The 56410-nt window shown below is 63.1% G+C and carries 52 protein-coding genes and 1 tRNA gene (2 of these 53 only partly in view); 26 read left to right on the plus strand and 27 right to left on the minus strand.

The annotated features are described in order from the left end of the window. On the plus strand, nt 1-191 hold the 3' portion of the coding sequence (locus L8V00_RS08440; RefSeq protein WP_049050535.1) for a hypothetical protein. The gene continues 70 nt to the left of window position 1, outside the view; 191 of the gene's 261 nt are visible here — the last part of the coding sequence; the start codon falls outside the window, past its left edge; the stop codon is at nt 189-191. 15 nt (nt 192-206) lie between these two features. Then, the gene (locus tag L8V00_RS08445; RefSeq protein WP_239316780.1) at nt 207-2126 is read left to right on the plus strand and encodes an alpha/beta-hydrolase family protein; all 1920 of its coding nucleotides are present in this window, start codon (nt 207-209) and stop codon (nt 2124-2126) included. Between the two features lie 8 nt (nt 2127-2134). Here L8V00_RS08445 and L8V00_RS08450 read toward each other — a convergent pair whose 3' ends face one another. Next, entirely contained in the window at nt 2135-2818 is a 684-nt protein-coding gene (locus L8V00_RS08450) for a TetR/AcrR family transcriptional regulator (RefSeq protein WP_237746232.1), read from the minus strand. A gap of 245 nt (nt 2819-3063) precedes the next feature. Between L8V00_RS08450 and L8V00_RS08455 the strand changes: the two genes are divergently transcribed. Further along, nucleotides 3064-4455, plus strand: coding sequence for an ATP-binding protein (locus tag L8V00_RS08455; protein ID WP_269944744.1), 1392 nt, complete (start codon nt 3064-3066; stop codon nt 4453-4455). A 101-nt stretch (nt 4456-4556) separates the two neighbouring features. Here L8V00_RS08455 and L8V00_RS08460 read toward each other — a convergent pair whose 3' ends face one another. Both L8V00_RS08460 and L8V00_RS08465 read right to left on the minus strand, forming a co-directional pair. Continuing rightward, nucleotides 4557-6152: an anthranilate synthase component I family protein gene (locus tag L8V00_RS08460; RefSeq protein WP_269944745.1), complete on the minus strand. Its 1596-nt coding sequence runs from the start codon at nt 6150-6152 to the stop codon at nt 4557-4559. Between the two features lie 40 nt (nt 6153-6192). After that, nucleotides 6193-7722: a hypothetical protein gene (locus L8V00_RS08465; RefSeq protein WP_269944746.1), complete on the minus strand. Its 1530-nt coding sequence runs from the start codon at nt 7720-7722 to the stop codon at nt 6193-6195. A gap of 156 nt (nt 7723-7878) precedes the next feature. On the opposite strand from L8V00_RS08465, the gene L8V00_RS08470 reads away from it, so the two are divergent. Both L8V00_RS08470 and L8V00_RS08475 read left to right on the plus strand, forming a co-directional pair. After that, nucleotides 7879-8403, plus strand: coding sequence for a peptidylprolyl isomerase (locus L8V00_RS08470; protein ID WP_269944747.1), 525 nt, complete (start codon nt 7879-7881; stop codon nt 8401-8403). A 7-nt stretch (nt 8404-8410) separates the two neighbouring features. Next, nucleotides 8411-9136 (plus strand): rhomboid family intramembrane serine protease, encoded by a 726-nt coding sequence (locus tag L8V00_RS08475; protein ID WP_269944748.1) that lies wholly within the window; start codon nt 8411-8413, stop codon nt 9134-9136. A gap of 40 nt (nt 9137-9176) precedes the next feature. On the opposite strand, the gene crgA is transcribed toward L8V00_RS08475, so the two are convergent. Next, a complete protein-coding gene (gene crgA / locus L8V00_RS08480; protein ID WP_005292638.1) occupies nt 9177-9449 on the minus strand; it encodes a cell division protein CrgA in 273 nt (90 codons plus the stop codon). Between the two features lie 139 nt (nt 9450-9588). Between crgA and L8V00_RS08485 the strand changes: the two genes are divergently transcribed. Further along, nucleotides 9589-10317 carry an anthranilate synthase component II gene (locus tag L8V00_RS08485; RefSeq protein ID WP_049050672.1) on the plus strand — a complete coding sequence of 243 codons (729 nt, stop codon included), beginning with the start codon at nt 9589-9591 and terminating at the stop codon, nt 10315-10317. 71 nt (nt 10318-10388) lie between these two features. On the opposite strand, the gene pknB is transcribed toward L8V00_RS08485, so the two are convergent. From pknB to L8V00_RS08520, 7 genes are all read right to left on the minus strand, one after another. Then, nucleotides 10389-12590 carry a Stk1 family PASTA domain-containing Ser/Thr kinase gene (gene pknB, locus L8V00_RS08490; RefSeq protein ID WP_269944749.1) on the minus strand — a complete coding sequence of 734 codons (2202 nt, stop codon included), beginning with the start codon at nt 12588-12590 and terminating at the stop codon, nt 10389-10391. Between the two features lie 141 nt (nt 12591-12731). After that, nucleotides 12732-14393, minus strand: coding sequence for a serine/threonine-protein kinase (locus L8V00_RS08495; RefSeq protein ID WP_269944750.1), 1662 nt, complete (start codon nt 14391-14393; stop codon nt 12732-12734). A gap of 3 nt (nt 14394-14396) precedes the next feature. Continuing rightward, a complete protein-coding gene (locus L8V00_RS08500; RefSeq protein WP_035003338.1) occupies nt 14397-15845 on the minus strand; it encodes a peptidoglycan D,D-transpeptidase FtsI family protein in 1449 nt (482 codons plus the stop codon). Beyond that, a complete protein-coding gene (locus L8V00_RS08505; RefSeq protein ID WP_035003340.1) occupies nt 15842-17149 on the minus strand; it encodes an FtsW/RodA/SpoVE family cell cycle protein in 1308 nt (435 codons plus the stop codon). Before L8V00_RS08505 ends, L8V00_RS08500 begins: the two co-directional genes overlap by 4 nt. A 3-nt stretch (nt 17150-17152) precedes the next feature. After that, entirely contained in the window at nt 17153-18745 is a 1593-nt protein-coding gene (locus L8V00_RS08510; RefSeq protein ID WP_049050668.1) for a protein phosphatase 2C domain-containing protein, read from the minus strand. Continuing rightward, on the minus strand, nt 18742-19239 hold the full coding sequence (locus L8V00_RS08515; protein WP_034986315.1) for an FHA domain-containing protein FhaB/FipA: 498 nt from the start codon (nt 19237-19239) through the stop codon (nt 18742-18744). Before L8V00_RS08515 ends, L8V00_RS08510 begins: the two co-directional genes overlap by 4 nt. Before the next feature lie 165 nt (nt 19240-19404). Continuing rightward, a complete protein-coding gene (locus tag L8V00_RS08520) occupies nt 19405-20682 on the minus strand; it encodes a DUF3662 and FHA domain-containing protein (RefSeq protein ID WP_035003344.1) in 1278 nt (425 codons plus the stop codon). 357 nt (nt 20683-21039) lie between these two features. On the opposite strand from L8V00_RS08520, the gene L8V00_RS08525 reads away from it, so the two are divergent. Then, nucleotides 21040-21122 (plus strand) — tRNA-Leu (locus L8V00_RS08525). A gap of 102 nt (nt 21123-21224) precedes the next feature. On the opposite strand, the gene L8V00_RS08530 is transcribed toward L8V00_RS08525, so the two are convergent. Both L8V00_RS08530 and L8V00_RS08535 read right to left on the minus strand, forming a co-directional pair. Beyond that, nucleotides 21225-21827: a DJ-1/PfpI family protein gene (locus L8V00_RS08530; protein WP_035003346.1), complete on the minus strand. Its 603-nt coding sequence runs from the start codon at nt 21825-21827 to the stop codon at nt 21225-21227. After that, nucleotides 21820-22584 carry an NAD(P)/FAD-dependent oxidoreductase gene (locus L8V00_RS08535; protein WP_269944751.1) on the minus strand — a complete coding sequence of 255 codons (765 nt, stop codon included), beginning with the start codon at nt 22582-22584 and terminating at the stop codon, nt 21820-21822. Before L8V00_RS08535 ends, L8V00_RS08530 begins: the two co-directional genes overlap by 8 nt. An 84-nt stretch (nt 22585-22668) precedes the next feature. On the opposite strand from L8V00_RS08535, the gene L8V00_RS08540 reads away from it, so the two are divergent. Both L8V00_RS08540 and L8V00_RS08545 read left to right on the plus strand, forming a co-directional pair. After that, entirely contained in the window at nt 22669-23172 is a 504-nt protein-coding gene (locus L8V00_RS08540) for an FBP domain-containing protein (RefSeq protein ID WP_035003350.1), read from the plus strand. A gap of 103 nt (nt 23173-23275) precedes the next feature. Continuing rightward, on the plus strand, nt 23276-23857 hold the full coding sequence (locus L8V00_RS08545; protein ID WP_034986287.1) for a hypothetical protein: 582 nt from the start codon (nt 23276-23278) through the stop codon (nt 23855-23857). Nucleotides 23858-23910: 53 nt separating this feature from the next. Here the strand turns inward: L8V00_RS08545 and L8V00_RS08550 are convergent, their stop codons facing one another. Both L8V00_RS08550 and L8V00_RS08555 read right to left on the minus strand, forming a co-directional pair. After that, the gene (locus tag L8V00_RS08550; protein ID WP_269944752.1) at nt 23911-24345 is read right to left on the minus strand and encodes a TA system VapC family ribonuclease toxin; all 435 of its coding nucleotides are present in this window, start codon (nt 24343-24345) and stop codon (nt 23911-23913) included. Further along, nucleotides 24332-24571 (minus strand): hypothetical protein, encoded by a 240-nt coding sequence (locus L8V00_RS08555; RefSeq protein WP_034986314.1) that lies wholly within the window; start codon nt 24569-24571, stop codon nt 24332-24334. Before L8V00_RS08555 ends, L8V00_RS08550 begins: the two co-directional genes overlap by 14 nt. A 398-nt stretch (nt 24572-24969) precedes the next feature. On the opposite strand from L8V00_RS08555, the gene L8V00_RS08560 reads away from it, so the two are divergent. Further along, the gene (locus L8V00_RS08560; RefSeq protein ID WP_255721359.1) at nt 24970-25281 is read left to right on the plus strand and encodes a transglycosylase family protein; all 312 of its coding nucleotides are present in this window, start codon (nt 24970-24972) and stop codon (nt 25279-25281) included. Between the two features lies 1 nt (nt 25282). On the opposite strand, the gene L8V00_RS08565 is transcribed toward L8V00_RS08560, so the two are convergent. After that, nucleotides 25283-26050, minus strand: a complete 768-nt coding sequence (locus tag L8V00_RS08565; RefSeq protein WP_034986284.1) for a PaaI family thioesterase — start codon at nt 26048-26050, stop codon at nt 25283-25285. A 159-nt stretch (nt 26051-26209) separates the two neighbouring features. On the opposite strand from L8V00_RS08565, the gene L8V00_RS08570 reads away from it, so the two are divergent. Further along, nucleotides 26210-27010: an HNH endonuclease family protein gene (locus L8V00_RS08570; RefSeq protein WP_049050663.1), complete on the plus strand. Its 801-nt coding sequence runs from the start codon at nt 26210-26212 to the stop codon at nt 27008-27010. Nucleotides 27011-27017: 7 nt separating this feature from the next. Here L8V00_RS08570 and L8V00_RS08575 read toward each other — a convergent pair whose 3' ends face one another. Next, entirely contained in the window at nt 27018-27659 is a 642-nt protein-coding gene (locus L8V00_RS08575; protein ID WP_049050662.1) for a DNA-3-methyladenine glycosylase, read from the minus strand. 169 nt (nt 27660-27828) lie between these two features. Between L8V00_RS08575 and L8V00_RS08580 the strand changes: the two genes are divergently transcribed. Together L8V00_RS08580 and L8V00_RS08585 are read left to right on the plus strand one after the other, a co-directional pair. Continuing rightward, complete coding sequence (locus L8V00_RS08580; RefSeq protein WP_269944753.1) at nt 27829-28992, plus strand: cystathionine gamma-synthase; 1164 nt, start codon at nt 27829-27831, stop codon at nt 28990-28992. A gap of 12 nt (nt 28993-29004) precedes the next feature. Continuing rightward, on the plus strand, nt 29005-29421 hold the full coding sequence (locus L8V00_RS08585; RefSeq protein WP_049050660.1) for a hypothetical protein: 417 nt from the start codon (nt 29005-29007) through the stop codon (nt 29419-29421). A 31-nt stretch (nt 29422-29452) separates the two neighbouring features. On the opposite strand, the gene L8V00_RS08590 is transcribed toward L8V00_RS08585, so the two are convergent. Both L8V00_RS08590 and L8V00_RS08595 read right to left on the minus strand, forming a co-directional pair. Continuing rightward, nucleotides 29453-30493, minus strand: a complete 1041-nt coding sequence (locus tag L8V00_RS08590; RefSeq protein WP_269944754.1) for a hypothetical protein — start codon at nt 30491-30493, stop codon at nt 29453-29455. A 207-nt stretch (nt 30494-30700) separates the two neighbouring features. Continuing rightward, nucleotides 30701-31792 (minus strand): hypothetical protein, encoded by a 1092-nt coding sequence (locus L8V00_RS08595; RefSeq protein WP_269944755.1) that lies wholly within the window; start codon nt 31790-31792, stop codon nt 30701-30703. A 145-nt stretch (nt 31793-31937) separates the two neighbouring features. Here L8V00_RS08595 and L8V00_RS08600 point away from each other — a divergent pair, with 145 nt between their 5' ends. Then, nucleotides 31938-32729 carry an SDR family oxidoreductase gene (locus L8V00_RS08600; RefSeq protein ID WP_269944756.1) on the plus strand — a complete coding sequence of 264 codons (792 nt, stop codon included), beginning with the start codon at nt 31938-31940 and terminating at the stop codon, nt 32727-32729. A 62-nt stretch (nt 32730-32791) separates the two neighbouring features. Here the strand turns inward: L8V00_RS08600 and L8V00_RS08605 are convergent, their stop codons facing one another. After that, the gene (locus L8V00_RS08605) at nt 32792-33109 is read right to left on the minus strand and encodes a YbjQ family protein (protein WP_239387987.1); all 318 of its coding nucleotides are present in this window, start codon (nt 33107-33109) and stop codon (nt 32792-32794) included. A gap of 139 nt (nt 33110-33248) precedes the next feature. Between L8V00_RS08605 and L8V00_RS08610 the strand changes: the two genes are divergently transcribed. Continuing rightward, on the plus strand, nt 33249-34067 hold the full coding sequence (locus L8V00_RS08610) for an NAD-dependent deacylase (protein WP_269944757.1): 819 nt from the start codon (nt 33249-33251) through the stop codon (nt 34065-34067). 33 nt (nt 34068-34100) lie between these two features. Here L8V00_RS08610 and L8V00_RS08615 read toward each other — a convergent pair whose 3' ends face one another. Then, entirely contained in the window at nt 34101-36464 is a 2364-nt protein-coding gene (locus L8V00_RS08615; protein WP_269944758.1) for an acyltransferase family protein, read from the minus strand. Nucleotides 36465-36562: 98 nt separating this feature from the next. Then, complete coding sequence (locus tag L8V00_RS08620) at nt 36563-37120, minus strand: gamma carbonic anhydrase family protein (protein ID WP_269944759.1); 558 nt, start codon at nt 37118-37120, stop codon at nt 36563-36565. Between the two features lie 89 nt (nt 37121-37209). Here L8V00_RS08620 and L8V00_RS08625 point away from each other — a divergent pair, with 89 nt between their 5' ends. Further along, the gene (locus L8V00_RS08625; RefSeq protein WP_035003379.1) at nt 37210-37767 is read left to right on the plus strand and encodes a flavodoxin family protein; all 558 of its coding nucleotides are present in this window, start codon (nt 37210-37212) and stop codon (nt 37765-37767) included. A 22-nt stretch (nt 37768-37789) separates the two neighbouring features. Here L8V00_RS08625 and L8V00_RS08630 read toward each other — a convergent pair whose 3' ends face one another. Next, complete coding sequence (locus tag L8V00_RS08630) at nt 37790-38143, minus strand: hypothetical protein (RefSeq protein ID WP_035003382.1); 354 nt, start codon at nt 38141-38143, stop codon at nt 37790-37792. Nucleotides 38144-38263: 120 nt separating this feature from the next. Between L8V00_RS08630 and L8V00_RS08635 the strand changes: the two genes are divergently transcribed. Together L8V00_RS08635 and L8V00_RS08640 are read left to right on the plus strand one after the other, a co-directional pair. Beyond that, the gene (locus L8V00_RS08635; RefSeq protein WP_049050650.1) at nt 38264-39235 is read left to right on the plus strand and encodes an NAD(P)H-dependent flavin oxidoreductase; all 972 of its coding nucleotides are present in this window, start codon (nt 38264-38266) and stop codon (nt 39233-39235) included. Between the two features lie 12 nt (nt 39236-39247). Next, entirely contained in the window at nt 39248-39631 is a 384-nt protein-coding gene (locus L8V00_RS08640) for a DUF488 domain-containing protein (protein ID WP_070488508.1), read from the plus strand. Nucleotides 39632-39656: 25 nt separating this feature from the next. Here L8V00_RS08640 and L8V00_RS08645 read toward each other — a convergent pair whose 3' ends face one another. Beyond that, entirely contained in the window at nt 39657-40727 is a 1071-nt protein-coding gene (locus tag L8V00_RS08645; protein WP_269944760.1) for a CE1 family esterase, read from the minus strand. A gap of 123 nt (nt 40728-40850) precedes the next feature. Between L8V00_RS08645 and L8V00_RS08650 the strand changes: the two genes are divergently transcribed. Continuing rightward, entirely contained in the window at nt 40851-41168 is a 318-nt protein-coding gene (locus tag L8V00_RS08650; RefSeq protein ID WP_080971974.1) for a GlsB/YeaQ/YmgE family stress response membrane protein, read from the plus strand. A gap of 43 nt (nt 41169-41211) precedes the next feature. On the opposite strand, the gene L8V00_RS08655 is transcribed toward L8V00_RS08650, so the two are convergent. Continuing rightward, nucleotides 41212-41517, minus strand: a complete 306-nt coding sequence (locus L8V00_RS08655; protein WP_049050648.1) for a hypothetical protein — start codon at nt 41515-41517, stop codon at nt 41212-41214. Nucleotides 41518-41979: 462 nt separating this feature from the next. Between L8V00_RS08655 and L8V00_RS08660 the strand changes: the two genes are divergently transcribed. After that, on the plus strand, nt 41980-42642 hold the full coding sequence (locus tag L8V00_RS08660; protein ID WP_049050647.1) for a DNA-3-methyladenine glycosylase I: 663 nt from the start codon (nt 41980-41982) through the stop codon (nt 42640-42642). Here L8V00_RS08660 and L8V00_RS08665 read toward each other — a convergent pair. Continuing rightward, complete coding sequence (locus tag L8V00_RS08665; protein ID WP_269944761.1) at nt 42639-44972, minus strand: NADPH-dependent 2,4-dienoyl-CoA reductase; 2334 nt, start codon at nt 44970-44972, stop codon at nt 42639-42641. The genes L8V00_RS08660 and L8V00_RS08665 overlap by 4 nt on opposite strands. A 353-nt stretch (nt 44973-45325) precedes the next feature. Here L8V00_RS08665 and gltB point away from each other — a divergent pair, with 353 nt between their 5' ends. The 5 genes from gltB to L8V00_RS08690 all read left to right on the plus strand — a co-directional run bounded on the left by gltB (nt 45326) and on the right by L8V00_RS08690 (nt 53520). Continuing rightward, nucleotides 45326-49933: a glutamate synthase large subunit gene (gltB, locus tag L8V00_RS08670; RefSeq protein WP_269944762.1), complete on the plus strand. Its 4608-nt coding sequence runs from the start codon at nt 45326-45328 to the stop codon at nt 49931-49933. After that, nucleotides 49934-51472, plus strand: coding sequence for a glutamate synthase subunit beta (locus L8V00_RS08675; protein ID WP_269944763.1), 1539 nt, complete (start codon nt 49934-49936; stop codon nt 51470-51472). Next, nucleotides 51469-52164, plus strand: coding sequence for a LysE family translocator (locus L8V00_RS08680; protein WP_269944764.1), 696 nt, complete (start codon nt 51469-51471; stop codon nt 52162-52164). Before L8V00_RS08675 ends, L8V00_RS08680 begins: the two co-directional genes overlap by 4 nt. Nucleotides 52165-52184: 20 nt before the next feature. Next, nucleotides 52185-52577 (plus strand): RNA-binding S4 domain-containing protein, encoded by a 393-nt coding sequence (locus L8V00_RS08685; RefSeq protein WP_269944765.1) that lies wholly within the window; start codon nt 52185-52187, stop codon nt 52575-52577. Between the two features lie 109 nt (nt 52578-52686). Continuing rightward, on the plus strand, nt 52687-53520 hold the full coding sequence (locus L8V00_RS08690; protein WP_269944766.1) for a VOC family protein: 834 nt from the start codon (nt 52687-52689) through the stop codon (nt 53518-53520). 22 nt (nt 53521-53542) lie between these two features. On the opposite strand, the gene L8V00_RS08695 is transcribed toward L8V00_RS08690, so the two are convergent. Beyond that, nucleotides 53543-55660 carry a M13 family metallopeptidase gene (locus L8V00_RS08695; RefSeq protein ID WP_269944767.1) on the minus strand — a complete coding sequence of 706 codons (2118 nt, stop codon included), beginning with the start codon at nt 55658-55660 and terminating at the stop codon, nt 53543-53545. Nucleotides 55661-55721: 61 nt separating this feature from the next. On the opposite strand from L8V00_RS08695, the gene L8V00_RS08700 reads away from it, so the two are divergent. Then, nucleotides 55722-56410, plus strand: the 5' portion of a protein-coding gene (locus L8V00_RS08700) for a hypothetical protein (RefSeq protein ID WP_269944768.1). Its footprint extends 220 nt past the window's final position; 689 of the gene's 909 nt are visible here — the first part of the coding sequence; its start codon is at nt 55722-55724; the stop codon falls past the right edge of the window.

Raw genomic sequence — 56410 nt, forward strand, 5'->3', positions numbered from 1 at the left:
CGGAGGGTAAGGCGTACATGCTGGTGGAGCGTGGCGAGGAAGTCCGCGTCGGCGACCCGTTGGAGTTCTACAACGACCGCGACAGCGCCCGCGAGGCCGTGATGGCCCGTCTCAACGAGAAAGCCCGCACCCTGCGGGACTACGAAGAGTACTACGTCACGCACACCACCCTGCGTGGAGCCCAGCACTAGAACCGACCACCATCCATGCGTAATCTGCGGCGAAGAATCCTCCCGGGCCTAAAACGGCGGGCGAAGTGGGCCTCCCTCACCACGCTGTCCTACTCCTTCCGCGCTGCCGCCGGCGCGATTGACCTCTACGCCAACCTCTTCCCAGGCGTGCGCCTGAACAGGCGCTATGCCCTGGATCCCCGCCGCGGATTCGCCATCATCGGCGCGGAAATCGGCATGTGGAATGCCCTCTCGCCCTCCCTGCTGCCGCACCCCTGGTGGGCCGTGGCCGGTAACGCCTCCACGTCCCAGACGGTCGGGCACTTCAACGGCACCATCATCGCCAGCGCAGTGCTGCCCGCCTTCCGCGCGGCCGGCCTGGACCTGCGGGAACTCGTGAACAAGCCCGGCTACCGCGAGGCCTACCGCGCCATGCACGCCGCCGTCACCCTGGCCACCGCCGTCGCCGCCTACCGCTTCTACAAGCGCCAGGGCGAATCCGCCGCGCTGGTGAACAGCCAGCGCCTCGGCGCCCCCTCCGCCTTCGTTGGAGTGGCCGTCAGCACCCTCGGCTACGGCGCATTTCTCCTGCTCGGCGAGCTACTACAGTCCAGCTTCGACCTCACCCGGCATTCGCTGCGCCGGTTCGTCCCCGCCCCCGTTGCTGTGCCTGTGGCCGCTGGAGCGGTGGGCGTCATCGCCTACCTCATCTCCGACAAGATCCTGCTACGGCAGTTCCTCGAGAAGTTCAACGAGAAGGCCGAGCTCGTCAACCGCCGCGTGTACTGGGGCTACCAGCAACCCTGGGAGCCCGAGCGTTCCGGTTCGGTGTGGTCGCATGAAAGGTGGATCTCCCTGGGCGCCCAAGGCCGTGTGCTGGTCGGCGGTGGGCCTAGGGCGCGCGACATCACGGAGGTCACGGGCCTGACCGACGTGCACGAGCCGATCCGCATCTACGGCGGCCTGGCCCCCGGGCGCACGCTGGAAAGCATCGTTGAACTGGTGAAACGGGAGCTGCTGCGAACGGGCGCCCTGCACCGCTCGGCCATCGTCATCCATACCTCGACGGGCACGGGCTGGGTGCCGGATTGGCAGCTGGATACTGTCGAATTCCTTACGGGCGGCAACTGCGTGAACGTGGCGATGCAGTACTCCTACGTGCAGTCGCCCGTCGCCTATGTGCTTGACCGCGATACCCCGGTGCGTGCTGCCAAGTTACTTATTGACGCCGTGTTTGAGCTGCTAGACGGCATGCCCAATGCGCCAAAGGTGTTTGTGACCGGCGAATCCCTGGGGGCGTATGGCACGGCAGCGGCCTTCGATGGGCTGGAGGACATGCTGGCGAAGGTGGACGGGGCGGTGCTGTCCGGCGCGCCACGCTTCACCAAGATGATCCGCGACATGACCACCTACCGCAGCGAAGGCTCGCCAGAGCGCCTACCGCTGTACGACCAAGGCCGGCACGTGCGCTTCATCAGCCACGCCGACCACTTGGACCGTGACTGGCGCGGCCAAGAGTACGGCCAGCCATGGCAGCACCCGCGGATGGCCGTGGTGCAGCACGCCTCCGATGCGATCGTGTGGTGGGATACTGATCTGTTCTGGAAGGAACCAGACTGGCTGCGCGAACCCGGCGCCCGGGGCGTGCCCGCACCGGCCACCCAGCACAACGATGTAGTGCATAAACTCCGCTGGATTCCGTTTACCACCGGCTGGCAGGTGGCCATGGACATGCTGACCTCCAAGCAGACCCCCGCAGGCCACGGCCATAACTACCGCGGAATCATGGTCCCCACCTGGGAGCGGATCCTAGGCCCCGACCTGGTGCGCGCGCCCCTGAATCCGGAGCTGCAGCAGCGCATTACGGATTGGATCACGGAGCATTCGCGGGACACGCGCCGGGAGGAAGACCGCTTCCTCGACCGCTTCGGCTTCGGCGTGGCACGGGAGGACTAGCGCAGCGCCTACTGCGGTGGCGTCAGGTATTCGTCGATCGGCCGTGCGATGGCCTGCAGGGCGCGCTCCTCGCTAACCCCCAGCATGCGCAGCAGATCCAGCGCCAGGTCGTCCCCGGCGGTCCTGCTGTTCAACGTCGGATCCTCGTGCAGGCGCTGCCCGAGCATCGCGTTGGCGCCGAAGATAATCGCCGCTGCCGTTTCGGTGCTGGCCACGTGGAAGGAACCGTCGTTCACACCCGCGCTGATCCGTTCGCGCAGCTTGCGCACCAGCTCGTTGGGCATGGTGTAGAAGTCCGGGGAGCGGCGCACAATCGACTTCGAGAGCGTCGGCACCAGGCGATGCGCATACGCCAGGATGCGGATGTTCGTCGCCGCCGCGTCGATCGAGTCCAGATCCTGGTCCGCCGCCAGGTCAAAAATGCTGGCCAGGTTGTCTACCGCGTACTCGGCGACCGCGTCGAAGAACTGCGTGCGGTCTTTAAAGAAGTTGTAGAAGCTGCCGTTCGAGACTCCCGCCTTTTGGGTGATCGCCAGGATGGAAAGATCCGTCTGCTCCTCGGCGATCAGCTCGATGCCGGCCCGTAGCAGCGCCTGCTTGGTCCGTTCGCGGCGCGTGTCGGCCTGCTCGCTGCGGTTGAAGATGGCCTGCATCCACGCGGCGGTATCGATGTGTTGCTCGCCTGTTCGCACGCGCGGATTCACTCCTCTTTCTTCTCTTGGTGACGCCCACCGTTCCAACCACGCCCGCCCCAGCATCGCTGTTATTGCGGGTATGCATAGCTTTCTTTCAGGCTAACCTATCGGCTTCCAAGGTTGCGAAAGGAGCTACTTGAAAGCTACTCGAAACGTACTCGAAACCTACTAGAAACAAGTTTCGAGCCTCTGACCTGCGATAAACAACGTACTCGAAAATGTTTCGAGTAGAATGTTAGATTGTGAGTGTGCAGCGAAATTTCCACGAGGAGCCGAACCAGCTTCTGCAGTTCCCCGAAGACCAGTGGTTCGAGCGCAAATCTTTCCGCATTAAGCCGAAGGACTTGGCTAAGACAATTGTCGGCGTGGCCAATTCTGAGGGCGGCGTAATTGCGGTTGGCATTTCGGACCGGCAATTCGAAGGAAAGCCGACCGCTACCCAAGACAATGCTCTGCGGCAGACGTCGTTGGATCACACGGATCCGACGGTTCGCGTCCAGATCGAGTTGTGCGACGTGGATGATCGTACGCAGGTGTATCTTTTCCACGTCTTGCCCAGTGAGCGGGTCCATTACCTGAAGTCAGGGGACTGCTTCTTGCGAGTGGGTGATGAAACGAAGCACTTGAGGGCTGATGACATTCTGGAGCTTCGTTACACCAAGGGTGAGCAGCAATACGATGCCACGGTTCCCGCGAACGCTACCCCGAACGACCTCAACATGGATCTGGTTGAGACTTATGCCGAGACCATTGGTTCTTCGAGTGCCGAAGATGCTCTGAAGGCGCGCAACCTGATTGACCGGGAAGGCAGGCCACGTGCTGCTGCGATATTGCTTTTCGGGCACAATCCTCAAGAGTTCTTCCCGAACGCACACATCCGGGTTTTACGTTTTGGCGAGGACGAGCGATTGCCTGGCCAGATGCAGCAGTTGATGGATGACCAGCGTTTTGATGGTCCGATACCGCAACAGATTCAAGCAGCTCAGGAAGCAATTAGCGGAATGCTGCCAAATACTCGACGGCTCACCGGCGCGGGTCTTTTCGAGGATGAGAACCTTATCCCTCACGACGTTTGGCTTGAGGGGTTGGTCAACGCGGTGGTGCATCGCTCGTACAGCATGGTCGGGGATCACATTCGTTTCGAAATTTTCCCGAGCCGGATTGAGGTCTCTAGCCCGGGGCGCTTCCCCGGCCTTGTAGATCCGACTAAACCGGAGTCCATTGCCCGCTTTGCGCGCAACCCTCTGATTGCGCGAGTAACCGCTGAGCTCCGCATTGGCCAGGAACTGGGTGAGGGAATCCGACGTATGTTTGCAAGTATGCGGCGGGTTGGGTTTGCTGATCCGGTATATACGCAAACTAGTGGCAGCGTAGTTCTTACATTGAACGCAACACAGCGTTTAGACGCCCAAGTGCTGGGTGGTCTCCCTCGTCATTCCGAGGATGTGCTTGCTGCTCTAGAAATGAGTGGTCGGCCAATGTCCACGGGTGATGTTGCCGAGGCGCTGGGCTTGTCGGCCCCGCCAGTGCGCCGTGCATTGCAGGCCATGCGTGATGCTGGGCTGGTTCATTGGCGTGGAAATGGACCGCGCGATCCGCGTGCTGTGTGGTCTGTAAAGGGGCCGCTTAGGTAGCTAGGAAAGCTACTCGAAAGGTACTCGAAACCTACTAGAAACAAGTTTCGAGCCTCTGACCTGCGATAAACAACGTACTCGAAAATGTTTCGAGTAGAATGTTAGGCGATTTGGCCCCCGAGTGTATCGAGTAGCGCCGCCGCTTTTACTAGCGTTTCCTGGTACTCCGCCAGTGGATCCGAGTCCGCGACGATCGCGCCGCCGACCCCGAAAGAACACTCCGCGCCATCGTCGACGAGCGTGCGGATCGTGATGTTCAGCTCTGTGGCGGAATTGGGGGAGATCCAGCCGATCGCCCCGGAATAGAACCCGCGCGGATGCGGCTCCAGCTCCTCGATAATCTCCATCGTCCGGATTTTCGGCGCGCCTGTCATGGAGCCACCGGGGTAACTGGCCGCAATCGCGTCGACGGCGCCGAGCCCCGGACGGAGCTGGCCGGTAATGGTGCTGACCAGCTGATGGACGTGCGAGAAACTCTCCACCGAAAAAATTTTCGGCACCTCCACACTGCCCGGCACGCACACTCTGCCGAGGTCGTTGCGCAGCAGGTCAACGATCATCAGGTTCTCCGCCCGGTCCTTGGGGTTGCTCATTAATTCCTGACGCCCCCTCGCATCCGCCGCTTCGTCCTCCCCACGGGGGCGGGTGCCCTTGATCGGCTTGGCGGAGACCTCTCCCTCCGGCGAGACCTTGAGGAACCTCTCGGGGGAGGCGCTGAGGATATGCAGTGGTGCCTGACCAGGGCGGTCGAAACGCAGGAATGCGCCATAGGGAACCGGGCTGACTTCGCGGAGCCGCAGGTAGGCCAGTAATTCCGGTGACTGCTCCTGAGGCGAGTTCGCGCCGGGCTGCTCGCTGGATTGCAGTGCTGGATGCTCGCCAGGTTGCTGAGTGGGCCGCAGTCCGACCAGCTCCCGCAGTGCGGGCCCACGGGCCGTATTCGTCAGGCAGACCTCGTAGCTATCGCCCGCGGCAATGTAATCCAGGCAGCGCTGGATGCTCGCCAGGTACTGCTGCTTCGGTTGGTCGAAGTGGAAGGTCGCCGCGCGCTCGGCGGGCACCGTGTCACGGGGCGGTGCACCGCCCGGAATGCTGCTCGGAAAGGTTTCCGGAATGGCTTCCAGTCCCGCACCGCTTGTCTCGGAGACCTCGCCAGCGATCCGTCGCACCTCGGCGACGGTGGTGTCCAGCCATTCCAGCTGTTCATCGTGGGTGCTCCCGGCATCCCCGGCATCTTTGGCACTCGGCAGCATTGCCATTGCATAGGCCACCGCGTGTGCGTGGTCGATCACGACCGCCCGGTCGGCGAACAGCAATGCCGCATCCGGATGGTCTTCCCGGGAGCGGGCAATGTCCTCCACTCCGTATCCCAATGCGCCCACCCAGCCGAGGGTGAAGTCGCACGGCCAGTCTCGCGGAATCTCAACCGACTCGTCGAAAGTGCTTCTGAGCTGCGCGAAGAACGTATTCGAGCTTTCCACCTGCGGCATCCACGTTCGGGCTAGGGGACCCGCGCTATTTGCCAGCACACTGAGGGCGCCGCCGTTGCCGGAGGAATCCAGCCAGGCGGCGGTGGGGGCGTCATTAAATAAAGACAAAAAGACCCGCGGCGCGACACTTCCGGTGATGTCCCGAGCGTCTGCCTGCGGCAGCGGGATGGTGCGGAATGTGAGGCGGCGCGGGGTCATGTACGCCATTATCGCGCGCCGGATTTAGCGCGCGATGTGGGGGTGCGGGTTACAGGCGGTGCTTGCCGCCCTCGTCCGGATCCTCGCCCGGGCCATCGGCCAGCGGGAAGTCGGCCTCGGCGGCGTCGGTCGCATCCGTGGCATCGGCAGCGCCCTGGTCGCTACCAGCCTGCGGAGCAGCCGGAGCACCCGGAACAGCTACGCCCGGTGCGGGAGCGCCCGGTGCACCCGGGGCAGGTGCGGACGGTGCGGCGGGGGCAGCCGGAGCCTGCTTCTCCTCGGTCTTGGCCTCTTCGGCCTTCTCGCCGGCCTTAGCCTCCTTAGCCTCGTCGACCTTGGCCTCGGCGGTCTCCTTCACCTCGGTGGCCTTCGCCTCAGCCTTGTCAGCGGTCTCGGCGGCCTTCGCCTTGGCCTTCTCGGCAGCGCCGGTGGCCTTGTCCGCGAAGTCCTGCACCTTCGGGGAGTTCTTCGGAGCGTTCTCGCCACCACGCAGGAACTTAAACGTAGCAGCGCCCGCGGCAACCAGGATGGCCAGCAGCAGGAACTTGCCGAACAGGCCGCCCTTCTGCTTCTTCTCCTGCTTCTTCAGGCCCTTCTTCTCGGCCTTCGCCAGCGCCTTGCTCTGCGCCTTGTTGGTGGCGCGGGCTACCTTCTTGTCCAGCTTCGCGGCGCGCTTGCGGGCATCCTTCTGTGCGCCCTTGGTCTGCTTCTGCGCACGCTTGGCTGCCTTCTTCTTGGTGGCCTCCAGCTTCTTGGCCAGCTGCTTGCGGTTCTTCTCCGCGCTCTTCGCCAGGTCGCCGCCACGGGACTCCGCCTCTTCGTACAGCTTGCTGGTCGCAGCCTGGCCGCGTTCCTGCAGCTCGTGAGCATTTTCCTTCAGCGCAGCGGTAAGCTGAGCGATCTTCTGCTCACGCTTCTTGGCCTTCTTGCCGGCCTTCTTCTGGGCCTTCTCCTGCGCCTCGTCGAAACGGTTGCGCAGCTTCTGCGTGCGCTTGTCGATCTTCTTGCGCAGCTTCTCGGCATCCGCGCCGAGCTTCTCGGTCAGTTCATCGGTGTTCAATTCTTCGCCCTTCTTCTTTAGTGACGCCACCATCCCAGCAGCCTCGCCCTCAACCTTCTTGGTCTTCTTGGCTGCCTTGGCCTGTGCCTTCGCGGCCTTCTTCTTTGCGGCCTCGGCCTTCTTTTCGGCCTTCGCACGAGCCCTGTCCGCCTTGTCGGCGGCCTTGTCAGCAGTGTCGGCAGTGTTCTGGGAACCGGTGGAGCTCATGTCCGCAACATCCGCAGCAGTGAGCTCGTCGGAGTGGTGCGCCTGGTGGTGCTTGCGGGCAGCCGCAGCCGCACGGGCCTGCTCGAGGGCAGACGCAGCACCCTCTTCCTTCAGCATGAGCTCCGCGACGGCCTTCACGTGAGCGGGAGAACCAGCGATGATGCCCTCTCGTTCGCCCTCCGAGGCCAGGTTGTCACGCAGCTGCTGCAGCGCGTCGAACTCCTGGCGGCGCTTAAACTCCTTGCGGTTATTCAACATGGTGCGACCCTGCTTGGCGCCGCGCAGCGCCAGCTTCAACGTGGTGGGGTTCATCGTGCGAGATGCTCCTTGGAGATCTATTTGGGTATTTCAATATGTGTTCGTGCTAACACCCATCCTAAAGAAAAATCCCCACCGGGATGGCCAATACCGCTTTTGAGTCACCAAGGCGCCGGAAGCCGTCTCAGCTTTTTAGTACAATGGATCACCGTGACTAACAAGACTGCAACCGCAATTCTGCACACCAACCAAGGCGACATCGCCATCGATCTGTTCGGCAACCACGCGCCGGAGACCGTAGCCAACTTCGTTGGCCTGGCGCAGGGCACCAAGGACTACTCCCAGCCCAACGCCTCCGGCACCAACGAAGGCCCGTTCTACGACGGTGCGATCTTCCACCGCATCATCGATGGCTTCATGATCCAGGGCGGCGACCCGACCGGCACCGGTCGCGGCGGCCCGGGCTACCAGTTCGGCGACGAGTTCCACCCGGAGCTGCAGTTCGACCGCCCGTTCCTGCTGGCCATGGCCAACGCTGGCCCCGGCACCAACGGCTCCCAGTTCTTCATCACGGTGACGGCCACCCCGCACCTGAACAACCGCCACACCATCTTCGGTGAGGTCACCGACAAGGAGTCCCAGAAGGTCGTCGCAAAGATCTCCCGCGTCGCAACCGACCGCATGGACCGCCCGAACGACGACGTCGTCATCGAGTCTGTCGAGATCCAGGAGTAAAAACTCCTTGCCGTGGCTGGACACGCAAGCCCGCCGGAATAGCCGGCGGTATTCCGTCACCAACGTATTCATCGCAGCCTGCTGCCTTGTCTACGTGGTGACGGTTTTTCAATCCGGCAGCATCGCCAGCCCCCTCGATGGCCGATCCATGTTCGGCCTCAGCTCGAGCAACCTGGGGCGGGAGATGCTCTTCAACGCCGCCAACGTCACCCTATTCGGTGAATGGTGGCGCATCCTCACCGCCGCATTCGTTCATTTGGACCCCGCCCACCTGGGCTTCAACATGCTGCTGATCTTCCTGATCGGCCGCGATGTAGAACGCTTTTACGGGCCGGTAGTTATGCTCAGCCTCATCGTTGCCAGCGCCGCTGGCGGTGCGCTGGCATGCATGTACTTCCAGCCCAACGTCCCCGTCGGCGGTGCCTCCACTGTCGGCTACGGGCTGTTCGCCATGCTCATTTCCCTGTCGCGGATACGGCAGCGCGACCTCCGCGGGCCCATCATCCTCCTGCTGGTGAACCTCGGGTACTCCCTCATGTACTCCAACGTTTCGCTATGGGGACACATCGGTGGGCTCGCCGGAGGCGCCGTCATAGCACTCATCACCAGCACCGTTGGGGAGGGCGGCAACGGGGGCGTGGGGGCGTCAATAAGAAAAAAGACCGTCGCAGCACTAGCCGCGACGGCAATCTTGGCCTTCACCATATGGACCGGCCTGGGGTGGCACTACTAGGGGCGCCCAACTAGGGCAGTGCCGGGAAGTAACTTGGGTGCTACTTCCAACCCATGGTCATCAGCAGACCCACGATCAGCAGGGCGAAGCCGATCAGGTAGTTCCATGCGTTCAGGTCGCGCATGAACGGGATCTCCGGGCCGGCAATGTAGTTAACAACCAGCCAGGCCAGGCCCAGAAGCATCAGCGCGAGCATCAGCACGATGTACCAACGCGGAGTACCGCTGGAATTCAGCTTCACGGGTGTGCGACGATCCGCGGAAGAGGAGCTGGAGTAGTTCTCCTCAGCGGAATTAACCTTGGACTTTGGCATTGTTCAAAACCTCGAAGCAATTGACTGCGGAGCGGACGGCCTACGAGGTACCGAGCGCCCATGGGCAAAATACGTACTAGACGATAGTAGCAGTACACCGCGGCAAAACCATGCACACTGCCACGCTAGACTCTTTGCTATGCGCATTCTCGTGATCGATAACTACGACAGCTTCGTCTACAACCTCGTGCAATACATCGGGCAGCTGGGCTTCAGCGGGGACGACTGTGTGGTGCTGCGCAATGACGCCCCCGAGCTCACCGGTGCTGGCAACCCTGAGGGGGCCGAGACGGATGCGCTGGCGGACATGCTGCAGGGCTTCGACGCGATCCTGCTATCCCCCGGACCTGGCGAGCCGAGCGCGGCAGGCCGCATGCTGGATGTGCTGAAAATCGCTGTTGAACAGCAGATTCCGCTATTCGGGGTGTGCCTGGGGCACCAGGCGATCGGCATGCACTTCGGCGCGGAGGTCGTGCGGGCAGACGAGCTTTTCCACGGCAAGACCTCACCCGTGGCCCATGACGGCACCGGCGTGCTGACCGGAGTGCCGAGCCCGTTCCGCGTGACGCGCTACCACTCGCTCACCGTTGATCCAGGCACCGTTCCGGAGGAGCTAAAGGTCACGGCGACCTCCGATTCCGGCATGATTATGGCGATGCGCCACCAGACGCTGCCGATCCACTCCGTGCAGTTCCACCCCGAGTCTGTGATGACGCAGTACGGCCACCTGATGCTGGCGAACTGGCTGAACGAAGCCGGGCAGCTGAGTGGCAAGGGCGAGGTAGTGCCCGCCGAGCTAGTGGAACGCCTGGTGCAGGAGCAGCTGGAGGTTACCGGCGCGATCAGCGCCGAAGCCTCGATGCTTTAGGCGCGCTGGCTCTGGGGCACCAACGCTAGGGCGGCGCCAGCTCTGGGGCCTGCTTCGGCGCGTCGCTGCCGCTAGGGCAGCAGGTTGAAGACGTACACCGTGACGGTGATGTCCTCGTCCTTCTTGATGACCTCGCCACTGTGGATGGACTGCTGCGCGACCTCGTCCACGCGGCCCAGATCCGTGGTGTTCTTGTTCTCCCGGTGTAGCTGTTCCGGGGTGCCGCGCCAGCCGGCGGCCTGCAGCTCGCGGAACACGTCACCGAACTTCTTGCCCTGCAGGGAAGGCATCTCGAACTGGTTGCCCAGGGATACCTCTAGGGTGATCTCGCTGCCCTTGGGCAGCTTCTCACCCTCGCTGCTGGCGGAGAGCACCTGATCCTTCCGCTCCACAGAATCGACGTGGTTCACAACCACCTTGAAGCCGGCGGATTCCAGGTTCTCCCGGGCGTCCTCGAGCTGTTGGCCGGTGACGACCGGCACGCGGACGTCCTCCGGACCCGTGGAGACGGTGATGGTCACCTTCGTGCCCGCAGAGACCTGCGAACCCTGCGGCGGAGTCTGCGTGATGATCTTGCCCTTCGGCACATCATCGCTGGCTTCTTCCTTGACTTCCTTGTTCAGAACCAGCTTGGCATCCTTCAGAAGCTGGACTGCTTCCTCGGTGGTCTTGCCCGTCAGGTCCGGCACGTCGGTGATCTCTCGGCCGCTGGAGACCAGCAGCTTGATCTCGGTGCCGCGAGCCACGGATGCATTGGCTGCCGGGTCGGTGCCGATAGCTTTGCCGCGCGCGATCTTGTCGTGCGTGGTCTCCTCGACCGTTACTTCGAAGCCCGCGTCCTTGAGGATCTTCTCCGCCTCGGCACGGTCCTTGTTGGCTACGAGCGGGATCTTCACCTGCTCGGCTTCGATAGGCTTCTCTGGTTCATCGTCGCCGGTAAATGCCTGGTAGGCAAAGTAACCACCGGCGATTACTGCGGCGATACCCGCCACCCAAGCGATGGGCGCCCACCAGCGACGCTTGGGCTCATCCTCGTAGTACTCGTCGTCGTACTCGCCGTCATAATCATCGTCGTAATCGGCGTCATAGTCGTCGTAATAATCGTCGCCGCCATCATAATCGCCGCTGTAATCGCTGTTGTAGTAGCCGTCGCCGCCACCGTTGCCAGCGGCTCCAGCGGCGGCTGCTCCGGCCCCAGCTGCTCCGGCTCCAGCAGCGGCACCGTTGGCTGTGTTGTGGCTGGCGGGGATCACGGAGGTCTGCGCGTCATCATCATTCGCGTGCGCGCCAGCCGCGGCCGCACCGGCGGCCAGCCCCGCGGCGCCAGCGGCACCGGCAGCAGCGCGCCCCGCGGTGTGGGAACCAGCATCGGCCGAGTCGGCGTCATTGGTATAGGCCTGGGCGACCAGCGGCAGTTGGTCTTCGGAAAGGCGCTTCAGATCCGTCGCCATCTCTTGCGCGTCGTCATAACGATCCGACGGCGACTTCGCCATAGCGGTCAGAGTGATGGAGTCCAGGCTCAAAGCCTCGCGCTTCGACAGGTGCATGCCCAGAACCTGGGACGGCGCCTCCGGGTTTTCCTGCACGTGCTGGAAGGCAACGGACAGTGGGGACTCGCCGTGGAAGGGAGCCTTGCCCGTGGCCAGCTCGTAGAACACGCAACCGGCGGCGTAAATATCCGAACGTGCGTCGGCGGACTGGCCGCGTGCCTGCTCGGGGGAGAGGTACTGGGCGGTGCCGATAACGGCGGCGGTTTGCGTCATGGCAGAGGAGCTATCGCTCAGCGCGCGTGCGATGCCGAAGTCCATGACCTTCACCGCGCCGGTGTTGGTGATCATCACGTTCGCGGGCTTGATGTCGCGGTGAATGATGCCCGCCTCGTGCGAGAAGTACAGCGCCGAGCAGACCTGGGACATGACCGCCGCGGCATCGTTCAGGCTCATCTTCCCAGAGTCCTGGATGATGTCGCGCAGGGTTTCGCCGTGCACGCGCTCCATGACGATGTACGGCACCGCACCGTCCTCGTCCGGGGTCTGGCCCGTGTCGTAGACGGCGACGATGGCGGGGTGGTTCAGCTTTGCGGCGTTCTGCGCCTCGCGGCGGAAGCGCTCCAGGAAGGTGGTATCGCGCGCCAGGTCGGGCCGCATCATCTTCACCGCAACATCGCGGCCCAGCAGTTCATCGGTAGCGGCGTACACGTCGGACATGCCACCAGTGCCGATCTTGGCACCGAGGCGGTAGCGGCCGCCCAAGGTTGTGCCGTTTCGGTCCACGCCTTCTGCTCCTTTGTCTGCTTCTGTAGCTAACCCCAGAATGATTTTCTAGTCACTTTGATTAACAAATCCTAGTCCAACTTGTTGTATGGACATAGTTCTATCCCTTTTACATTGCTAAAAAGAATCGTGCTTAAACGCTTAAAGCACTGGCTGGCTTTCCGGATCGGCCTCCCTATTGCGTAATTCGGCAGGTATATCGTTGTCCGCCGAGGTTGCGTTATCGTTCGTCTGCGGGCGGCCGGGTTGGTTCGGGCGAGCAGTGTTGTGGTTGCCGCCATTGCCGCCCTGACCACCATTTCCACCGTTGCCGTCGTCATTGCCGTTGCCGCGCCCGCCACCGTTCGGGATGGTCGGCAAGGTGGGGAACGAAGGCTCGCGTTCGTCGGAGGTCTCCGGCGGTTCCGACGTGGTCTCGGTCCCCGGTGCGGGTTCCGGGCCATTCGTCGTGTCCGTCGGCACCGGGTTTACCGGCGCGGGGGCGTTGCCACCCGGGTTGGTCGGCGCTTCTTCCTCCTCCGTCGGGCTAGTCGTAACCTCGTTGGTTACGGTCATCGTCGACGGGTCCGGCGCTTCTTCGTCGCCACCGCTGGTCAGCAGGAAGGTGGCCAGCGCAAGCGCGAGGATGCTCACCAGGGCCAGCACCGCGATAATCAAGCGGTTCTTTCTTGGTGACGCCCCCTGCGCCCCACCCGCCCCGCGTGCAGTCGCGGGGTAGCCCGCGCCCGTGGCCGGAGCACCTGCACCGGCAGCCGGGCCGGAGGGGCCAGGGTAACCGGAACCTTGACCGGGCCCTGGCCCGTGCTCTGGACCGTACTCAGGGCCCGACGCTGAAGGCACTCGAGTTCCCGGCCCGCTGGCAACGTTGCCCAGCTGCTCGGTCAGCGGGTGCGGTTCGGTGCTGACGTTCGGCACATTGTGCGGCGACGGGGGTTGCTTGCCCTCGGCCACCATGACAGTGGCGGCGACAAGTTCCGCGCCGTCGGCGTAGCGCGTCCGCGGATTCTTGCGCAGGCAGACCTTGATCAATTCCCGCAGGTTGGGGTCGACCTCTTCCGGCAACTCCGGTGGGGTTTCGGAGATGTGCTTGATCGCCACGGACACGGTGGATTCGCCGGAGAACGGACGGTAGCCCGCCAGCATCTCGAAGCCGACCACGCCCAAGGAGTACACGTCGCTGGCCGGGCCGACCTGGTCGCCCTGAGCCTGCTCGGGAGAGACGTACTGGGCGGTACCAACCACCATGCCCGTGCGGGTCAACGGCACCGCGGCGGCGGCCTTGGCAATGCCGAAGTCCGTGATCTTCACGAACCCGTCGGAGGTGATCAGCAGATTTCCCGGCTTAATATCGCGGTGCACCAGTCCGGCTTCATGGATAGCCTTCAGCCCCGCGGCGGTTTGCGTCAATACGTCCAGCGCCAGATTCTGCGGCAGCGAGGATTCGCGCGAGAGCACATCGGCCAGAGACTCGCCACGGATGTACTCCATGATGATGTAGCAGAACACCGTGCCGTTGTCCGGGTCCTCGACCTCGCCGGATTCATAGGTCCTGACGACGTTGGGGCTGTCGAGGTCCTGAGCAGCGGAGGCCTCGTTGCGGAAACGCGCGCGGAACTCCTCGTTTTCCGTGTACTCCGGCTTGAGGATCTTGACGGCCACGTCGCGCAGCTTTTCGACATCGTGGGCCAGCCATACGGTGGACATGCCGCCGCGACCGATGATCCACTGCAGCTCGAAGCGCTCGCCCAGAAGCCGTTGCGTACGCTCAATTTCTGTGCGGTCGGGTTGACGGGAATCGCTCATGGCCTACTGCTGCTCCTTCTCAGCTGCGTGGATGACGGCCCGGCCGATGGGACCGGCCACCGAACCACCGGTAGCCGCCCGCCCGCGGTCGCCACCATTTTCCACCAGCACGGCTACCGCCACATCGGCGGAGGTGGAAAACGCGATGTACCAGGCGTGCGGGTTGGAGTTGCGGGAATCCTCGCCGTGCTCGGCGGTACCCGTCTTCGAAGCGATGGAGGCATCGCCGCCGGCCCACTTCTCGGCCTCCACCATCAGATCCTTCAAGGTATCGGCCGTCTCCTCCGGCACCGCGCGCTGAGCCTTCTGCGGCTTGGTGGTCCGCAGGGTGGAAAGATCGCGGCCGGTGATCTTGCTAACTAGGTAAGGCTTCATGCGCACACCACCGTTGGCGATGGTCGCGGCGATCACCGCATTCTGCAGCGGGGTCAGCGCCACGTCGCGCTGGCCGATGGAGGACTGGCCCAGAGCCGCACCGTCCGGGATGTCACCCAGGCGGGAGGGCTCCACCGGCAGGCCCAGGTAGTCGTCCTGTTCCCCGATGCCGAAGTTCTCGGAAATCTTCTTGAACTTATCCGCGCCGTGGCGAGTGGAGATGTCTACGAAGGCGGTGTTACAGGAGCGTTTGAAGGCCTCGCGCAGGGTGGTGGTGCCACCGCCGCCACAGGCCGCGCCGCCGTAGTTCTCCAGGGTCGTGGCCGTATCCGGCAGGGTGATCTGCGGCGCGGCGGTCACGGAGGTCTCCGGAGTGTCGCCCTCCTCCAGGGCGGCCGCGGTAGTGATGACCTTGAACGTCGAGCCCGGCGGCTGGATCTGCTGCGTGGAGCGGTTCAACAACGGGGCGGAATCGTCGTTGGCGTAGTTCTCAAAGTTCGTCTTGGCCTGCTCGGCCGGCGGGCCGACGATCTGCGCCGGGTCAGCCGAGGGCGTGCTGGCCATCGCCAGCACTTCGCCCGTGGACGGGCGCAGAGCCACCACGGAACCGGAGTAGCCCTTGTTAGCCAGCTGGTCGTAGGCGACTTCCTGCACTTGCGGGTTGAGCGTGAGCTCCACGTTCGCCCCGCCGGCCTCCTTGCCCGTCAGCATGTCCCACGTGCGGGTGGCGAACAGGGAATCGTCCTCGCCGGTGAGGATGGAGTTCTGGGAAGACTCGATACCCGAGGCACCGTACTGGTCAGACAGGTAGCCGATCACGGAGCCGTACTTCGCGGACATGTATGGGTACTCACGGTCGTAGAAGTCGTCGGAATCCTTCACGGACCTGGCCAGCACCTGGTCGCCGGCGATGATCCTGCCGCGTTCCTTCGACTTGGCCTCTAGGAATTGACGCGAATTCAGCGGATTCTGCGCCAGCGACTTCTGCTGGAAGCCTTGGATGTAGGTCAGGTTTGCAATGAGGGCGACCACCAAGATGAAGCTAAAGATGGCTACCGCGCGGATGGAGCGGTTCATGCTTCCTCCCTTTCCTTAATGGCCAGGGGCGTGCGGGCGTCATGAGAAATACGAAGAATGATCGCCAACAGGATGTAGTTCGCCAACAGTGACGAACCACCGTGCGACAGGAATGGCGTGGTGAGGCCGGTCATGGGCAGCAGGCGGGAAATACCGCCGGTGACCACGAAAACCTGGATGGCGATCGTCAGCGCCAGACCCGCGGCAACGAGCTTGCCGTAGGAATCGCGGGCTCGCATGGCAGTGTTGAAGCCGCGCGACACGAAGATCGCGTAGGCCAGCAGCACGCCTGCCAAGCCGATCAGCCCCAGCTCCTCGCCGATAGCGGCCAGGATGAAGTCGGAGTGCGCGACGGGGATGTTGTTTGGGTAACCCTCGCCCAGGCCGCGGCCAGTCACGCCACCGAAGGACATGCCAAACAGGGCCTGGGAGAGCTGGAAGCCGTTGCCGTCGTAGTTCGACAAAGGATCCACGAAGTTGGACACGCGATCCTGGATCTTGTCCGAGATCTGGTACACGCCGAATGCGCCGATGAAAGCCAGGCCGAGACCCAGCACCAGCCAGGAGGCGCGGCCGGTGGCGATGTACAGCATGCCCAGCACGGTGCCGAACAGCAGCAGGGCCGGGCCGAAGTCGTTCTGCGCGGCCATGATCATCAGCGCGATGCCCCACACCAGAAACAGCGGGCCGAGGTCGCGCAGACGGGGGAACTGCAAACCCAAGAAGGACTTGCCGGCCACGTTGAACAGGCGGCGCTTATTTACCAGCAGCGCGGCGAAGAACAGCAGCAGCATGATCTTTGCAAACTCGCCGGGCTGGATCGAGAACGGGCCGATGCTGATCCACACCTTTGCGTCCGCGTTCAGGGAGGTAGGCCAGACGATCGGCAGGGCCGTCAGGATAAGGCCCGCCAAGCCCAGCAGATACGAGTAGTTCTGCAGCGAGCGGTGATCCCGCAAAAAGCCAATCACCAGGCAGAACAGGATCACACCCAGGGCGGTCCACATGATCTGTGACTTCGCCAGTGTGAGGCCCGACCCGAGGTCCAGCCGGTAGATCATCACCAGCCCCAGGCCGTTGAGCAGCGCCGCGATGGGCAGCATGATCTGGTCGGCCTCCGGGGCCGTCCAGCACACCACCAGGTGCGCCACTAGAAAAGTCAGAAAGAAGCCGCCGACCAGGTAGAACACCTCGGAGCTGATTTCCTTGCCCTGCGAGATCTCCAGCGCCACGATGGCCAGCAGCAAAATGATGGCGGCCAGCAGCAGCAAGCCAGCCTCGGTGCGTCGGCTAAAAAGCTTCATGGTTTACTTCACCTCGCGGCAGGAGACTCCGGGGGTCGTGAGGTCTTCGGGCGCGTCGCTCTTCTTTTCGCTCTTTTCCGTGCTGCTCTTTTCCTTATCCTTGTCGTCTTTGCCGTCCTTGGCCTTGTCTTTGTCTCCGTCTGCCGGCACTCGCGTCACACAAACCGGCAGAGTCTGCTCCGCCAGACGGTTGACCTGGCCGGTGACCTTGTCGTAGGAATCCTCCGGCAGATCCGACAGTGCGCCCTGCGCCGCCGGAGTCAGATCCGAGGTCATAAACAGGTGGCAATCGCCGCCCGCACCCGGATCCACGAAGGTCGCCTTGCCTTCGTCGTCCAGACAGACGTCCTGGTGCACAGAGTTCAGCTTGAATCCCATTACGGAAGAATCAGTGCCGTTCATCACCTTGATCTGCGAGTTATCCGCGGTGACGTAGTACGTGTCCTTCACTCGCTGGTACATCACATAGGTCACCGCGCCACCGGCCAGAACAACGGCCAGGATGATCGCCAGCGTCACCCACAGCCCGCGCCGGGATTTCTTCGGCTTCTTGGCCGCGCTGGGTTCTGCATCGCCTACGCTGTGGCCATCGCCGTGAACGTTGTTGCCGTTACCTGTGCGATCGTGGCCACCATTGGCCGTCGCAGGTTCGGGCTCGTCGTCTTCCTCGTCCTTTTTTGGTGACGCCGCCGTCGTCGTCGACAGCCCCTGAATAGCTGCTGCGCGGGCTGCCGAAGAATTCGGGCGTGGCATATCCACTGCCTCACCTGCAATAGCTCCCGCCATCACCGGGCGGGGTGGCAGGGTGAGCTCCGGATCCGTCGGGGCATTGGAGTCGGCGTCAAAACCAACAACATCGGCAACAACAACGGTGACGTTGTCCGGGCCACCGCCACGCAGTGCCATCTCAACGAGCTTGCGGGCAGCTTTCTCCGGGGTGCCGTGGGAGAGAACCTCGCGGATCGTGTCGATGCTGACCGGATCCGAAAGCCCGTCGGAGCAGAGCATGAAGCGGTCGCCGACCTGCGTTTTTTCACGCCACAGGGTGGGTTCGACGGGACGGCCGGTGAGGGCCTTAAGGATGAGGGAACGCTGCGGGTGGCTGCTGACGTCCTCGGGATCGAGCTTGCCCTCATCGACGAGGGACTGCACGAAGGTGTCGTCCTTGGTGACCTGGCGCAGCTCACCGTCGCGCAGGACGTAGCCGCGGGAATCGCCGATGTGGCAGATGGCGACCTCGTCCTCGCGGAAGAGCATGGAGGTCAGGGTGCAGCCCATGCCATCCAAGTTTGGGTGCTCGTCGACGTGCGCGGCGATGTCCTGGTTGCCCTCGTCCGTAGCCGTGGCCAGCAAGTTTTCCAACTGATCGCGGTTGTTGGGCTCGTCGATCAGTGGGGAATCCAGGGGGCTGAGGGCATTAATGAGGAACTGGGAGGCAACCTCGCCGGCAGCGTGGCCACCCATGCCGTCGGCCAGAGCCAGCAGACGCGGGCCGGCGTAGGCGGAGTCTTCGTTGTTGCCGCGGACCAGGCCACGGTCAGAGCACGCCGCGTAGTTCAGCGTGCGCCCGATGTTTCCGTTCTTGCCCTCGGTCATGCGTCCATCCTCACGTGGGTTTGGCCGATGCGGATTTCCATACCGGCGGAAAGCTTAACGGGCTGATCCAGGCGCTCGTTACCGATCCAGGTGCCATTGCGGGAGTCGAGGTCTTCGACGTACCAATCCGAGCCGCGGCGGATCAGACGCGCGTGGGTGCCGGAGGCAAAGTCATCCTCCAGCACCAGCGTGCACGACTGCGAGCGCCCGATGGAGACGTCCTGGTACCCCTTGAGGTTCAGCGTGGTGCCAGTCAGCGGGCCACTGGTGAGCTCCAGGGAATTAGGCGCCTTGTGCCTGCGGAAAGCATGGCCGGAAGAAGAGGGCTCGTTCATGGGACCGCCGTATCCCGCTGCGATGGGAGCCATCCCGGCGGGAGTCAAGCCAGAGGTGCGATCCGCATCCTTCTTGAGGGAGCGAACAGTCATCCAGATGAAGAACCACAGCAAAAGCAGCAGGCCAATCTTGACCAGCAAAAGCAGCGTGGTCTGCACGGTATTCAACTCCTCAATAAGGTCGGAAGGTTCGGTGAGTACTCGGTGAGTACTCCATGAACCACTCAATAAACACAGGCGCACATAGCCCCGCGGGGCACATGTGTATGTGAATAGCCTAGTTTAGATGACCCTGAAGGAGTAGGGCGGAAGGGAAAAATAGGGTTAGTGGAACTCCACGCCGATCTCAGAGTGGCCGAGAGAGATTACGTCGCCGCTGGCCAGCAGCCAGTTTTCGATCGGGGTGCCGTTAACGGAAGTGCCGTTGGTGGACTGCAGGTCCGTCAGCACCGCATCGTAGCCATCCCAGGTGATGTCTGCGTGCTGGCGGGAAACACCGGTATCGGGGATGCGCAGATCCACTCCGTTGCCGCGCCCGATGATGTTGCTGCCCTTGCGTAGTTCGTAGGTGCGGTCGGAGCCATCGTGCAGCGTGAGGGTGACCCGCAGTTCGCTCTCGCCGCTGTCCGCGCCCACGCCTCCGCGTACGGGGGAGGGAGTAGACTGCACAATGACTTCGGTGCCCGGGTAGCTCACCGGACGTTCGAAATCATTGCCTTCCTGCTGGCCCTGCCAGTTCTGCTGGTTGTGCACCGCGCTTTCCTTCTCTTCGTCCTGGGATTGGTGGTCGCGGGGCTCCCAAGATTCCTGGGGTTCCTGGGATACCGGGGACTCTGGGGCCTCAGTATCTTCCGCTTGCTCCGCCTGATCCGACCACTGGTTGCGCGCGAAATCCGGGGAGGCGCGGTGCACACCTGCTGCGCGGGCACCTGCAGCGCCAGCAGCGGCCGCACCTGCAGCGCCAGCGGCAGCACCAGCAGAGTCGGCCGACCCGTTGTGGTGGTGCTGCGCATCTTCCGACGAAACCAGATCCCCTAGAGACCGCCCGGAGTTGGGGTGTTGAGCATCGCTGGACGGGTCGTCGTTGGAGCTAGGGGCGTCATAATCATGAGAGACCAACGAACGCTCGCCGGGCTGCGACGACGGCCATTCCGGACGACCAGCTTGGGCCGGGGCATCCTCGCCGATGGCGACGTTTGCGCTGGAGCGATCCTCGGTGCGGGGAACGTCGAAGCGCGCATCGGCACGCATCTGCCCCGAGTGCAGGCCGCTGTGGGCCGAAATGTTCACCTTGACCGGCTCGTTTGTGCGCCAGCCCTGGTTACGAATGAAGCGGCTCAGGCGATCGCCCATTTCCTCGGCCAGGCGCGGGCGGGACTCGGTGAGGCTTGCGTAGTCGCGGGTGCTGACGAGTACCTGGAAGTAGCTGGGAGCCAAACGCTGGCCCTGGGCATCCGTCATGACGGACTCTTCGGCGTACTGCTTAAGAACCTCGTCGATCTCGGTTGGAACAACCTCGCCGCCGAAGACACGTGCGAAGCCGTTATCCAGCCCGCGCTGAAGCGAGCTGTCGAGCTTCTTGAAACGTCCAAACAGACTCATTGTCCGTAGTCCTCCTGTGTCGTCCTGTGTTTTCCACTGCAGTCGCATGCCTTAAGTGCCTGGCGCTAGTTGTGCCTGGCGGGGCGCTGTATGACGAAAGTCGCGGGCACCGGGTGGCAGGTTGTGCTGTGCAGCCATACCCCGATGCTGCGAGTGTGTAGTTGGCCATTATAGGGGTAGTAACGGGTAACGTGCATTTTCACGCAGGTCAGATGCGTTTTTTGGAAGCGCGCGTGCATCGTGCTAGAGTTTCATTTCGTTGCCAGCGAGCACAGATTCCAGTTAGGAATGTGTGGTTTCAGCAGGCAAGACAGTGTAAACACTGTGGTGAATACCATGTGTCCTACATAGTCACTCGGGCGAGTGGCGGAATGGCAGACGCGCTGGCTTCAGGTGCCAGTGTCCTTCGGGACGTGGGGGTTCAAGTCCCCCTTCGCCCACAGAACGAACACTCCGCAGGGTTGGATCTTCGGATCCTGGCCGTGCGGGGTGTTTTGCATTGCCGGGGGCGGTTACAAGGCAGTAGTAATGCGTGCTAGATTTCAGACCGCGAATGGGTCGTGCTCCGGGTCGCTATTAAATTGAATCTCTAGGTCATGGGCGATCTTCTCCGCAAGTGGAGCGCCGAAGAAGTGGGTGACGAAAGCGACGGCCATATCTATACCCGCTGCCACACCGGAAGACGTCCAACGGTCTCTGTCCTGCACCCACCGGGCAGAGCCTTTCCAGTCGATGTCCTTGCCGAAAGAATTGGCCCAATCAAACGCAAGTTTATTGCTGGTGGCGGCGTATCCCTCCAGCAAACCAGCTGCGGCCAAAACCGCTGAACCCGTGCATATGGAACAGACAAGCGAGGTGCAGCTCGCCATTTTGTAGATGCGGGCCAGGAAATCCGCATCTTTGACGAGTGCTCGCGTTCCCTGGCCGCCGGGGATGATAAAGGTGTCGCACACGAGGGAATCGAAGGTTGTGTCGGGGAGAATTTTCACACCTTGGGAGCTGGCAACGGCTTGCCCATCCACGGAGGCGAACTCCACCTGTAGGCCAGGAACTTTGGAGAAAATCTCGGCAGGACCAAAGACATCCAGCAGTTCAAACCCGTCGAACAGGATAAACGCTACGCGCTGTGGTCGTCCGTTATTCATGGGTCTGCCCTCGAACCTGCTGCAGTTCTTCGTCCAATAAGGCCTGATCGATCGCGATGGCGGTGGAGGCGGAGTCGCCAGCTTCGATGGGATCGGTGGCGCTCACTAGCACTCCCGTTTTCGATTCTGGGTCGGGCTGCACGCGGGAGACGGTGGCGTCCATAAGAGCAACACCGCGCTTTTCGAACAGTGCACGGTCGGCTTCGTCAAGGGAGAGCCCATTGGTGAAGAACGTGACGCGATCGGTCCACTTCCGCATCAAGTGCACCATGTGCGTCGTAAACCTGGGATTCCTTCCGCCGATGACAGCAAGGTCGCGCCCCCGGACCTCGTAGCCGTGGCAATAAGGGCAGTGGAAAACTCGCGATCCCCAAAGCTCGGCTAAGCCCGGTACGTCTGGCAGTTCGTCGGTGATGCCCGTCGCCATGAGTATCTGTCGGGCCGGAAACTGCTGTCCGTCGGCCGTAGTGGCCGTCCATGCGTTGCCTGTTTGCTCGAGAGAGGTGACCTCATTTTGGGTTACTTCACCGCCGAAAGCTATGAATTCGTCGCGCCCTTGGTCGAGTAGCTCCATTGGGCTCGCTCCGTCGCGCCCCATGATGCCGTGAGAGTGGGCGCTGAAGCGGTTACGCGGTTTTCCGTTGTCGATGATTCGGACGGTCCGCTGAGCTCGGGCGAGGGTAACACCCGCCGCAGTGCCTGCAAATCCCCCGCCGATGATGAGTACGTCGAGTGGTTCCGTCGCATTGCGCGCCATGATCTGCTCCCTTCGAGGATTGTTACACTTGGCCACCGTACCTGCATGTTTGGTGCAGTTCGCGCGACGGAAAGGTGGAGTATCGTGCAGGCCTACTCTGAAAAGGCGATTCGGAAGAGCTTTATCAACTGCTCTAAGGGTGCCGCTGCGCGCATTCACATTCCGGCACACGTTCTGGGCGCCGACTGGGGGAGCCAGGTGTTTGTCAGCTGGGCGGACCCCAAGGCGCCCCAGCGGGCATACCTCGTCGCGGAGACCGCGCAGGGTTTGCAGGGTCTCACTATGGAGATCCGTAAGGCCCCGACCGGCGGCGGGGCGCGCATGTGCCAGATTTGCCGCACGCTGCACCCTTCGAGTGGCGCCTCTCTGATTTCGATCGTCACCACGAAGTCCGCGCAGGATAACTACGGCAGCATCGGTACGTACATGTGCAGTGACCTGGCGTGTGTGGATTATGTGCGCGGAACGAAAACTCCGGACGGAACCACGCAGATGACGGAGACGCTGACGGTCGAGGAAAAGGAAGAGCGCGTACTCACCAACGTTCGTAGCCTTATCGCCAGTGTGGAAAATCGGCTGAAGAAGTAGACGCTGCGGCGGAGCAGGCTGACGAAGCAGGCTAAGGGGGTGACTACTCAATAGTCACTCCGGTAACATAGGCCACCTGAAACGCCAGTGAAAGGAGCGTTGGGTGACTTACCCGCAAGGAAACGACGACCAGACTCGCATGTTCAACACGCAGGGCAATGGCGGTTATGGCGGCTACAACTCTGGCTACAACAACCAGCAGCAGTACCCGCAGGGGTATAACTCTGGCTACAACCAGCCCCCGCAAGATCCGCGCGAAGGCCTGCTGGCCGGCCGCTACGACGGCAAGAAGGTTGCGATGAACCTCATCGTCCTCGCTGTTCTGGCCGCGGCTGTCACTTTCGCTGCGGTGTTCATCGTGGACCTCCTGGTGAGCTTCATTCCAGGTGAAGCGTCCGCAGGCGTGGGGCCTGCTGTACTGACTGGAGTGATTGCGGGCGTCATCGGCGTACTCGCCGGGCTCCTGTACATACCGGTTTCCGGTACGGGCAACGAGCACCTCTTTGGCATGGCCGTGATCGCGCTGGCATCAGTCGCCGCGATCGCATGGGTGCTCGCGGGCGGACTGCTAAGTGGCGACTGGGGGACGTTGGTGACGCTCACGGGCATTGTTTGCACCGCCGCAATCGCGTACGTGGTGCCTACCCGCATCGAATCGGCTGCGGTCTACGGCCCGCGCCGATAAATGCTTCGCTCCAGTGGATTGTCCTCGTCGACTGCAATCCGAATCGAGAGTTGCTACTTTCCTTCGCCAATGCTGTTCCACCGCAGGTTGGAGAAGCGGGCGAAACCTTGATCATTGCTTATTAAGGTTGCCTCGTCTGCAATGACCGCGGCGGCAATCCATGCGTCGGGAATATCGTTACCGCAGAGTTTATGCAGTCGCACCATCTCGTCGAAGATGTCCCAAGAAGCGCCTGCGGGGTGTAAAAGCACTGTGTTGGGGGAAGCGAGGACTGCGTTGATGGCTCCTGTAGCCTGCTCCGGGGTGAGAGGCACTGCAAAAATCCGAGGATTCGTCATGATTCGGATAAACCCGGTCGCTACCACGTCGAGAATTCCGACCGATTCACGCTGAGAAAGCGCCTTCTGTAGCCATTCCTTAGCTTCCTTGTGGCGGGGTGCGGAGGAGCTGAATGCGTTAATCAGAACATTGACATCAGGAACGATCATCGAGCGTCTCCCAGAGTGCATCTTTATCGTCGATGTCTACGAGCATGGGGCCGCAGTCAAACACTGGGAGAAAAATGCTGTCTGTTTGTTGTGGAGAGTTTTCAGCTTGCTTTAGAGCCGTTCGAATTACCTCTTCTACGTAAGAACTCAAGGTGAGGTCGTTGAGCTTCGCTTGCTGTTTAGCCGCCTCTAGGACTTTCGAAGGAAGATTAATTGTGGTGCGCATGTACACAATAGTATTCCGCATCAAAGCATCAATCAAGAGGTGCAGTGATGCATTCGCCTGGTGAGAGGCGCTTTCTCAGGTTCTAAGTGGTGGAATCCGGCCAGCAAGGGTTCTAAGAAGCCCCTTAAATTTCGTTATCAATCTGAGATTTTTTCGGGATTTAGCGCTTCTTCGGTTGACGGACCCCGGGGGAGAGTGCGTAAGTTTGCGTGCTTAGTGGCAGCCGCCCGGCAAACGCCCGGGACGCGATACTTCGCGTAACTGCCAGCGTGCAGTCGCAAAGCGCGGCCGCGTAGACATCAAACAATCGATATGAAGCCAGCCACCCGGCCGGCTTCGCAGAAGGAGTTTTCGTCTACATGAATAAGTCCGTAAAGACCGCTTTCGCCCGCATCGGTATGGCCGCAGGCCTGGTTGCTGCTCCGGCAGCCGCCGCAGTTGCGGCAGCCCCGGCCGCACAGGCCGCACCGGTAAGCGCCTGGGATCAGGTCGCACAGTGCGAGTCCGGTGGCAACTGGAGCATCAACACGGGCAACGGCTACTACGGCGGGCTGCAGTTCAGCGCCCAGACCTGGTCTGGCTTCGGCGGCACGAAGTACGCCCCGACTGCTAACCAGGCCACGAAGGCGCAGCAGATCGAGATCGCCGAGAAGGTCCTGGCCAAGCAGGGTGCAGGCGCTTGGCCGAACTGCGGCAAGGTGCTGGGCTAACTTAAGCGTCCAGGTACTTTTCCGGAATATCGAGAGCCACCAGGTCCTCCCGGGACTTGGTGGATTTTTCTAGCGCTACCTTCACCACGTGGCGCATCTGATCCTCGGGATCGGGGATGCGGCGCTGTTCGGACATCAGCACGGTCAGGATCTCCGGCTGATCCTTGAAGCAGTGCCAGACCACGGCGTTTGCCAGCGATTCCAGCACTAGGCCGCGCGGCTGCAGGGCCTGCTTCGGCCGGTCGGCGCGCTTGCCTCCACCGCGCGGGCGGACGTGCAGATCCTGCTGGCCGATGCCCACGATGGAGCCGTCTTTGTTGTAAATGATGGAGGTGTACGGCACGTTGCAGTAGCCGTCCTCTTCGACGGTTTCGGTGATCCAATTGATCAGCTCGGGCGTGAGATCCACGTCCATGTATGCCCCACTGCGACCGGGCTTGAGGAATTGGAAGGTGCCGGTACGGGTCCAAGCTTCGTATTCAGTGCCAAGACGGCGGGCGATCAGGGTGCCGAACAGCACATCCGTCATGGAAAACAGCGTTCCGCCGAAGGCGGCGCCGTGCATGTTGGCGTTCCACCAACGCAGGTTCAGCACGATGCGCGCGTGTGCCCAGTCTTCGGAAACGCGGGTCATCTTAATGCCGGAGCACAGCAGCGGCGGCCAGAGGTTCATCATGCGCCGCATGCGGTTCGGCTTCTCGATCATCTTGTCTGCGAAGGCCGGTACTGCCTTCATTTGTGCACGGTAAATCTTTTTTAGAGGTTTCATGATGCGTTTATGCTACCGCGAGGCCGCCAGCGGTAAGCATCTATAAAAGTATTTTCTTTTTATTGACGCCCCTACGTCCGCGCCGCCCCGCACGCTTGTTCGAAACTTAAGGTGGATGGCCTCCTGGGCTGTCCAGGGCGATTGCTAGCGTGTTGGGTTATGAGCAAGAGGGTAAGTGGGCGTGTATCCGCACGTGCAGCGGCGCTGCTAGTGGGCGTGAGTTTGCTACTTGGTGGGTGCGCCGAGGGTACGGAGTTCCTAGAGGGCGGAAGTTCGGCGTCACAAAGCTCGGAAGCACCGGTAGAACCGACCACAGAAACGGTGCCGGAGCAGTCAGAACAATCCGAGCCCCCAGAGCAGCCAGAACCGGAACAAGAACCAGAGCAACCCGCAGCGCCGGAACGGTCGCTGCACCAGCAGAACATGCTGGACCTGCTGGAGACGCTGGCGGTCAAGGGGCGCGCGCCGAAGACGGGCTACAGTCGCGATGAGTTCGGCCAGCGGTGGAAGGACATCGACCGCAACGGTTGCGACCAGCGCAACGACATCCTCGCGCGCGACCTCACCAACGTGGAGGCGCCGAAGGGTTGCAAGGTGCTCAGTGGTGACCTGCAGGATCCCTATACCGGCCAGCACATCCACTTCGTCCGTGGGCAGAACACCAGCCGGGCAGTGCAGATCGACCACGTGGTGGCGCTGGCCGATGCCTGGCAGAAGGGTGCCCAGCAGCTTTCCCCGGAGCGGCGTGAGCAGTTCGCCAACGATCCTATGAACCTGCTGGCCGTTGATGGGCCGGCGAATATGCAGAAAGGCGCGGGCGATGCCGCGACGTGGCTACCGGCGAATAAGGGTTTCCGCTGCACCTATGTCTCCATTCAGGTGCGAGTGAAGGCGGAGTATCAACTGTGGGTTACACAGGCGGAAAAGGAGGCGATCCAGCGCGAGCTTGGTCGCTGCTAGCAGCCGACTACGAGGGTGTGCGCAGTGGGCTTCCCAGCTGCCGGCCGCGGGGGCTGGAAACGCTGCGGTCGCCGGGCACCCAGAAGCGGAGTAAGGCATCCGCGTTCTTGGTGATCCCTATGCGTTTGCCACGGGTGATCTCTGGGATAGCTGTGCGTGGGGTCAGGGTAAACGGGGCAGTAGTGGATGAGGTATCGCCTGCGCCAGAAATCACTTGATCAACCGCCGAGCCATTAAGGTCCAGGTTCAAACCAAGTGCTGCGCCCAGGTTTCCTGGCCCACGCGCAAGCGCTTCATCCGCGGGCTTTGATCCGCGCCGGGCACGGGCAATTTCGAGCCCCTCGATGATTTTTCCTGCGCGCAGCAGTACTCCTCCAGCCTCGCCATCGGGGCTGCACACCAGGTTGCCGGCACGGTGGATGCCATAACTGGCATACACGTAGAGGTGCTGGGGAGGGCCAAACATAACCTCGCAACGAGGGGTCGGGCCGTTGAAGGCATGGGACGCTTCGTCTGCAATCCCCAGATAGGCCTCGACCTCGGTCAACTCGATAGCCACTCCGCCGTGGCGCAAGACCGCGCCCAACAAAAGCGGGGCGACGACGTCGGCGGGTTGGGCGAAATCGATTCTCTGTGCGCTTCGATCCATGTAGCCATTGTGGTGCTATTGCCCTAAACCCGCCAAGGTTGGTCCATTGTTGCCGAAAACTAGACTGCTTGGTCTATAATCGTTGAAACGATGCGCGCCGGGCCGTGAATTCCCGGCGCAGATAAGCACTAAAACGCGCGACCAAGCACTAGTTCGAAGAGGAGTTTCCATGGCCCACAACACAGATGCCATCCACGCAGGCTACGAGCCCGACGAGTTCATGGGCTCCATCAACGTGCCGATCTACGCCTCCACCACGTTCGCCCAGAATGCGCCGAACGAGCTGCGCGGAGGCTACGAGTACGGTCGGGTGGCGAACCCGACCGTCGACTCGCTGGCCCGCACAATCGCCGCCTTGGAGGGTGGCAAGCACGGCCGCGTCTACGCTTCTGGCATGGCCGCCACCGATCACCTGCTGCGCGTGCTGTTGCGCCCCGGCGACCACCTGATCATGGGGCACGACGCTTACGGCGGAACGTATCGCCTGATCGCCACCGTTTTCAAGGACTGGAACGTGGACTTCACCGTGGTGGACACCACCGACTCCGAGGCCGTCCGTGCGGCGCTGACCCCGAAGACGAAGCTGGTGTGGCTGGAGACCCCGACGAACCCACTGCTCGCCGTGACCGACATCGCTGCCATCGCCGAGGTGCTCGCCGATGAGTTTGGTAGTGACGCCCCCACGCGCCCGCAGCTGATCGTGGATAACACCTTCTGCAGCCCCTACCTGCAGCGCCCCCTGGATCACGGCGCGGACGTGGTGCTGCACTCCACCACGAAGTACATCGGTGGGCACTCCGATGTGGTCGGCGGTGCGATCGTCAGCAACGATGCACAGCTGGACGAGGATCTCGACTTCCTGCTCGGCGGTGCGGGTCCGATTGCCTCGCCTTTCGATGCCTACCTGAATGCCCGAGGCCTGAAGACCCTGGGTGTGCGCATGGACCGCCACTGCTCGAATGCACAGGCCATCGCGGAATACCTGGATGAGCGGGAGGAAGTCGCCACTGTCCTGTACCCCGGCCTGCCACAGCACCCCGGCCACGAGGTGGCCAAGCGCCAGTCCACCGGCAAGGGATTCGGCGGCATGATCTCCGTACGCTTCCACTCCGAGGAAGCGGCGCTGAAGTTCTGTCAGTCCACCAAGCTGATTTGCCTGGCGGAGTCGCTGGGCGGTGTGGAATCGCTGCTGGAGCACCCGGCGACGATGACCCACCAGTCGGTTGCGGGCTCCCAGCTGGAGGTTCCGCGCGACCTGGTGCGCATCTCCATCGGCATTGAGGATCTGGAGGATCTGCTCGCAGATGTCGCGCAGGCGCTGGAGCAGCTTTAAACTACTGGACTTATGAAGTCCTTTTCTTCTTCCAAGTCCCTGACTGCACTGGCCACCGCAAGCGCCCTGACCATCAGCGCCGTCGCAGCCGCCCCGGCGCAGGCCATCGCCCCGTCCGAGGGCAAGGGCTCCAGCACCGCCCCGATCACCCAGCCCACCGACCCAGATTCCAACCCGAACAACCCGAAGGCCAACAACGAAGGCTCCCTGGCGGGCAGCATTGAATCCGCGAACCCGGGTGCCGAATGGCTGCTGAAGACCTTCCCGCTGGGCAGCACGGATCCCGCAGGTTCCCTAGGTAAAGATGTACCGCCGATCGCAGGCATTCTGGCCTGGGTCGGCGGTGTCGTAGGTGCGGTTGCCCTGGGCGCGGCACTGGTTGGTGGCTACCAGCACGCCGTTCAGCAGGGCTGGATCCAGCCGCTGTAGGGAGGCTAGGCGCTAGCTAGCCTGGCGCGGGTTAGGCGTCCTCGCCAACACCGGAGTAGCCAAGCTCGTCGAATACCTGCTTAACCTCGCCGCGCTTCGGGGCGATGAGCTTGGACTCTAGAACGATGTCCTTGTCCTTGTTGAAGATGAACACGATCGTGTTGCCCCTGTCCTTAACGTAGCCAGCGTATTCGTTCGGCTTGTCGTTCACGATCGTCGCGCCGCCGTCCTTGAATTCCTTCTCCTTGACCTCGACGTACTCCTTGTCGTTGATGAAGTCCACGTCCCAGTAGGCCCAACCCGAACCCCGAACGCCCTTACAGTTTGCGCCGGTCATGTCGCGCTTCTCCTTGGAGGAGTCGTAGTAGCGCAGAGTGAAGGTTCCGTCCTTGCACTTGTTCACCAGGTCGTTGACCTTCTCCGGCATTGCGTCCTTGTAAGTGGCGGGGAGGGAATCATCCGGTCCGCCGACGTCACCCCTCTGCGCGGCGGTGGAGCTCGGTGCGCTTGAGGTCTCGGAAGTAGTGGACTCCTCGGAGCTTTCCTCGCTGGTCTCCTCGGTGCTCTCTTCGGAGTTGCCCTCGGTCTGGGAGGTCGAGGTTTCGTCGGAATCGGATCCGTCATCATCCTTGGCCAGCAGGAAGTAGCCGCCTACCGCCAGGGCAATGACGACAGCGAGGGCGACGATGATGCCGATAACCTTGCCGGTGCCCCCGCCACCACCGCCGGAGTTGAGGTCTTGACCATAGGCGCTGGCAGCACCGCCAGCGAAGGGGTTCTGGCCAGGCTGTCCGGACTGTCCGGGTTGGCCGTAGCCGCCCTGGTTAAAAGGATTCTGTCCGGGCTGACCATTCGCACCAGGCTGGCCGTAACCGCCTTGCGGGCCGGGCTGGCCATAACCCCCGGGCTGTGGCTGCTGTGCGCCGTATTGCTGACCGCCCTGGGGCTGGTTCTGGTTTGCGCCCCACTGAGTGGTCTCGTCACCTGGGTTGGAGCCGTTGTTGAAGGGGTTGTTCTCCCCGTTGTTGCCGCCCTGGTTGGGCTGGTTATCGAATGGATTGTTGTTCGTCATGAGGGGACAGGTCCTTTACTCTCTGGAAACGTCATTTTCTGGGTTTTAGGGGCCTGGGAAACAATGGCGCCCTCTCTGTGTGAGGGGCGCCTTCCCGCGGCGCTCGGTAGGTCAAATGGTACGACCCCCGCGGGATGTTCCGTTTCGTTATTCTTCTTCTGAGCTAGGGGTGAATAACGGGGGGGGATAAATCCCCTTGTGATGAGGCTAAGGCTTCTCGTAGCCCAGCTGGGTGAGGACCTCTTGCAGGGTGGACTCGTCTTCGAAGTACATCTTGGTTTCCATGGCGATGCCCTTCGACTTGTTCATGATGAATACGAACGGCTTGGAGTCGTCCATGAGGTAGCCCGCGAAGTTGTTCGGGTCATCGGACCAAATCTCAGCGCCCTGTTCCTTTACGTAGTCGATCTCGTCGGGTACGAACTTCGCATCGATAACGAAGTCCACCTTCTTGCGCTCCCAGGCGGAATCCCGTACGCCGGTGCACTGCATGCCCTTGACCTCGCGGTTGTTATCGCGGGCGAGCTCGTAGGTGCCGTTCTTGCAGTCGCGAACCAGTTCCTGCATCTTCTCGGGCATCGCGTAGGTGTAGGGCTTGTTCATCGAATCATCTGGGCCGTCGAAGTCGCCGGCCTTCGCGGGCTCCTTGGAGGAGGACGAGGTCTCGGAGGTGGAGGATTCCGAGCTGGATTCGGAGGAGTCCTCGCTGGTCTCTTCCGACGAGCCAGACTCTTCGGAGCTCGACGAGGAGCTGGAGGCATCCGTGCTCTCCTCGTCATCCTTGCTCAGGAGGAAGTAGCCACCAACAATCAGGCCGATTACGACAACTGCGGCGACGATAATGCCGATGATTTTGCCACCGTTGCCGCCGCCACCGTTGCCTCCGGCGTTACCTGGCTGGCCGTACGCGCCATAGGGCTGCGAGTTGAACGGGTTCTGCCCCGGCTGACCTTGCTGGCCCGGCTGCCCCGGCTGGCCATAACCCTGCTGACCGAAACCTTGCTGGCCATAACCCTGCTGGCGCTGCTGGCCAAAGCCTTGCGCGCCGTAGCCTGGCTGGTTCTGTTGACCGTAACCAGACTGACCCTGCTGACCGTAGCCCGGCTGGCCTTGGTTCTGGCCGCCCGGGAACTGCTGGTTGCCGTAGCCCTGCTGGCCTTGGTTCTGGCCGCCCGGGAACTGCTGGTTGCCGTAGCCCTGCTGGCCAAAGGGATTCTGAGGCTGATTCGGATTCTGTCCCGGGTTGTTCTGAGAACCGTTATCGGATCCGGGGTAACCGCCTCCGTAATTATTAGTCATAAGAATTCCTTAAGGTAACGCCATAACCTTTGCTAAAGAAAAAGGTTAATGCATAGCTTTCTCTATTGCAGTGTTCTGCAGGGATTGCCTCAAACCAAAACTAAATAGACCCCGCTGCCTGCGCTTGGTCGCTACATTGGAATTCATGAGTTCTACTAATGCAGAGTCCACGAATGCACAGGCCACGTCCATTCCACCAACTAACTCTCGCGTCGCCGTCGTCACCGGCGCGAGTGCAGGCATTGGCGAAGCCACCGCTAAGCTGCTGGCCGCGGACGGCTGGCATGTGGTGTTGGCCGCACGCCGTGCAGAAAAGCTAGAGCAGGTAGCGCAAACGATCGCCCAGGAGGGCGGCAAGGCTACGCCCCTTGTGCTGGATGTGACGGATAGGGCGTCAATAGATAACTTCACCGCAGCGCTCGCCGAGCTGACGGGCTCCAAGATAGACCTACTGGTCAACAACGCAGGTGGCGCGCGGGGGCTCGACCCTGTGCTGGAAGCCGATCCGGAGGATTGGCGCTGGATGTTCGAGGCGAACGTGATGGGCACCCTGGAGGTCACGCGCGCGCTGTTCGATCAGCTGCAGGTGGCGGACGCACCGCAGGTTATCAACGTGGTTTCCGTTGCCGGTCGCGGCGCTTACCGCGGGGGTGCGGGTTATAACGCGGCGAAGTTCGGGCAGACCGCGCTGACTGACGTGATGCGCATGGAGTTCGCCGAGGCGGGCGTGCGCGTCTGCCAGGTCGACCCGGGCCGGGTGGCCACTGACTTCAGCCTGAACCGCTTCAAGGGCGATGCCGAGCGGGCCGAGGAGGTTTACGCGGACAAGCTAAACCTGCAGGCAGAGGACATCGGCGAGGCTATCCGCTGGATCGCGGATCGCCCCCGCCACATGGACGTAGAGTCCATCATGATCCGCCCGCTTGACCAGGTTTAAACCTGGCGCTCGGGATGGCTCGGCGGGTAAGCCGCGCCGGGTTAACCCCGGCAACCAGGGTTTTACTGGAAGGTGACGGCAGTGCCGGTCGCGCTGACCATCACCATGCCGCCCTGCCCCAGGGACTCGTAGTCGACGTCCACGCCGACGATGCCGTGGGCGCCCATCTCCAGCGCGCGATCCACCATCTCCTTTAGCGCGGACTCGCGAGCCTGCAGGATCTCGCCCTCATATGCGGAGGAGCGGCCACCGGTGATGTTGCGGAAGCCCGCGCCGATGTCCTTGAACATGTTGATACCGGCCACCGTCTCGCCCGAGACGATGCGCAGGTACTGCCCAATGGTGTGGCCCTCGACGTTGTTGGTGGTAGTGACGATCATGGAGTTGCTGGCCTTTCTGCGAGTCTTTCTTAATGACGCCCACGTCTGCCGCGGGCGCGCTTATGCAACTGACTATAGAGGACTGCGTGGGCTGCGCGCGCGTGAAAACTTCAGTTGGCCTTCCGGCTAGGGTGGGGGCATGGTCACCGTGATCGCCAGCCCGCAGTCCACCTCCGAAAATCTCCAGCCGCTGAAGTTGGGGGACCTGCCGGAGGATCTTGTCGCCGCAGTGCGCGGCGCCAAGTACGTGGAGGTATTCACCGGGGCGGGCATGTCCGCCGATTCCGGTTTGGATACCTTTCGCGACGCGCAGACAGGCATCTGGTCGCATGTTGATCCCCAGGCGATGGCCACCTTGGACTCCTGGGCGAAGGATCCCGAGCCCATGCTGGCCTGGTACTTGTGGCGGGCGGTGCTATGCCGCCGCGCAGAGGCAAATGCGGGGCACCGGGCGATAGGTGAGTGGGCGGAACGAGGGGGCGTCACCGTACATGTAACAACCCAGAACATCGATGACCTGCACGAGCGTGGTGGCAGCAAGATCGTGGCGCACCTGCATGGCAGCCTGTTTAGCTACCGCTGCAGCATTTGCGGCAAGCCCGCGCGCATGCCGGAGCTGCCCGAGAAACAGGTGAAACGTGCCACGCCGCCGACGTGCTCACTGTGCGGGAACCCGGTGCGGCCGGGCGTGGTGTGGTTCGGTGAGCCGTTGCCGCACCGGGAATGGGAAGCCGCCGAAGAGGCAATGCGGGCGGCGGATCTGGTGGTGATCATTGGCACTTCGGGCGTGGTGTGGCCCGCCGCAGGCCTGCCCGCGATCGCAGCCCAACGCGGCACGCCCATCGTGGAGATCTCGCCCGCGCGCACGGACCTAACGGATATGTGCACATGGTCGCTGCGCACCACCGCGGCGAACGGGGCGCCGCTGCTGGTGGAGGCGGCGGAGGGGCGCGCCTAGAGCGGCGCTGAGCCAGCCTCGCTTAGAACCCCGCTAGTTCTGTGGATTCGGCGGCGCCTGCTGGTTGTGCTTTGGCATCAGGCCGGCGTTCATCGGCGGGATCTTGTGGTTCGGGTCGAACATCTGCGCCTCGATCTCCGGAGCCAGCGTCTCCGCGAAGATGTTGTTGAAGTGGTGCGCATCGCGGTAGACCGCCATGTTGCCGATGATGGAAGGACACCAATCCTCGCGGCAGATTGCGGCCGTCAGATCCATGAGCGTCACGTCCATACCCTTGTACGCCTCGATGGAGGGATCCACAGGCAGCAGGGAGTCCCAAATGCTCTGGCCACACTCGGCGTTGATGGCCAGCACCTCGTCGAAGTTCGGGCGGCCGGGGTTGGCCAGGCCGGGGAAGTCCTCATTCTCTGCAACCTCGCCCTGTTTGCCTTCCATCATCTCGGCAACGCAGGCGCGCATGTCGCGAGGTGCACCCTTGTCGGTGGTCTGCCACGGGTTATCGCGCATCAGCCAGCTGTGGATGCCCTGGTCCGTGAAGCTCTGCACCAGGTCCTTGTACTCCTGCGGCACCTGCTCCGGGCCAGCGCCACCGATCGAGGTCGGGCGCGTACCGGTCATGAAGATGCCCTCTGTCGGCGGATTCTCCTTGATGTAGTCCACGACCTTCTCCGACCAACTGAGGCAGGAGGGGTACTCCTCGCCATTGACGCGCGTGATCTTGGCGTTTACCGGGCAGCCCATCTTCAGCAGCGGGATCATCTTCACGTGCCGGTTGCGGCCCACGATGTCCAGCGCCGGAATGTAGTGCTCGGAGTGCGAGCCGCCGATCACATAGATGGTCTTGTCGGAGTTGACGTCGCCATACGCGCATTCCTCGTCGGAACGGTTGAAATTCTTCGTCAGGATCAACGCATCGCTATCGAAACCGATCTGGCAACCATCGGGCTGCGTCTGCGGCAGCAGGGCGTGGAAGTCCTCCAGCGGCGGCACGATCGGCATGTTCTCCGGCACGGGGGCGTTCACCAGGAAGCTCGCCGCGCCGGGGTAGATCGATCTATCTGCGGCCAGGTCCCACAGCTGTTCACTGTTCACATCCTCGCGGTGCTGAAGGTACTTTGGTGACGCCACCACAGACCCAGCGAGCACCAGAATCAGCACGGCATAGACGGCCTTCGGCCAGGCGGACAGGGACTTTGCCCAGTACTTCGGGCTGAGCAGCACCCAGTTACGCTCGGGCTTCTTGCCCTGGCGCAGGGGGCGTTCAATCAGCTTGTTGGAGAGCCAGGCCAGCACCACGCTGGCTGCGATCACGGCTGCACCCAGGGCGGGGCTGACCTTGGGAACGTTGAAGTAGTAGACGCACAGCACCAGAATCGGCCAGTGCCAGACGTACAGGGCGTAGCTGATGCGACCCAGGAACTGGAACGGGCGCGTCAGCAGCAGGCGAGTCACGCCTACGGGCTCGCCGGAGTGGCCGGAAAGAACCACCAGCAGGGCGCCGCCCAGCGGGATCAGCGTCCACGGGCCGGGGAACTGGTCCGCGCCGTCCAGGAAGAGGCCGGTGCTGATGATCATGCCCAGGCCGACAATGCCCATCACGGTGCGGGTCCAGCGGCCCAGCGGGCGCAGCACCGGGTTGCCGTTCGCGTCGCGGCGCAGCAACAGCATGCCCAGCAGGCCACCCAGACCGATCTCCCAGAAGCGGCTCAGCGTGGAGTAGTAGTTGATGGTCTGGTCTTCAAAGTGGAAGTACGTGGCGTAGGCGAAGGAAAGTACTGTCGCGGCGGTCAGCACAACCAGCAGAGCCGGGCGTGCGTACTTCCGGAAGATTAGGGCAAGCAGAGTAACGACCACCAGGGATGCTACGTAAATCTGCAGCTGCGCCGACATGGACCACAGGTGTTGGAAGGGGCTGACGGTGGTGCGCACTGAGGTGTATTCGCGGCCGGAGTACGCCAGCTGCCAGTTGATGTAGTAGCCCAGGGAAGCCACTGCATCCTTTGCCATCTGTACGTGCACCAGGCGATTCATTAGAAGTAGCGAAGCCGCCAATACACTGGCGACCACCACTGCCAGCAGCGGGAATAGTCGCCGGATGATGCGGATCAGCGACTGAATGAAGGTAAGCCCCTTCGGGTTCTGCGCGTTGCGCAGCTGGCTGCCGAAGAAGAAGATGCCGCCGAGCAGCAAGAACACGTCCACGCCGGAGCTGACTTTGCCGACGAAGACGTGGAAGATCACGACCAGGCCGATGGCCAGACCGCGCAGGCCTTCGATGTCGTAGCGCATCGTGCTGGAACGTGCGCCGGACTTAGCTGGTTGTTTTACCTTTGTGGCGTTCGACTGCTCTGCCTTCTTGGCTGCGCTATCGTCCGCCGAAGAATTTCCCTGTGCCATAACTCGGATAAGTCTATTGACCAGGGGGAAAAATATCGAAACGACTCACCCGAGAATGCTCAAAGCTGCGACGGCGATCACGCCAGGCGCGGCGGGGGCTACTCGAAGTACACATCCTCCAAAGACAGCGCTTCTGCAGTACTGGCCTGGTTACGGGCAGTTTCTACATAGCGCGCCGCGTGGGCGATGAAGCCCTGGCGCTCTTCCTCCGTCAGCTCGCGGCGCACCTTCGCGGGAAGGCCAGCGGCCAGGAATCCCGCCGGAATCTGCTGCCCTTCCAGCACCACCGCGCCCGCTGCGACGAGGCTGCCGCCTCCAATAGTGGAACCCGATAGCAGTGCCGATTGCATGCCAATCAGTGTTCCCGCCCCCACATGCGAGGAGTGAACCAGCGCCTGGTGGCCGATGGTCACATCGTCCTCCAGCACGCATTCCTGGCCGCGCTCCACGTGCATCACGGAGTTGTCTTGCACATTCGTCCGCTCGCCGATGCGGATTGCGCCCACGTCACCGCGCAGCACGCACCCGTAGAACACGGAGGAATCCGCCCCGATTTCCACATCCCCAATGATCGTCACGCCCGGGGAGATCATCGCGCTGCGGTGGATCCTCGGCGTCTTGCCCTGATACGGAAGGATAATCGGTGCTGCATTCATGTTTCCCACCCTAACTATTTTTGGACGCCCACGCTTCCCATTGCCTGGAATACCCCACCTAACCCTGCAGGATCGGTAGCGTTGACACCATGAGCGAGAACGTCACCAGTGAAAAACCAGTAACGATCCTCGTCGTCCACCACAGCCCGACCGAGAAGGCGCAGAAACTCGCCGACACTGTACTCGCGGCAGCACGCGCCGCCGCGGAGGAAGTGAACGCCGAGCTGAGTCCGGCCACAGGTGGAGAGCCAGGCAGGGAGCCAGGCGAGGGTGCAGGCCAGCCCGCCGTGCAGGTGCTGGAACGCCAGGCCCTGGAGCCGGATGTGGAGGAGCTCCGCGGAGCGGACGCCGTGATCCTGGGCACCACCGCCAACTTCGGATACATCTCCGGAGCCCTGAAGCACTACTTCGACACGGTCTACGTGCCCGTCCTCGAAGAGAAGAAAGCCACCCCGACCAGCTGGTGGATCCGGGGTGGCTACGATACGACGGGTGCGGAGAAAGCCATGCGCTCCATCCTCACGGGGCTGGAATGGGAAACGGTGGCTGAACCCGTCGAGTTCACGGGAGATATTGAGCCCCACCTGGCGGAGCTAGAGGCTATGGCTCAGGCTGTGGTGGGCCAGGCTGTGGCGTCAATAATCTAAAGAGCCCTAAGGAAAGAGCTTGTTAGCGCAGGTCGGACAGGACGCACGCAGCGCCTGCGGCGGCGGTGGTGACGGTCAGAACGGCAGGCCAGGCGCCGATCTTCTTGGCTAGCGGGTGGGAAAGGCCAAACGCGGCAAGGTATCCGGCGGTCAGGCCCGTGGCAACACCCGCGCCAGCCTTAGCGTTCCAAGAGCGGGCAGCGTAGCCACCTGCAGCGGCCAGAATCACGCCACCGAGAGGGCGAATACCGGTCTCGCGGGCAGTCAGCCAGCCGCCGACCAGGCCAGCGATGACGACGGATGCGGTGTTGACTTCCTTAGCGGGCTTCAGGGAGGCGGTGGGCTTGAGCTTGTTCAGCTGATTCTTCTTCGACATGACTCCAACTCTACGCTGGTGAAAGGGGAGTAGTTTCGCAAATGAATTAGAAGTAGGACTAGGGTGGCAACCAGACCAAAGCTTTCTGCCCATCCGAGACCATGAGGAGGCATGTGTTCCATGGTTGAACGCATCGATACCCGGTTAACCAGACTATGGGGAATCGATAAGCCCATCATCGGCGCACCGATGGCGGGGCGCTCCGACGGCCACCTGGCAGCCGCAGTCAGCCGCGCCGGTGGATTGGGAATGTTCGGCGCCGGCGCGGGAACCAAGCCCGAATGGATCCTGGAGAACGCACGCATCACCGCAGAGGCTGGACCCTACGGAATCGGCCTGATGGTGTGGGCGCTGGAAGACAACCCGGCCCAGTTCGATGCAGTGCTAGAGGCCAAGCCGAAGGTAGTGAGCCTGGGCTTCGGCGACCCCAAGCCCTACGTAGACCGCGCTCACGAGGCCGGGATCTCTGTCGTGGCTCCCATCAACACCATGGCGCAGTTGCGTCAGGCATTGGTCGCGGGTGTGGACGCCGTGTGTGTGCAGGGAACGGACGCCGGCGGGCACACCGGACACATCGGAACGCTGCCGCTGCTGCAGATCGTGATGGAATACATGCAGGTCAACGCGCCGGGCGTGCCGATCGCTGCCGCGGGTGGCATCGCCACCGGCAGGGGCGTGGCCTCCGTGTTGGTGGCAGGCGCCGACGCAGCATGGGTTGGCACCGCACTGCTGGCCTCCCCGGAAGCCGCCGGGGCGCCCGAGCTGCGACAGGCCGCGATCAAGGCCACGGCCAGCCGGACCGTGCTGACCGACATCTACGACCGCGCCGAAAAGCAAAAGTGGGATACGGAGCAGTGGCCCACCCGCACCGTGCGCAATGCATTCGTGGACGTTTACCGCCCGCTGTCCGAAGCGGGGGAGGTCACCGACGAGGAACTGATCGCGGCCCGCGCCGAGGGCGGGGACTTTGCCGACGAGTTGAAGCTGCACGCGGGGCAGGGCGTGGAGCTGCTACGGGCAGAGGTGCCCGCCGGTGAGGTCGTGCAGGGTATGTACGACGAAGCGCTGCACTGCCTCGGGCGTTTCTCCTAAGGAGGAAACCGCATGGACATCGACCGCGTGTACGACTGGCGCGACCGACAGCGCCAAGGTCTGTATTTAGTGGACCGGTTGTGGCCTAGGGGCGTCAAGAAAGAAAGCCTAGATTTGGCCGGCTGGCCGAAAGAACTAACGCCCAGCAGCGACCTGCGCCGAGAGTTCCACAATGGTTTGAGCTTTGCCGAGTTCCGCGAGAAGTACGTGGCGGAGCTGGAGGAACGGAAAGCCGCAGGGGAACTGGACGATGCCCTGACCGAATTGCGCGACTACCAGGAGCGGGCGACTGAGGAAGGCGCTCCGGAGCTCCTGCTGCTGTATGCCGCGAAAGAAAAAGAGCACAACCATGCGGTTGTGCTCCGAGATTGGCTGGCACCCCAGCTGGAAAGCTAAGGCGCCGGCTATCTAGCCAATCGCGCTAGAGGCGCTGGCGCGACAGGAAGTTCCAGACCTCCTGGGAAGCATCCGGAACGCGGTTCCAGGTGTGGTTCTGCGGGTTCAGAATCAGCTGCAGCTCCTTGCGAGCGCAGGGGTACACGTGGCGCTCGCCACCCCGGATGCGGGTGACGCGCGGCGGGTAGCCGCAGCCGTTACGCTTCGCGTAGCTACCCACCAGGTCGCGAACAGCCAGGTAGTGGGCGCCGTTGTGGCGGTAGCCACCGTTGATCTTCATCATCGTGTCGCCACGGCCATGCATGATCAGGAACGGGATTGCGCGGTTCTTGCAGCCCATGTTCACCGGATCGTAGTAAGCACCGCCGACGGCAGCGGCACCAGCGAAGACGTGCGGCAGGTGGCAAGCCACGACGGCAGTCATGCCGCCGCCGTTGGAGTGACCGGTGGCGTAGATGCGGCCACGGTCGATGTTGTAGGTGCGGTCGATCTCATCGATGATCTGCAGGATGAACTTCAGATCAGTGCCGCCCTTTACCACTGCGTAAGGGGCACCCTCCCAGCCGTGCTTGATGGACTCCGGGAAGATCTTGATGGCCTGCTGGCGAGCACCGGTCTCGTACAGGCGGGAGTAGCGGCGGAAGTTCTCCGGGGTATCGCGCCAGCCGTCGAAGCCGAAGATCACCGGAGTGGGACGCGCCGGGTTGTAGTGCGTCGGCATCTCCAGGATGTAGCGACGGTTGTAGCCAGCGGAACGGGTGTACACGCTGGTCTGGTGGCCGTTGCCAACACGCGGGGCCGGCTTGGCGGTGTTGACGCGCTGCGGGCCAGCCGGCTTACTCGGAGCCGGGGGCTGGAGCATGCGCTGCAGGTCAGCAGAGCCAGCGGGCAGTGGCGGTAGCTCCGGCATCGGGGGCAGCTGCGGCATGGGCGGCAGCTGGGGTAGCGGCGGGACGGAGCCCTGCGGGGCAGCGTTTGCCTCCGGTGCGTTGTAGGTAGCCACGCCCGCGGTACCGAACGCGGTGGCCAGCACCAGCGACAGCGCTACGGCAATGCGCTGAAAGGAAGACAAGAAGGAACTAAGAGATCGATTCACGAATGTGACTATACATATATGTGAAGAAGCTGCCAATTGGATTGGGAAATTCTGGCTAGCTGGAGTTGCTAGCTGAAGTTCGGGCCGTAGAAGTTCCTGCTCACGGTCGGTAGACTGGGCACCATGATTACTGAAACTCTTGCGGCAAACACTTTCCTACTCGCTGAAGGCTCTGCAGTGCCCCCGCTGGGCATGTTCGGTTGGATCATTATCGGTGGCCTGGCCGGCTGGATCGGTTCCAAGATCATGGGCACCGACGAGCAGATGGGCTTCTTCCTCAACATCGTCGTCGGCATCATCGGCGGCTTCCTGGGTGGCTGGGTTCTCGGCCTGCTGGGAGTCGGTAGCGGCGGCATGTTCTGGAGCTTCCTGACCTGCCTGCTGGGTGCCTGCATCCTGCTGTTCATCGTCGGCCTGGTCACCGGCAACCGCAAGAAGTAGGTAACCGCAAGAAGTAACTGCCGTTACGAGCTGGAGCCGGGGTTTAGCCCACCAGCAACATAGAAAGCGCACCTTCGCCCAAGCGTGCGCTTTCGTTTTCTAGGCCCAAGCCCAGCCACATTACGAGAAGCAGGATAATGAGCGCGCAGATGATAAGAATCAGCGTGCCAATAAGGAAATAGGAGCGGAAAGGGCCACTTTTGGACTCTTTCTGCAGAGGCGCCTCAACCGTCGGTTGGGGGCCTTTTTTCTGTGGGTCTACGGCCGGTGTGCCCGTCTCATCGACGAAGCCGCCACGTTGGACGGATACCGCCCGGAACGTGCCCGTATCGCGTTGCTGGCTTTCCATCGGTCTTCTCCGGTTCGTAGATCTTAGCGGTTCGTGCTGTTTCAGCTGCATGTTCAGTGGCGGCGAAATTTTGCATAACTTCTGCAGGGCTGTGTATAGCCCTACGAAAGCTTAAAGGGTAAGAGGAACGAACAGTCGAAACTGTTGGGTTTCTTTAAGCTTAGTATTGTCGCTTCTTTCGTTTCGGGGCTGTCCCAATTCCAGGGGTGTAATGCCAGGTGAGCCTCAAGTGTTCCACCCCTAAGTAGGGTTATTCACAGTCCGAGCTGTCTGTGGATAACCCTGCTAATTGGATGGGTTGGTGGCCGTCTTACACGCCAACCCGTCCCACCTTTTGGTTACGCTGTTGAATGTCTACCAGCGCTCGCGAGCGCGCACCAAATTCCGCACATCAAACACTGCACACTGAATTCCAGGCCACATGTTTGGCACATGTTCTTGGCCGTAGTTGAAAGGAACCCGATGGAAGGCCAACTTCTCACCACCAGCACCGGGCAGCTCGTCGATGAATCGGGAGTCGCCCGTCCGCCGTGGGCCTACCGCAGCGAGATTGAGCTGGACTACTACGACAACGAGTGGGGTCGCCCCGTCATCACCGAACACGGCCTGCTGGAGCGCATCGCCCTCGAAGGCTTCCAATCCGGGTTGTCGTGGGCCACTATCCTGCGCAAGCGGAGGGATTTTCGCTCTGTGTTCTTTCTTTTTGACGCCCAGCGCATCACCGAAATGAGCGAGCCCCAAAGGCGCGCTGCTCTGCAGGATGAACGCTTGATTCGTAATGCCCGCAAGCACGAAGCGCTCTACGAAAACGCCAAGGCGACGCTGGAGCTGCGGCGAGCGGAGGAATATCAGGAATTGCCGGAGGATTCGCCCGCCCGCGACGTTCTGGGCGGGGCGGCCAACCGGCTGGCGCCGGGTCTGCCCGTACTCGTGTGGTCGTTTACCCCGGCGGAGCACTCCCGTCCGACATCGCTGGATGGGGTGCCCTCGACCTCGCCGGAATCCAAGGCGCTGGCGAAGGAGCTAAAACGCCGGGGATTTCAATTCGTCGGCCCCACCACCTGCTACGCGCTGATGCAGGCTATCGGCATGGTCGACGACCGGGTGGTGGAGCCTGCGACTTAGAGTCGTGCGGCCAGCTCCACGGCCTGGCGGATCGCGCGCTTGGCGTCCAGCTCCGCGGCGACATCCGCGCCGCCGATGATGTGGACGTTAGAGGTGCCGTCCTGCTCGGCGTCGCTCTTCTCGGCACCCTCCGGGCGCACGGACTCCTGACCCGTGCACAGCACGACCGTGTCCACGTTGATCACGCGCTCTTCGCGGTTCTCCTTGGTCTCACGCTCGATCTGCTCCAGCAGCTCCTGCTTTTCGGCGCGATCCAGCGTGCGGCCCTCGAAGGTGCCGGACTTGATCTGCTTGATCTTCTTCAGGGTGACCTGCGGATCCTCCACCGGGACGGTGATGTGCAGGCCGTCGGAATCGATCTTCTCGTAGGTCACGCTCACGATCTGCTCCGTGCCGCCCATGGCCACCGCCGCGCGGTGTACCCAGCCGGTCGTCTTGCCCAGCGTGCGGCCCATGCGGGTCGGCTTACGCTGCAGCATCACCACGCGGCGCTGCGGGCGCTCCGGCTGCGGGGAGGAGAGGTTGCCGTGCACATCCGAGTCCTCGACCACGCCCCACTGGCTGTTCCAGGAGGTCAGGGACTGCGGCGCGCCCTGGCGATCCTCCAGCAGGAACTCCGCCACGTCGTAGCCAATGCCGCCAGCGCCGATGACGGCGACGTACTCGCCCGGCGCCTTCTTCCCGGAGATCAGCTCGGCGTAGGTGGCGACGGTCACGCCGTCGATCTTGCCCTCTAGGCCTTCGTTCACGCCCGGGAACTCCGGGATGCGCGGGCGCACGCCCGTGGCCACAACAACTTCCTCGAAGCCATCGGTCTTAAGCTCCTCCGGGGTAACGGCCTTGCCGGTGGAGATGTTCACCTTCAGGCCCTCCAGGCGGTTGACCACCGCGTACAGCGCCTGTACGAACTCTTCCTTGCCCGGCACGCGCATCGCCAGGTTGAACTGGCCACCCAGGGTGTCAGCCGCTTCGAAGACGGTGACATCGTGGCCGCGCAGCGCCAGCGCCTCAGCAGCGAAGAGCCCGGCCACGCCACCGCCGATCACGCCGACCTTCTTGGTGCCCTGTGCGGGCAGCAGCTCCAGCTCGGTCTCGTAGGCGGCGCGAGGGTTAACCAGGCAGGTCGCCCGCTTGTTCTCGAAGGTGTGGTCCAGGCAGGCCTGGTTGCAGGCGATGCAGTGGTTGATCTCGGTGTTCAGGCCGCGTGCAGCGCGGTTGACGAACTCCGGGTCGGCCAGCAGCGGGCGAGCCATGGAGACCAGGTCGGCCTGCGGGGTGCCGGCGGGCTCGCCGTCGCCACCGTCCCAGCTGCCGTCGAGGATGGCCTCGGCAACCTCCGGGGTGTTGATGCGGTTGGAGGCCACCACAGGGATGTTTACGTGCTCGCGCACCTTCTGGGTTGCCCAGGCAAAGGCGCCACGGGGCACGGAGGTCACGATGGTCGGGATCTGCGCCTCATGCCAGCCCACACCGGAGCTCAGCAGGTCAGCCCCGGCCTCCTCGATCTTCTTGGCCAGCTGCAGGATCTCCTCCTGGCTCTGGCCGCCCTCGACCAGCTCCAGCACGGAGATGCGGTAGTCGATGACGAAGTCCTCCGGCACCTTTGCGCGGATGGCCTTAATGATCTCCACGGGGAAGCGCTGGCGGTTCTCCACCGAGCCTCCCCACTTGTCAGTGCGCTGGTTCGTGCGCTCCGCGAGGAACTGGTTAATCAGGTAACCCTCGGAGCCCATCACCTGCACGCCGTCGTAGCCTGCGTCAGCGGCGAGAGCGGCGGAGGTGGCGTAGGCGTCAATAAGCTTTTCAACGTCCTCGGTCGCGATCTCACGGGCGGGGAAGGGGCTGATCGGCGACTGCGAGGCGGAGGCGGACTCCGCCATCGGGTGGTAGCCATAGCGGCCGGCGTGCAGCAGCTGTAGCAGGATCTTCGCGCCACCGGCGTGCACTGCGTCGGTGATCTCACGGTGAGCTTCGGCGATCTCCGGAGTGTTAAACGGAGTGCCGTAGGGAGTCAGGTTGCCCTCCAGGACCGGCGGGTAACCGCCAGTGACCATCGCGGCCACGCCACCTTCGGCGCGGGCGGCATAGAAGGCGGCGAGCTTCGGCACGTCCTCGATGGAATCCTCCAGGCCGGTGTGCATGGAACCCATGATCACGCGGTTGCGGAAGGTGGTCTTTCCTACCTGGACAGGGGAGAGGAGGGTCTTGTAGGCGGTGGCGGGATCCTCCACCGGGGTGGCGGTGAGAGCGGTGGCACCCGGTGCTGTAGTCAGCGGCAGCAGAGTGCGGACGGAAGCGTCAGTGGAGTTGTTGGAAGGCTGGTTCGTCATGGGCGCAATTATCTCTAACTGCGCAAAAACTTGTGGGGCTTTCGAGGAAACCAAGATCATTCAGGCTGCTGCGCGTTAAAGTATGTATCAAAATGTGAGTAATGTATGACGATCGTCGCAGTTCAGCGTGACTTCGATCACACATAAAGGTGAGGCTAGAAAGAGTAAGGCAAACCTAATTTTGTCTGCTCGTGCCGACGGGTGCACTCTAGATAACCCAAGACGAAATGGTGTGACCGGAACTACAGCTGTTTCTTGGAGGAGACTCACGTCACCACCAGACCGGCGGTCCGATTGCAACTTTATTCGCATATGCAAATGCAGTACTTGTGACGAAAGTTAGGCCGTAAATCATGAAAAACTACCCTGCACGCCAGGGTCTTTACGACCCCCAGTTTGAGCATGATGCGTGTGGTGTCGCCTTCGTGGCTGACATGCACGGCCGCGCGACACGCGACATTGTGGACAAGGGCATCCAGGCCCTGGTGAACCTGGATCACCGCGGCGCAGCTGGAGCGGAAAAGAACACCGGCGACGGCGCCGGCATCCTCATCCAGGTCCCCGACCGCTTCTACCGGGAGGAGATGGCCAAGCAGGACATCACCCTGCCGCCGGCCGGCCAGTACGCCACCGGCATCGCCTTCCTGCCGAACTCCCGCATGGCCGCGCTCGACGCGGTACGTGCCGTCGAGGCCATCGTGAAGGAAGAGGGCCTGAACCTCATCGGCTGGCGCGACGTGCCCGTCGACGACTCGAGCCTGGGCGCCATCGCGCGCGACGCCGAGCCGCTGTTCCACCAGCTCTTTATCTCTGGTGTTGACGCCGACGGCTCCCCCCTCGAGGGGCTCGAGCTCGACCGTCGCGCCTTTTTCGTCCGCAAGCGTGCAGAACGTGAACTAGGTACCAAGGGCGCAGGCGAGGGGTCTGGTGGAGACACCGTATACTTCCCCTCCCTGTCCTCCCGGACCGTCGTCTACAAGGGCATGCTGACCACCCCGCAGCTGCGGGAGTTCTACCTGGATCTGCAGGACGAGCGCATGGAGTCCGCGCTGGCCATCGTGCACTCGCGCTTCTCCACCAACACTTTCCCGTCCTGGCCGTTGGCGCACCCCTACCGCCTGGTTGCTCACAACGGTGAGATCAACACCGTCCGCGGTAACGAGAACTGGATGCGCGCTCGCGAATCCCAGCTGCGCTCCGAGGTGCTGGGCGACCTGGACCGCGTACTGCCGATCTGTGACCCGGAGGGTTCGGATACGGGCCGCTTCGACGAGGCCCTGGAGCTGCTGCACCTGGCCGGCCGCAGCCTGCCGCACGCCGTGCTGATGATGGTTCCGCAGGCGTGGGAGCGCAACCCGCACATCGACCCGCAGGTCCGCGCGTTCTACGAGTATCACTCCAGCTTCATGGAGGCTTGGGACGGCCCGGCCGCCATCACCTTCACCGACGGCACTCTCATCGGCGCCACCCTGGACCGCAACGGTCTGCGCCCGGGACGCATCTGGATCACCAAGGACGGCCTCGTCGTCATGGCTTCCGAGGCCGGCGTGCTGGACATCCCAGACAGCGAGATCGTTAAGCGCACCCGCGTGGAGCCGGGCAAGATGTTCCTGGTCGACACCGCTCGCGGCTGCGTAGTCGAGGACGAGGAGATCAAGCAGGCGCTGGCCGACCAGCCCTACCAGCAGTGGGTAGAAGAAAACCTGGTCCGCGAGTCCGACCTGCCGACCGCCGAGCCGATCGACATGAACCACGAGCGCATCGTCCTGCGCCAGCGGGTCTTCGGCTACACCGAGGAAGACCTCGAGACCCTGCTGCGCCCCATGGCCGACAAGGGTGCCGAGGGTATCGGCTCGATGGGTACCGATACCCCGATCGCCGCCCTATCCGACCGCCCGCGCTTGCTGTACGACTTCTTCGCGCAGCGTTTCGCGCAGGTGACCAACCCGCCGCTGGATAGCTACCGCGAGAAGATGGTCACCAGCATGTTCACCCAGCTGGGTGCGCAGGCGGATGTTCTTAACCCCGGTCCGGACGCCGCCCACCGTATCCACCTGGACAGCCCGATTCTGGGTAACCAGACGCTGGCCAACCTGGCGAATGCGGCGGAGAACGCCGAGGCCGCAGGCTCCGGCGTGGACTTGAGCGCCTTCAAGGCTGTGCGCATCCCGGGCCTGTACTCCGTCGCCCACGGCGGCAAGGGGCTGCGCGAGGCCATCAACCGCATTCGCCGCCAGGTCACCGAGGCGATCGAGGATGGCGCGACCATCCTGATCCTCTCCGACCGCGAGTCCGACGAGCGCTACGCCCCGATCCCGTCGCTGCTGCTGACCAGCGCCGTGCACCACCACATGGTGCAGGAGAAGACGCGCACCCGTGCATCGCTGGTGATCGAGTCCGGCGGAGCCCGCGAGGTGCACCACCTGGCCATGCTCATCAACTTCGGTGCGGATGCCATCAACCCGTACATGGCTCTCGAGACCGTTAATGAGATGGCCAACGACGGGCGAGTGGGCGTCACCGCAGAAGAAGCCGAGGAAAACTACATCAAGGCCGCGACCGCCGGCATCCAGAAGGTCATGTCCAAGATGGGCATCGCCACGGTGGCGAGCTACCGCGGCTCCCAGCTGGCCGACGTGGTGGGCCTGCACCAGAGCCTGCTCGACGAGTACTTCGTCGGCGCCTTCAGCCCCATCTCCGGCATCGGTCTGGACGAGATCGCTGACGACGTGGCCAAGCGCCACCGCGCGGCATTCCTGCCTCGCCCCGAAGAGCAGGCGCACCGCGAGCTCGAGATCGGCGGCGAGTACAAGTGGCGCCGCGAGGGCGAATACCACCTGTTCAACCCCGAGACCGTATTCAAGCTGCAGCACGCGACCCGCACCGGCCAGTATCGCATCTTCAAGGAGTACACCGACAAGGTCGACAAGCAGTCCGAGCGTCTGGCTACGCTGCGTGGCCTGTTCAAGTTCAAGTCCAACCGCCCGTCGATCCCGATCGAGGAGGTCGAGCCGGTCAGCGAGATCGTGAAGCGCTTCGCCACCGGTGCGATGTCCTACGGTTCTATCTCCGCCGAGGCGCACGAGACCCTGGCGATCGCCATGAACCGTCTGAAGGGCATGTCCAACTCCGGTGAGGGTGGCGAGGATCCGGCCCGTTTCGAGCCGGAGCCGAACGGCGATTGGAAGCGTTCCGCCATCAAGCAGGTGGCCTCCGGCCGCTTCGGCGTGACCAGCCACTACCTAAACAACTGCACGGACATCCAAATCAAGATGGCCCAGGGTGCGAAGCCGGGCGAGGGTGGCCAGCTGCCGCCGAGCAAGGTGTACCCCTGGATCGCCGAGGTGCGTGTGACCACCCCGGGCGTGGGCCTGATCTCCCCGCCCCCGCACCACGACATCTACTCCATCGAGGACCTGGCGCAGCTGATCCACGACCTGAAGAACGCCAACCCGGATGCCCGCATCCACGTCAAGCTCGTCGCCGAGCAGGGCGTGGGCACGGTCGCCGCCGGTGTGTCCAAGGCACACGCGGATGTGGTGCTGATCTCCGGCCACGATGGCGGCACCGGCGCCTCCCCGCTGACCTCGCTGAAGCACGCGGGTGGCCCGTGGGAGCTCGGCCTGGCCGAGACCCAGCAGACCCTGCTCATGAACGGCCTGCGCGACCGCATTACCGTGCAGTGTGACGGCCAGCTGAAGACCGGCCGCGACGTGATGGTGGCAGCCCTCCTGGGCGCCGAGGAATTCGGCTTCGCCACCGCCCCGCTGGTGGTCTCCGGCTGCATCATGATGCGCGTCTGCCACCTGGATACCTGCCCGGTGGGCGTGGCAACCCAGAACCCGGAGCTGCGAAAGCGCTACACGGGCCAGGCAGAGCACGTGGTGAACTTCTTCAAGTTCATCGCCGAAGAGGTCCGCGAATACCTCGCCGAGCTGGGCTTCCGCACCCTGGAAGAGGCCGTGGGCCACTCCGAGTGCCTGACCGGCGGCGAGATGGAAGTCGATCACAAGACCGCGGGCAAGCTGGACCTGGCGCCCATTTTCGCTCGGCCGGACAGCCCCTTCATGCACCAGGACCTGCACCGCACCAAGGAGCAGGACCACTCGCTGGACAAGGCGCTGGACAACCAGATCCGTTCTGATGCGCAAGACACGATTCGCCGCGCCGCTGCGGGCGAGGACATCTCGATCGACCTCAGCTACCCGATCACCAACGTCAACCGCACCGTTGGCACCATGACCGGCTCGCTGATCTCTCGCGTTGCCGGCCGCGATGGCCTGCCGCAGGACACTGTGAACCTGCAGTTCACGGGCTCCGCAGGTAACTCCTTCGGTGCTTTCGCCACCCACGGCATGACGCTCACCCTTAACGGTGACGCCAACGACTACGTGGGCAAGGGCCTGTCTGGCGGCCGCATTGTCATCCGCCCGGCCGCCAACCACGCGGCGGAGGATACGACCAGCGACGTCATCGCCGGCAACGTGCTGGGCTTCGGTGGCGTGCAGGGCGAAATGTTCATCCGCGGCACCGTGGGCGAGCGCTTCTGCGTGCGTAACTCCGGCCTGACCGCCGTCGTCGAGGGCGTGGGCAACCACGGCTGTGAGTACATGACGGGTGGCCGCGTCATCGTCCTGGGCAAGATCGGCAACAACTTCGCAGCCGGCATGTCCGGTGGCATTGCTTACCTGGTGGATGACGGTAGTGGCGTCACCGACCGAATCAACACCGAACTCGTCGACATCGAAAAGATCACTGACGAGGAAGAACTGCGCTGGGTCGAGCAGACGATCCAGACCCACCGCGACCTGACCGGATCTACCGTGGAGGTAAACGCCGCGGATCTGATCAAGGTCATGCCCCGCGACTACGCGCGCGTGCTCAAGACGATCGCACGAGCCGAAGCCGAAGGCTTGGACAACGACGGCATCGCCGCCGCAATCATGGAGGAAGTGAAGTAAATGGCTGATCCACGCGGATTTCTGAAGCACCGCCGCGAGTCGGCGGCACACCGACCCGTCCCGCTGCGCCTGCTGGATTGGAACGAGGTCTACGAAGACTTCTCCGACGACAAGGTGCAGACCCAGGCCAGCCGTTGCATGGACTGCGGCATCCCGTTCTGCCACGATGGCTGCCCGCTGGGCAACATCATCCCCGAGTGGAACGACCTGGTGCGCAAGGGCAACTGGCGCGAGGCCTACGACCGCCTGCACGCCACCAACAACTTCCCGGAGTTCACCGGCCGTCTGTGCCCCGCACCCTGCGAAGGCGCATGTGTGCTGGGTATCGGCGACGACCCGGTGAACATCAAGACCGTCGAGTACACCATCGTTGAGCACGCCTGGAAGGAAGGCTGGGTCAAGCCGATCAAGCCGAGCTTCAAGACCGGCCAGCGCGTGGCTGTCGTGGGCTCCGGCCCGGCCGGCCTGGCAGCCGCGCAGCAGCTGACCCGCGCGGGCCACGACGTCACCGTCTTCGAGCGCGCAGACCGCATCGGTGGCCTGATGCGCTACGGCGTGCCCGAGTACAAGATGGAAAAGAAGTGGATCGACCGCCGTCTGGAGCAGATGGAGGCCGAGGGCACGAAGTTCGTCGTCAACACCTCGCCGACCGGTGAGCAGCTGAAGGAGTTCGACGGCGTGATCGTCGCCATCGGCTCCACCGTTGGCCGCGATCTGCCCGTCGTGGGCCGCGACCTGAAGGGCGTCTACCAGGCGATGGAGTACCTGCCGGAGGCCAACAAGGTCTGCGAAGGCGACCGCGAGGTATCCACCATCAACGCCAAGGGCAAGCGCGTGGTGATCATCGGCGGTGGCGATACCGGTACCGACTGCTTCGGCACCGCGCTGCGCCAGGGCGCCATCTCGGTTTCCCAGTTCGACATCACCCCGAAGCCGCCGAAGACCCGAGGTGCCTCCACCCCGTGGCCGACCTACCCGCGCATCTGGCGCGTGGCGTCCGCCCACGAGGAGGGTGAGTACCGCGTGACCGGCAACGAGTCCGCCGACGAGATCGCCGCCCTGGGCCTGGCCGAGCGCCAGCCGGGCGACGAGCTGGGCATCCGCCGCTACTCCATCAACACGGTGGAGATCACCGGCGACGGCGAGAAGGTCACCGGCCTGAAGGGCGCCGAGTGCCGCTTTGGCGAGAACGGCTTGGAGAACATCCCGGAGTCCGACTTCGAGATGGATGCCGACCTGGTGCTGCTGGCGATGGGCTTCGTCTCCGTCGAGGAGACCCCGGTGGTGCGGGACCTGGGCCTGCAGATCGGCGAGCGCGGCCGCCTCGAGCGCGACGACACCTTCCGCGCCCAGCCCACCAACGCTGAGTTCGCGGATATTCCGGTGTTCGTCGCCGGCGACGCGGGCCGTGGCCAGTCCCTGATCGTGTGGGGCATCTCCGAGGGCCGTTCCGCCGCCGCGGAGCTGGACCGCGAGCTGATGGGCGAGACCGCCCTGCCGCGCCCGATCAACCCGACTGACGTGGCGATGCAGGCTTGAGCCTAGCCGCTTACCTAGGGCTGCTCGGTGCCTGGGTGCTGGCCATTACGATGCCAGGCCCGGACACCGTGCAGCTCATTCGTTTGGGTGCCCGTTCGCGCCGCTCGGCGGTGTTCGCGGCGCTGGGAATCTGCACGGGCAATGTGCTGTGGCCGGTGGTCACAATGCTGGGCCTGGCCGCGCTGATCGCGGCCTTCCCGTGGATCCTGACAGTGTTGTACCTGTTCGGCGGCTGTTTTCTGATCTACATGGGCCAGGGCGCGTTCCGTTCCGGATACGCGGATTGGCGCGCCCGGGCAGTCTTACCCACTGTGCCTCTTAGTGACGCCACCCGCGCCCCAACGGCCGAGGGTGGAGCGCAGGCTACGGCGCGCGCACCGCTGGGGGACTTCTCCTCTTGGCGCCTGGGGCTTGCGACGAACCTCTCCAACCCCAAGGCGCTGCTGTTCTTCGGTTCGGTGTTCGCGCAGTTCATCCCGGTGGACGTGTCCTTGCTGGACCGGCTGCTGGTACTGGTTCTGATGACTGTCGTGGGTGTGGCGTGGTTCTGCGGATTCGCCCTGGCGGTGGCCGCGGGAGCGGAGAAGATCCAGCGGATCAACCCCTTCATCGAAATGGTGGCCGGCGTGATCTTCGTCGTGCTGGGCGCCTTCCTGGCCTTCGAGGGCGTGCAGATGCTGATGGGTAGCTAAAGCCCGCTAGACTGAGGCGCATGGAGTTTCCAGAGGTCAGCATTCGCGATTCCGAAATCAAGCTGGGGCAGTTCATCAAACTGGCGAACCTGGTGGAGACCGGTGGGGAGGCCAAGGAGGCCATCGCCGCTGGGGTTGTGCAGGTCAACGGCGCGGTGGATACCCGCCGCGGCAAGGCGCTGCGCCCGGGCGACGAGGTGACCCTGGTGGATGCGGACACTGGCGACGTGCTGGCGGGAGCCGTGGTGGTTGGCGCGAGCGGCGCGGCGGGTGCTGGCGCTGCTGCGAATGGAACGGAGTCCGACGATGACCTCGGGGAATACTTCGACGAGTCCACCGCGGACGATGACTTCGATCCGGAGATGTGGCGCAACGTCAGCCTGGAAGACGTCCGCGAGGATAACGCGATCTAGCGTTAGCTGAATGCCTGGCCGGTGGAGGCCGGGTGGCGTCAATAAAAAACAACAGTTAGCCCCCAACAAGAGCACAAGCAAGAACACAAGAAAGAGCAGTGGAGGAACCATGCCCGCAATGATCGCTCAGCCCGGAATGCCCGTATGGCTGGACCTAGCCAGCACCGATGCGGCAGGGGCGGAGAAGTTCTACAGCGAGTTGCTGGGCTGGGAGTTCGAGCAGGTCTCCGATGGCTACGCCGTGGCGAAGAAGCAAGGCATGCCGGTGGCGGGCATCGCGCAGGTCCCGGAGGGCAACCAGTCCGTGTGGGGAGTGCTGCTGTACACCCCGGACGTGCAGCAGGCGCACGACAAGGCCGTGCAGGCGGGGGCGAAGTCCGTGCTGGAGCCGCAGGACCTGGGCGACCGTGGCGACATGGCCGTCATCGTCGACCCGTCGGGGGCCACGGTCGGCCTGCGCAATCCCGCGGACGAGCATGCGTTGATCGCCGCGGGCGAGCCCGGCACCCCGGTGTGGTTCGAGCTCATGGTGGCGCAGAACTGGGATACGACGCTGGAGTTTTACCACGAGCTGGCGGGCTGGGACATTAGGGCTGCGGGGGATGGCGCAGGAGATGGCTCAGGGGATGAGGAGTTCCGCTATGCCACCGGCGAGTTCGACGGCGCGGCAGTGGTTGGTCTGTGGGATACCTCCAAGCTGGAGGTGCCGGGGATGTGGACCGTTTACCTGGGCGTGGCGGACGTGGACGCCGCCATCGCCAGCACACCGGAGCTGGGCGGAAAGGTGATCCGCCCGGTTTGGGAATCCGAGTTTGGACGCATGGCCACCATCGAGGATCCGACGGGTGCGTTGGTGAACCTCTGCGAGATTGAGGAGTTCGTCCCCGACGAGGACGTGCACGAGCCGGACCTGCTGGCCCCGGAGAACTTCCAGGCGTTCTAGCGCGCCGGGCTGGCGGGCGCTGCTACCAGATGCAGACGCGCTCGTCCTCGGCGAGCCACATTCCGTCGCCCTCGGAGACGTCGAAGGCCTCGTAGAACTCCGCGATGTTGCTGGAGACCACGTTGCAGCGGAACTCCGCCGGCGAGTGCGGGTCGATGGAGGCGTACTGAGCCGCCATCTGCGGGCGGATCGCGGTCTGCCAGATCCGCGCCCAGCGCAGGAACACGCGCTGCAGGGCGGTGTACTCGGCGGTGTCCGGGTTGCCCTCGGCATCCACCAGCCCCTCGACCGGCAGCTTCTCCGCCGTCTCGAAGGTCTTCCCCTGGTCCGCCAGGTAGCGGCGCAGGGCCACGATGGCGATTCCCAATCCGCCGAGGTCACCGATATTCTCGCCCAGGGTGAAGCTGCCGTTAACGGTGTGCTCGGTGATGCCGCGCTGGCGCAGGCCCGTCGGCACCAGGCCATCGTACTGGGCCACCAGCTTGTCGGTCAGCGCGGTGAAGGCCTCGCGGTCCTCCTCGGTCCACCAGGAGTTCAGGTTTCCGTCGCCGTCGTACTTCGACCCCTGGTCGTCGAAGCCGTGGCCGATCTCGTGGCCAATCACCGCGCCGATGGCGCCGAAATTGCCGGCCATGTCCGCCGCCGGGTCGAAGAACGGCGGGCGCAGGATCGCCGCCGGGAAGGTGATGTCGTTCTTCACCGGGTTGTAGAACGCATTCACCGTCTGCGGGGTGGTGAACCAGGTCTCGTTGTCGCTGGGCTTGCCCAGCTTCGAGACCTCGTAGTTGTGGTTGAAGCGGCTGGCCGCCCGCACGTTCGCCAGCAGATCCGCGCCTGTGGAGCCGAATTCCAGGCCGTCGAAGTCACGCCACTTATCCGGGTAGCCGATCTTCGCCTCGAACTTCTCCAGCTTCGCCAGTGCCTTTTCGCGCGTCGCGGGGGTCATCCAGGCCAGTTCGCTGATGCGCTCGCGGTAGGCGGCGATCAGGTAGTCCACCAGCTCCAGCATCTTCTGCTTGTGCTCCGGCGGGAAGTGCTCGGCGACGAACTTCTTGCCGACTTCCTCGCCTACGGCACCTTCGACCAGCGCGACGCCGCGCTTCCACCGCGCCCGCTGCTCCGTAGCGCCGGACAGGGTCCGCCCGTAGAACTCCCAGTTCCGCAGGTTCACCTCCGTCGGCAGGTATGCCGCGCTGCTCAAGATCACCCGCCAGTAGGCCCACAGCTTCCACTCATCCAGGCCGCTGAACTGCGGGTTTTCGCCTCCGCCGGTGGCCATTGTCGCGACGTGCTCCAGGTAGCTGGGCTGGCACACCACGATCGTGCCCCCGCCCGCGCTCTGCGTATCCATGCCCGTGGCCGCCAGCCACTCGCGGAAAGGGAAGCCCGTCGGCAGATCCTCGACCTTTGTCGGGTTATAAGTCTTCTCCGCATCGCGGCTGGCCACGTTGTCCCAGTGCCCGTGCGCCAGCTCGGTCTCGAAAGCGCAGATCGCATCCGCCGCCGCAGCCGCGCCCGCATCCGCATACTTTCCGGGCAGCTCCAGTTCGCTGACCAGCCCCAGCATGTCCTCTACGAACTCGCGATAGGCCTCGCGGGTCGGCGCGTGCTGCTCCTCCCGGTAGTACGCCTCATCCGGCAGACCCAGCCCGGTCTGCACCAGGTAGGCGCGCTGAATGTCCTGGCTGGAATCCTTTTCGATCCAATACCCCGCAACACCACCGGTGCCCTCCATATCGAGCCTGCCGAGCACCTTGGCCAGGTCGCTGACCGAGGTGGCGTCACTAATAAGACCCAACGGCTCCCGCAGGCCGGCCAGACCCGCGGCGGCGATGCCCTGCACGTCCATAAAAGAGGAGTACAGGGCGCCCACTCGGCCGTTCGGCTCGTCGGTGGCGGCGGCCTCTACGATCTCGCGAACCTCCTGCTCGGCGAGGTCGCGCAGCTGGTGGAAGGTGCCGTCGACGGGGCGGTCGCTGGGGATCTTGTGGGTCGCCAGCCAGGCGCCGTTGACGTGCCGGTACAGGTCCTGCGCCGGCGAAGGCTGGGTGGCCTCGCCGGCCTGGTTCTGCGGCGCGGCCTCGGAGATGTCGTCCGGGATTTCTACAGCGTTAGTTTTTGCAGCGTTGTTTTCTACCATGCACACCACCTTAGACACCGCCGCGGACAGGGTGTCCCGCACAATGGTTAGGCTATGGCGTATGTTCCATCATCCCGCGCCACAGGGCCCGCCGCAGCGTCCGTCACAGGGGCGACCAGCCCGCCAGCCACAGCGACCGATGGCTCCGGTTCCTCCGGTGCCAGCCCGCCCCGCGCCACCCGCAAAGCCTGCCAAGCCCGCCCCGTCGACCACGTATCGCCCCGCACCGACCAGTCCGAAGCGCCGCGGTGCGTATTCGGCCTATCTTTTAGGGACACTGTTGTTGCTGGTTGGGGGCGTTTTTATTGTGGACGCCACCCTGGAAGACGAGCCCCAATCCCTGACCGTCGCGGAAGGGATGGCGGACTCGGTCCTCACCTATTCCGAGTGGCCACTGCGGTTTGCCTCCCTGGAGGAATGCCACGATTCGCCCGGCCTGGGGCGCCCCGGAGTGATGGAATTGGATTGCGATGGAGAAAGCTACGGAGTGACCGGCCTATCGGGTGTGGACGTGAAAGGCGGCGAGGAACCCATCTCGCAGGCCGTGAACCGCGCCGTGCGTGCGATAGTTTTCCAGGACGGTGTGAACCTGCAGTCGATCGACGTGCTGGGCAAGATCTCGGAGGAAAACCGGGAGCAGTTGAAGCAGATGCATGTCAAGCAACTGCGCGTGACGGATACCTACAAGCTGGGGGAGAAGCGATTCGTGGCGGTTGCGTTCGTGAAGGATCCGGATGCGGTTCCAGAAGA

It is taken from the genome of Corynebacterium evansiae, from assembly GCF_027570065.1.
Classification (GTDB): domain Bacteria; phylum Actinomycetota; class Actinomycetes; order Mycobacteriales; family Mycobacteriaceae; genus Corynebacterium; species Corynebacterium evansiae.

Bases quoted from the DNA above. Each gene is read 5' to 3' on its own strand.
- L8V00_RS08500 (WP_035003338.1), bottom strand. From the start codon at position 15,845: ATGAACCGCTCCATCCGCGCGGTAGCCATCTTTAGCTTCATCTTGGTG.
- L8V00_RS08485 (WP_049050672.1), top strand. From the start codon at position 9,589: ATGCGCATTCTCGTGATCGATAACTACGACAGCTTCGTCTACAACCTC.
- L8V00_RS08600 (WP_269944756.1), top strand. From the start codon at position 31,938: ATGAGTTCTACTAATGCAGAGTCCACGAATGCACAGGCCACGTCCATT.
- L8V00_RS08605 (WP_239387987.1), bottom strand. From the start codon at position 33,109: ATGATCGTCACTACCACCAACAACGTCGAGGGCCACACCATTGGGCAG.
- L8V00_RS08565 (WP_034986284.1), bottom strand. From the start codon at position 26,050: ATGAAACCTCTAAAAAAGATTTACCGTGCACAAATGAAGGCAGTACCG.
- gltB (WP_269944762.1), top strand. From the start codon at position 45,326: ATGAAAAACTACCCTGCACGCCAGGGTCTTTACGACCCCCAGTTTGAG.
- L8V00_RS08585 (WP_049050660.1), top strand. From the start codon at position 29,005: ATGAAGTCCTTTTCTTCTTCCAAGTCCCTGACTGCACTGGCCACCGCA.
- L8V00_RS08535 (WP_269944751.1), bottom strand. From the start codon at position 22,584: ATGGCGCGCAATGCGACGGAACCACTCGACGTACTCATCATCGGCGGG.
- L8V00_RS08610 (WP_269944757.1), top strand. From the start codon at position 33,249: ATGGTCACCGTGATCGCCAGCCCGCAGTCCACCTCCGAAAATCTCCAG.
- L8V00_RS08595 (WP_269944755.1), bottom strand. From the start codon at position 31,792: ATGACTAATAATTACGGAGGCGGTTACCCCGGATCCGATAACGGTTCT.
- L8V00_RS08550 (WP_269944752.1), bottom strand. From the start codon at position 24,345: ATGATCGTTCCTGATGTCAATGTTCTGATTAACGCATTCAGCTCCTCC.
- L8V00_RS08495 (WP_269944750.1), bottom strand. From the start codon at position 14,393: ATGAGCGATTCCCGTCAACCCGACCGCACAGAAATTGAGCGTACGCAA.
- L8V00_RS08615 (WP_269944758.1), bottom strand. From the start codon at position 36,464: ATGGCACAGGGAAATTCTTCGGCGGACGATAGCGCAGCCAAGAAGGCA.
- L8V00_RS08555 (WP_034986314.1), bottom strand. From the start codon at position 24,571: ATGCGCACCACAATTAATCTTCCTTCGAAAGTCCTAGAGGCGGCTAAA.
- L8V00_RS08625 (WP_035003379.1), top strand. From the start codon at position 37,210: ATGAGCGAGAACGTCACCAGTGAAAAACCAGTAACGATCCTCGTCGTC.
- L8V00_RS08530 (WP_035003346.1), bottom strand. From the start codon at position 21,827: ATGAATAACGGACGACCACAGCGCGTAGCGTTTATCCTGTTCGACGGG.
- L8V00_RS08620 (WP_269944759.1), bottom strand. From the start codon at position 37,120: ATGAATGCAGCACCGATTATCCTTCCGTATCAGGGCAAGACGCCGAGG.
- L8V00_RS08465 (WP_269944746.1), bottom strand. From the start codon at position 7,722: ATGAACCCCACCACGTTGAAGCTGGCGCTGCGCGGCGCCAAGCAGGGT.
- L8V00_RS08575 (WP_049050662.1), bottom strand. From the start codon at position 27,659: ATGGATCGAAGCGCACAGAGAATCGATTTCGCCCAACCCGCCGACGTC.
- L8V00_RS08695 (WP_269944767.1), bottom strand. From the start codon at position 55,660: ATGGTAGAAAACAACGCTGCAAAAACTAACGCTGTAGAAATCCCGGAC.
- L8V00_RS08590 (WP_269944754.1), bottom strand. From the start codon at position 30,493: ATGACGAACAACAATCCATTCGATAACCAGCCCAACCAGGGCGGCAAC.
- L8V00_RS08570 (WP_049050663.1), top strand. From the start codon at position 26,210: ATGAGCAAGAGGGTAAGTGGGCGTGTATCCGCACGTGCAGCGGCGCTG.
- L8V00_RS08630 (WP_035003382.1), bottom strand. From the start codon at position 38,143: ATGTCGAAGAAGAATCAGCTGAACAAGCTCAAGCCCACCGCCTCCCTG.
- L8V00_RS08650 (WP_080971974.1), top strand. From the start codon at position 40,851: ATGATTACTGAAACTCTTGCGGCAAACACTTTCCTACTCGCTGAAGGC.
- L8V00_RS08690 (WP_269944766.1), top strand. From the start codon at position 52,687: ATGCCCGCAATGATCGCTCAGCCCGGAATGCCCGTATGGCTGGACCTA.
- L8V00_RS08640 (WP_070488508.1), top strand. From the start codon at position 39,248: ATGGACATCGACCGCGTGTACGACTGGCGCGACCGACAGCGCCAAGGT.
- L8V00_RS08635 (WP_049050650.1), top strand. From the start codon at position 38,264: ATGGTTGAACGCATCGATACCCGGTTAACCAGACTATGGGGAATCGAT.
- L8V00_RS08460 (WP_269944745.1), bottom strand. From the start codon at position 6,152: ATGGCGTACATGACCCCGCGCCGCCTCACATTCCGCACCATCCCGCTG.
- L8V00_RS08580 (WP_269944753.1), top strand. From the start codon at position 27,829: ATGGCCCACAACACAGATGCCATCCACGCAGGCTACGAGCCCGACGAG.
- L8V00_RS08520 (WP_035003344.1), bottom strand. From the start codon at position 20,682: ATGAGTCTGTTTGGACGTTTCAAGAAGCTCGACAGCTCGCTTCAGCGC.
- L8V00_RS08445 (WP_239316780.1), top strand. From the start codon at position 207: ATGCGTAATCTGCGGCGAAGAATCCTCCCGGGCCTAAAACGGCGGGCG.
- L8V00_RS08685 (WP_269944765.1), top strand. From the start codon at position 52,185: ATGGAGTTTCCAGAGGTCAGCATTCGCGATTCCGAAATCAAGCTGGGG.
- L8V00_RS08505 (WP_035003340.1), bottom strand. From the start codon at position 17,149: ATGAAGCTTTTTAGCCGACGCACCGAGGCTGGCTTGCTGCTGCTGGCC.
- L8V00_RS08660 (WP_049050647.1), top strand. From the start codon at position 41,980: ATGGAAGGCCAACTTCTCACCACCAGCACCGGGCAGCTCGTCGATGAA.
- L8V00_RS08560 (WP_255721359.1), top strand. From the start codon at position 24,970: ATGGCCGCAGGCCTGGTTGCTGCTCCGGCAGCCGCCGCAGTTGCGGCA.
- L8V00_RS08510 (WP_049050668.1), bottom strand. From the start codon at position 18,745: ATGACCGAGGGCAAGAACGGAAACATCGGGCGCACGCTGAACTACGCG.
- crgA (WP_005292638.1), bottom strand. From the start codon at position 9,449: ATGCCAAAGTCCAAGGTTAATTCCGCTGAGGAGAACTACTCCAGCTCC.
- L8V00_RS08665 (WP_269944761.1), bottom strand. From the start codon at position 44,972: ATGACGAACCAGCCTTCCAACAACTCCACTGACGCTTCCGTCCGCACT.
- L8V00_RS08655 (WP_049050648.1), bottom strand. From the start codon at position 41,517: ATGGAAAGCCAGCAACGCGATACGGGCACGTTCCGGGCGGTATCCGTC.
- L8V00_RS08675 (WP_269944763.1), top strand. From the start codon at position 49,934: ATGGCTGATCCACGCGGATTTCTGAAGCACCGCCGCGAGTCGGCGGCA.